The following is a 57,671-nucleotide window of genomic DNA, read 5'->3' as shown; positions in this document are numbered from 1 at the left end:
AAGTACGACGGCGCCAAGACCGACGTCATTCCCGAGCTTGCCGAGAGCTGGACCATTGCGCCCGACAATCTCAGCTGGACGTTCAAACTGGCGTCGGGACACATGTTCGACGATGGCTCGCCGGTCGATGCCGCGGCCGTCAAATATTCATTCGACCGCGTCAGGAAGCTGGCAGCTGGCCCTGGCGACATGTTCCCGACCGTCAAAGATGTTGTCGTCGTCGACCCGCAAACCGTGAAATTCGAACTGTCGGCGCCATTTGCGCCGTTCCTGTCCGCGCTCGCCACGTCGGCCGGCTCGATCATCAATCCGAAAGCGCAGGACCACGCGGTCAATGGTGACGATGCGCGCGCTTGGCTGGCCGAGCACAGCGCCGGCAGCGGGGCCTTCAAGATCGCGAGCTGGGAGCGCAACCAGCAGATCACGCTCGATCCCAACCCGCATTTTGCGGGCAAGGCTCCCGCGTTCAAGCAGGTCATCTTCAAGATCGTGCGCGAGATGTCGGGGCGCCGGTTGCAGCTGGAGAACGGCGACGCCGATCTCATCGACCAGGTTCCGGTCGATCAGGCCGAGGCGATGAAGACGAGCGCGGGGGTGGCCATCGAGAGCAATCCCAGCCTCTATGTCATTTACCTCTATCTGAACAACAAGAAGGCGCCCTTCGACAATCCGAAGGTCCGTCAGGCCATTTCCTATGCCGCCGACTACAAGGGCCTCGTCGATGGCGTCATGCAGGGCCAGGCCGAGCAGATGCGCGGGGCTGTCCCGGACGGCATGTGGGGCCATGACCCGCAGGGCATGCAGTACACTTATGACCTGGAGAAGGCCAAGCAGCTGCTTGCCGAGGCTGGTGTTTCCAATCTGCACATCAGCTACACCTATTCGCAGGCGGACTCCGCGTGGGAGCCGGTGGGTCTCGCGCTACAGGCTTCGCTCGCCGAAATCGGCGTCACGCTGGACATGAAGAACGTCGCCGACACGACCAAGCGCGAGCTGGTCGCCAAGGGCGATTACGACATCGCGACCGGCGCCTGGACGCCCGATTTCGCCGATCCCTTCATGTTCATGAACATCTGGTTCGATCCCACCAAGATGGGCGCACCCGGCAACCGCGCCTTCTACGAGAACCCGAAGGTCACCGACCTCATCACCAAGGCGCTCCAGACGGTCGATCAGAAGGAGCGCGAGAAGCTCTATATCGACGCGCAGAAGATCACCAACGAGGATGCGCCTTACGTCCTTCTGTTCCAGAAGAACGACATCTTCGCCATGCGATCCTCGGTGAAGGGATATGTCTACAATCCCATGCTGATCCAAGTCTACAACATCGCCGATATGTCGAAGTCTGAATAAGAAATCGGCGCCGAAGGTATGCCGCTTATCTCAACGATCCTTCGGCGCCTGGTCCTGCTGGTCTTCGTCGTGGCCGGTGTGGCTGTCGTCACGTTCACGATTTCGCATCTGATCCCCGGCGACCCGGCACAGCTGATTGCCGGGGACAAGGCGTCCGCCGAAACGCTGGCGCATGTGCGCCAGGACCTTGGCCTGGACAAACCCGTCACCCAGCAGTTTGTCATTTACGTCAGGCAGCTCCTGTCGGGCGATCTCGGCCAGTCCTTGCGCACACGACGTCCGGTTGCCGGCGACATCGCACTGTTTTTGCCCGCCACACTTGAGCTCGGCATCACCGCGCTGGTGATGGCGATCATGATCGGCGTGCCGCTCGGCGTGCTTTCGGCGATCTACAAGGACGGTCCGATCGACCAGGCAGCGCGCGTCGTTTCCGTTGCCGGCATATCGATGCCGGTATTCTGGTTTGGACTGGCTCTCATTCTGCTGTTCTATGTGAAGATACCCATCCTGCCCGGCAGCGGCCGTATCACGCTTGGCATCGCGGCCCCAGTGCGCATCACCGGCTTCTTCCTGGTCGACTCTCTTGTAGCCGGCAATATGAAGGCCTTCTGGTCTTCGCTCTATCATCTCGTCCTGCCGGCCTTCGTTCTTGCCTTCGCCAATCTGGGCATCATCACGCGTCAGATACGGGCTTCGATGCTGGACGTCCTGCAGGAGGACTATGTCAGGACCGCACGTGCCAACGGCCTGTCGCGTTCGGCGGTCATCCTGCGGCACGCACTGCCCAACGCCCTGATCCCGTCGGTGACGCTGCTTGGTCTGGCCTTCGGCGACCTGCTCTATGGAGCGGTGTTGACCGAGACGATCTTTGCTTGGCCGGGCATGGGCAGCTACGTCGTATCGTCCATCCAGACGCTCGATTTTCCAGCCATCATGGGCTTCACCATCGTTGCCTCGCTGGGCTACGTGCTGATCAATCTGGCGGTCGACCTGACCTATATGATGCTCGATCCACAGATCAGGGAACTCGGCTGATGGCGGTGGATGGGATCGGCGCACCGCGGCAGGCTGTATCGCGGTTTCGCGAGGGCCGCTTGTGGTACCGCGTGAAGGGAAGTCCCCTCACCCTGGTCGGCGCTGCGATAGCGCTGGTGGTGTTGTTCGTCATCATCGCAGCGCCTCTCCTGGCACCCTATCCGCCCGACAAGATCTCGCTGTCGGCGAGGCTTGCCGCGCCAAGCCTGCAGCATGTCTTCGGCACCGATGAGGTCGGGCGCGACCTGTTTTCGCGGGTGCTCTTCGGAGCTCGTGCATCCTGCGGCATCGCCTTTGCCATCGTCATTCTTTCGACCGTCATCGGCTCGATCATCGGCTGCCTCTCCGGCGTCGTCGGCGGCATAGTCGACACCGCCATCATGCGGTTGATGGATGTCTTCCTGGCGCTGCCCGCACTGATCCTCGCCATGGCACTGTCGGCGGCATTGGGGCCAAGCCTCTTCAACGCCATGCTGGCCGTTGCCGTGGTACGGGTGCCCGCCTATGTCAGGCTGGCGCGCGGGCAGACGCTGTCCTTGCGCAACCGCACCTATGTGAAGGCATCGCGCAGTTTTGGCGCCTCGCCTGCCTATCTCTTGCGCTGGCACATTCTGCCCAACGCGCTATCGCCTATTATCGTCCAGGCAACGCTTGACCTTGGCGGCACCATCTTGACGGCGGCAGCCCTCAGCTTCATCGGGCTCGGTGCACAACCGCCAACTTCAGAATGGGGATCCATGGTGTCGAGCGGGCGCAATTATTTCCTCGACCAGTGGTGGTATATCACCTTTCCGGGCCTCGCCATCCTGATCAGCGCCATGGGCTTCAATCTGCTTGGCGACGGATTGCGCGACATGCTCGACCCGAGGCTGGGTGGACGATGAGCGAACCGTCTGGCGATGTCCTGCTCGAAATCTCCGATCTGTCGCTTGTGTTCCGCACCTCTCGCGGGCCGATCAAGGCGCTGAATGGCGTCAGCCTCAATGTCCGCGCCGGCGAGATTGTCGGCATTGTCGGCGAGTCCGGCTGCGGCAAGTCGGTGACTATGATGGCGGCGACACGGCTGCTGCCCAAGGGCAGCGCGCACATCACCGCTGGCGGCATCCGGCTGTTTGGCAACGATCCCATGAAGCTCAGCGAACGCGAGCTCCAGCATGTGCGCGGAAAGCTTGTATCGACGATCTTCCAGGAACCGATGAATGCGCTGAACCCGACCCGGCGGATCGGCGAGCAGATCGTCGAGATCATCCGCCGTCACCAGCGCCTCGACGCCAAGGCCGCAACTAGCAAAGCCATAGGCCTGCTGCGCGACATGCTGATCAGCGAGCCTGAACGCATCATGCAGGCCTATCCGTTTGAGCTTTCCGGGGGCATGCGGCAGCGTGTCCTGATTGCCATGGCCTTCTCGTGCGAACCAAAGCTTATCATCGCCGATGAACCGACGACGGCACTCGATGTCACCGTGCAGGCGCTGATCTTGAGCCTCATCAAGCACAAGGCGGCAAGCACCGGCACGGCGGTTGTTTTCATCTCGCACGACATGGCCGTGGTGTCGCAGCTTTGCGACCGCCTTTACGTTCTCTACGCTGGACGGGTCGCGGAAGCAGGCACGACCGCCTCGGTGCTGGCAGCGCCAGCGCATCCCTATACGCGCGCCCTGATCCGCTGCCTGCCGGGGCTTGTCGCACCCAAACAGCCGCTGGAACAAATCCTGGGCACCTTGCCCGACCTGCTTGACCCGCCCGCTGGCTGCCTTTTCAAAGCTCGCTGCCGCGAAGCCGATGAACGCTGCAAGGCGGTGCCGCCGCTTGCCGCGATAGGTGCTGCCCGGCGCGCCGCCTGCTGGCGCCGTATCGAGGAGACGCAATCCGCGTGACCGAGCCGCCTCTCCTCTCCGTTGAAGACCTGGAAGTCCGCTACCGCGTCACGTCGGGCTGGTTCGGCGGCTCCGACGTTCATGCCGTCAACGGCGTGTCGTTCAGTGTGGCTGAAGGCGAGACGATCGGCATTGTCGGCGAATCGGGTTGTGGAAAAACCACGCTTGGCCAGGCAATCCTGGGTCTGACCGATATCTCCGCGGGCGCGGTCAAACTCAGGGGGACGGAACGCGATCGGGCACGGCGCACCCAGATCCAGATCATCTTCCAGGATCCGCAATCCTCGCTTGATCCGCGCCTCCCCGTCTGGCGCCTGATCACCGAGCCCCTCCACATTCGCGGTGGTTATGCAAACAAGCAACTGATCGACCGCGCGAGCGAACTCGCCGTCTCGGTCGGCTTGCGGCCGGAGCACGTCGATCGCTATCCCCATGAGTTCTCGGGCGGCCAGCGCCAGCGCATCGCGATTGCCAGGGCGCTCGCCGTCGAACCGGCGCTGCTGGTCCTCGATGAGCCGACCTCCGCGCTCGACGTGTCGGTGCAGGCGCAGATCGTCAATCTGCTGCTGTCGTTGCAGGCGCAGCGCAAGCTCTCTTATGTGCTCATCTCGCATGACGTGTCGCTGGTGCGTCACGTGGCCGATCGTGTCGCCGTCATGTATCTCGGCCAGATCGTTGAAGAAGGTCCGACGCTCGACGTGCTTGATGCGCCAAGCCACCCCTATACCAGGACGCTGCTCGATGCCGTTCCGCGTTTCGACCGTCCATTGGCCTCAATTGCACCGCGCGCCGGCGAGTTGCCGAGCAACCGCACGCTGCCGACCGGTTGCTTCTTTCGGGAGCGATGCCCGTCTGCGACGGCCGGCTGCGAGCAGCCGCAGCTTCTGGTCGCGGCCGACGGCTTGCGAAAGGTGCGTTGTCACCTCGTCACAAACGTCCACGGGATGGGCCGGCCGCGCTCAGCGCCGCGTCCGGCCTTCCCCAGCGATGCGACGGCTTAAGCCGCCTCTGTGGCGAACGGGTCTTCTACCTTGGGCCAGTAGGGCGTCTTGAGCTTCGTATAGGGTATGGATGCGAAGTTCGGTTGGGTCGCACCGGGCGGCGCGCAAAACAGGATGCGCCTGGCGATCGGGGCGAAGCCTGCCTGGAAGTGATAGTTCGACTTCACGATGATGATGCGTTTGCGTGCGGGATCAAGGCCAAGTGCGGTCATGCATTCGGGATGGAAGACCTGCGTGCGCACGGTGTTGATGACCAGGTCGATGCCACTGTCTGTCGTGACCCAGACAGCGTCGCCGAGCGGCCACGGCATGGTGCCGAAGCGCTGCGTCAGGTCACGTCCAAGGCCCTTCACGGTAACGCGCAAATCCACCGGCATACCGGAAAAGACGCCGCATTTGCCACCGACGCGAAGGTCGATGGTTCCGCCAACGCCTGCCTCGACGCAGAAGCGGTAGGCGATCGGGTCCCAATACATGGCGCTGGCGACGTTCGTGATGCCGCGCTCGACCAGTCGCCGCAGGATGTAGGTTGAATCGCCAGGCGCGCCGCCTCCGGCATTGTCGGACACATCGGCAATCACCACCGGCCCTTCCAGCTCGGCGAGCGCGAGATCGAGCGCCTCGTCGATGCCGAGGAAGTTAGGGCTGAGTTCGTGGCGAAGGGCAAAGAGTTGTCTGCCGAATTTCTGCGCTGTCCTTTCGGCCAGCGCCGTGTCGCCGTCAGTCACAACCAGCATCCTGGCGCCGACATCCTCGACATCGCCGTGAGGGAAGCCGTGCCCGAGAGAGACAGACAGGATGCCGTCCTCCTTCTCGGCTGCGGTCATGGCATCGACAAACCCGCGCATCGGCTCCTCCTGCACCCGAAAGGTGCTTATCATGCGGCAGTCGTAGAGCGCCATGACCGGCCGAACCTTGCCTTCCACTGTGTCGACGATGATGCGGTAGAGCTCGCCGGCGCGGTCCATGATATCGGTGTGAGGATACTCTTTGTAGGCGACGATCGCGGTGGCGCTGTCGACCATCTGCCGAGTTGTGTGGCAATGCAGATCGAGTTCGGCGCCAACGGGGATGTCGGGGCCAACAACGGCGCGCACATGGGCCAGAAAGTCGCCTTCCGTATCGTCATAACCTTCCGCTACAAACGCTCCGTGCAAGGCAAGCAGGACGCAATCGACGGGCATGGCTGCCTTCAGCTCGGCCAGAATCTCGTCGCGGAACTGCTCGTAGACGTTGCGGATGGTGATGCCGCCAGGCTCGGCGCACACGCAAAGGCTTTCGATGATCTCATGCCCATCTTCCTCGCCGCGCTGGCGCCAGACGAACAGCTGGCATGAAGGCTCGTTGAGCGCCTTGCTGGTCGCGTCGCCGCGCGCGATCCCCATTTCCTCGAAGCTATTGTAGCCCGTGGGAATGGGCGCGAAGGTGTTGGTCTCCGTATCCATCCCGGCTATGAAAATCCGCATCGTGCCCTCTTTCCGTTCTTTCGTTTAAGAAAAAGTCTTTTCTCATCATCAAACCATTGTATGATTCATGCAAGCACCTTGAAGGCGGAAAACAAGACGCGAGCCGGCCGATGGCGCCGGAAATTCACCCGCCAGGAGCGCAGTAGGGAGCGCAAAGCCAATGAACCTGGACCCACTGGACGATCTGATCCTCGACGAGACTACAAAAGGCATTCCACCAGGCGTTTCGGCGCGTCTGCTGGACATAGGATCTATGGGTTGGAACCTTGTCCGTGGAGATGTCCCGTTGCCTGCGGCCATCGTCCGGGAGTCGGCACTCGATCACAATTCGCGCTGGATGCAGACCTTTGTCGGCAAGCGCAATGCGGTCATCGCACCGCATGTGAAGACGACCATGGCGCCGCAGATCATGCAGCGCCAGCTGCGCGACGGCGCCTGGGGTGTCACGGTAGCCACGCTCCATCAACTGAAAGTCTGCCGCCGCTTCGGCATCGATCGCATTGTGCTGGCCAACCAGCTTATCGGGAGGCTCGAGCTCGACATCCTGGTTGCCGAATTGACCGCGTCGCCCGCCTTCGATTTCTTCATGCTGGTCGACAGCCTGGATGGCGTCAGGGCAGCCTCCGAAGCCGTCGGGCGGGGCGGGGCGAAGGCTCCTCCTATCCAGGTTCTGGTCGAGCGCGGATATGCGGGCGGCAGGACGGGGTGCCGCGACAATGAGACCGCACTCGAAATAGCGCGCGCGAGCCGTGCAGCGCCGGAACTGAAGCTCTGCGGCATCGAGGCATTCGAAGGGTTGTTGAGGACTGGGAATGGCGGCCCCGCCGATACGGTCAGCACCTTCATCGACGAGATCGTCACTCTTTTCGACAGCTGCGTTCTGGAAGGTCTTTTCGAACGCACCCCGCCAATCGTCACCGCCGGCGGCTCCTCCTTCTATGATGTCGTGGTCAAGGGCCTGGCCGGCAGCAACGCGCAGATCGTCACACGCAGTGGCTGCTATGTCAGCCATGATTCAGGCGTCTACCAAGCCGAGCAGCAGCGCATTCTTGCCGCGACCGGAGAGCCTGTCGGACTGGTCAATGCGCTGGAAGTGTGGGCCCATGTGCAGTCATGTCCTGAGCCTGGCCTTGCCATACTGACCGCCGGCAAGCGCGATTTCGGTACCGATTCCGGCCTGCCCGCCCCGCTTCTGATTTCGCGCGGCGGCGGGTTGCCCGAACCATTGACCGGATGCGAGATTTTTGCCAGCAACGACCAGCACGCCTATATGCACTACCCCGCCGCGGCGGCTGTGCGGATTGGCGACCGCATCGGCCTCGGCATCTCTCATCCCTGCACGACGTTCGACAAATGGGATGTGCTGTTCCTCGTCAATGACGACTACGACATCATTGGTGCGGTTAAGACCTATTTCTGATCAAAATCCTTGTCACGGCGCCCTGTTGGTTCACACGACAAACCGTATGGCGCGCAGGATGTCGAAGAAATTGTCTGCCTCGAAGCGAAGCGTGCGCGCCGCAGGGTGCTCGATGCCGGGATACCAGCTTCCCCGGTAAGCTTCGATCGGCGTGGTATACTCGACTATGAGTTCGAACCTGTCGGCCAGTTTCGGCAGGCATTTCGACAGATCGCGCGACAGCGAGGCTTCCACGGTCCCGCGGATGGCCTTGACGGCGCCTTGCGGCGACAGGGAGGACGTGGCCGGTCCGAAGCCTTCGCTGGTCGCAACCGTTGATATCTCGGGCACCAGTGCCCTTGCCTCACCGCACATGCCGGCGTCGCCCGACAGGAAGACCGAGGGCACACCGTAACGAGCAGCGCAGTGCGCATTGAGGGTATATTCGGACGCCACCTCCCCGTTGATTAGCATTCTGGACACGGTGCCGGTCAACGTATGTGCCAGCGGGTTCGTGTCGGTTCCGGCCTTGTTGTGATAACCCGTGTAGAGAGCGGCATCGAAGCTTTCGTCAATGCCGAACATCATCGCATCGGGGTGTCCACTCCAGCCGCGCACGATGCGCACATAGTCGGGAAGCCTGGACAAGATGAGGTTGCGGGCCGTCGAGTGGGCGTCCTTGACGACGACTTCGGTAGCGCCTGCCGCTTTGGCGCCTTCGCAGGCTGCGACCAATTCGTCGGTCATCAGCTCGCGGAATTCCGCATAGTCGGGATTGCCCTTGCGCGCCTCGTCCCAGTTGGTAATGCCCGCCGTGCCTTCGATGTCGGCGCTGATGAAGACCTTCATGTTCCTGCCTTTCGATTTCGCAGTGGTCGTCGTGTCGCCGCTCACGCGGCGTCTGTATTTCTTGCCGGCCGTGCGGTCCATGACACGCGCTTCGCAAGGTCCGACCTCACATGGCCCGACCTCACATGCTCAGTGTCTGTTCCTCAGGCCGCCATTTCAGCCTGCCGGCGCACCAGGAACATCGGCCCGACCCGAATGCCCCGGCGGCCATTGTCGTCGACGGCGTCCAGTTCGAGGATCTCTTCCTCGTAGAGAAGGCCGTGCATGCGGAAGCGGCCAGCATCAACCGGCTCGCATCTATGGGTGCAGAAATATTCGATCAGGCATTTCAACTGACCGTGGCTGTAGCTGAGATAAGTGATGTTGAAATCCGGTCCGTATTCGCCCAGATGCGGCGCGATCTCGGGCGGCACCTTTTCGACAGGAAGCGTGTCGACACGCGACCAATTGGCTCCTTTCCAGGTCAGCTCGTTCGCCTTGGAGAAGGACAGGTTCATATGCGCGTAGTCGGCGCCGCGCCCATAGATGCGTCCGTCGATGACAAAGTCATTGCCCGAGACCGGGCGGATCTGAAGCGGCACGCCCTCGCCCATCAGATAGAGCTTACCGTCCTTGTTCTTGACCTCAACCACCTCGCCGCTTGCCTCTTGGCGATAGAGGCCAGGCAGCGCCGCGAACTGATCTTGCGTAATGGATGGCGGGTTCTGGTTGCGAGACGGCATGCGTCCCATGCCGCGATCGGCAAGTGCGATCCGCAGGCCGTCGCTGGCCAGCCGCGAGGCGATCTGATTGGCGAAATCAAGCGTCGCGAAGATCAGGATACCGAAACCGGCGCTGGGCAAAAGCATCATCTGAGATGCGTAACCATAAACGGCGCCGCCATGACCGACGGACGTCCATCCGTCCATATCGCCGACGCCGAAGCAGAGGCCATAACCGTTCAGGTCTTTGTTGTGACCTTCAGGGCGCTTGCCGATCGGGGTCCACATCTTGCGCAGCGATGCGGGACTGACGATGGGATCACCATTGGGGGCAAAGCCGCCGCGCAGCAGGCACTGCGTGTAGCTGGCCATGTCCGATGTGGTGGAGAAAATATTGCCGGCAGGCGAACCGCCGAGGTTGAACACCGGCGCTGGACTATCCCCGTCCAGCGTCCACATGTCGGCGGGCGCCAGCCTTTCGCGGATGCCCGGAGCCATCCCGGACGACGTGTCCTTCATGCCCAGCGGTTTGAGGATGTTTTCGGTGATGTAGTCGGAATAGCTCTTTCGCGTCACACGCTCGATCACCATGCCGACAATTGCAATGCCGGCATTGGAATAGTGCATGATGCCGGTGCTGGGGTCCTGCTTCAACGTCGACGTCGCAAGTTCGGCGACTGTGTCGGCGAGCGGCGGCTTGTGCGAATCCAGGTAGTGGCCGCTCTTGGGCTCGCGCACGATACCGGCAGTGTGGCTCAACAGCTTGGACAGGCTTATCTGAGAACCGTGCGGTCCGCTTTCGCGGCCGGCGAACGGATTGACCGGATGGAATCCTGGCAGGTATTCCGAGACATCGACATCAAGGTCGACCAGGCCCTTCTCGACAAGCTGCATGATGGCAACCGATGTAAAGGTCTTTGTGATCGAGCCGATGCGGAAACACGTATCGCTCTTCATGTCGAAGTGACGATCATGCCGCTGTATGTGGCCCTGCGATATCAGACCTTCCCTGTCGACAAGGGCATAGGAGATGGACGGGATCGCCTTGTCCTCCACCTCATGGCGGATAAGGTCTTCGAGAAGCTCGATGGCGCTGGGGGAAAGCGAAGACACGGAAAGATACTCCCTGATTTTCAATCTGTATGGCGGGGATCGAGAATGTCGCGCAACGCATCGCCGACTAGGTTCCATGCCAGCACGAACAGGAAGATCGCGGCGCCTGGAAAGGCCAGCGTATACCAGTACTGGAACGGATTGCCGGGTTGTCCAACGATCCAGTTGCGGGCGTAGGCGATGAACTGCCCCCAATCGGCGTAGCCCTCTTCCGTGCCGACGCCGAGGAAGCTGAGCGCTGAGGCAGTGAGCACCATTGAACCGGTGGCCATGGTTGCCAGGACGAGCACGGGAAAGAATGCGTTGGGCAGGATGTGGAACACGATCAGCCTGAAGTCGCCGGCGCCATAGCATCTGGCCGCATTGACGAAATCCATCTCGCGGATGCGCAGGATTTCGCTGCGCACAACACGCGCATAGCCCATCCATCCGAAGGTCGTCAGCGCGACCGTTATCGGGCCAAGGCCCTTCCCCAGCAGAGCAGTGAGCACCATTGCGGCGATGAGGAATGGCACCGCCATGAAGACGTCGACGATGCGCATCAACACCTCTTCGACGACACCGCCGTAGAAGGCTGCGATCGACCCTACGACCGTTCCGATCAGGACGGAGATGGCAACGACGCCGAGGCCGATCTTGAAGGCCGTGCGGGTCCCCCAAATGACGGCGTAATAGATGTCGTACTGTCCTTCAGTCGTCCCAAAAATCGCTTCTGGCGATGGCGGCTGCGGGGTTGCCAGGAAGCCCGCGCGCGGGGTGTCGTAGACCGACATCTGGAATTCCTGGGGCGGTGCAAGGACAGGTGCGAAAATCGCTACCAGCACGAAGGCTGTAAGCAGGAGCACGCCGACCAGCGACATCGGATTGCGCTTCAGATAGCCAAGCGCCCTCATCGCGTCTTCACCCTTGGATCAAGCAAGGGATAGATCAGGTCGACTGCAAGGTTCAGCACCACGAGTACGACCGCAAAATAGAGGCCGAAGCCAAGCACTGCGGGAAAATCCAGATTGGCCGCCGTCTTGGCCGCGAACTGGCCAAGGCCCGCATAGTCGAAAATGGTCTCGGTGATGACGACGCCGCCCATCATGGCTGCGAGCTCCATGCCTGCGATGGTCGTGACAGGAAGGAGCGCGTTGCGCCGGGCGTGATGCAGCTCCACCACTCGCCGGGGCATGCCCTTTGCCCGTGCGGTCCGGACATAATCCTGGCGCAGGGTCTCCAGCATCGAGGTGCGCATCACCCGCGTCATGTTGGCAAGGTTGACATAAGTCAGCGTGATCACGGGGGCAGCAAGATGCCTCAACGAATCCCCGAAGATTGCCAGATTGCCGTTGAGCAGCGCGTCAATCGTGTTCGCGCCGGTGTAGCGGGTGAAGCCCGGCGAAGTGACGGCAGCCTGCGCCCATTGGCTGAGGCGGCCCGGCGGGAACCAGTCGAGCGCCGAATAGAAAATCAGCAGCATCAGGAGCCCGAAGACATACACCGGGAACGACCAGCCCAATATGGTGAAGATGCGGATCAAATGGTCCGGCCAGCGGTTGAGATGGATGCCGGCCCGCGATCCCAGATAAATGGCAAGCAGGAACCCCGGAATGAATGCCAGCAGGACCAGCTCCAGCGTCGCCGGCAGGAGCGACGCCAGGGCATGCGCGACGGGCTGGCGCGCGGTCTCGGACCAGCCCATATTGCCGGTCAGGACATTGCCGATCCAGCGTCCGTATTGGAGGTAGAAGGGGTCGTTGAGCCCGTATTGTTCGATCATCTTGCGAATGCTCTCCTGACCGCCCTTCAGGAAGTCCGGCGACGGAGCGTAGGCGGCCAGCCGCTGCGTTGGCGACAGCGACATCTGCAGCGCAAAAAGCATCAGCGACAGGGCAAACAGAACGAAGGGCAACATCAGGAGCCGCCGCAAGGCGTAGTTCAGCACATCAGCATCCGAGCCATGAGGAATGGATCCTCTGCCGGGCGGGCGATGCCGCCCGGCAGACGCGAAACTCAGTCGGCCTTTTTCTTGACGGGATAGAAGTCCCAGGCGCCGTACAGGATCATGTTGTGGACGTAGCCGTCGATGTTGCTGCGGGTGACGATGTAACCGAAGTCCTCCCAGAGGAATTGTGTGGTGGCGTAGTCGTAGGACATTTCTTGCAGCTTGGCGTAGATCGGCTCGCGCACGGCCGGATCGCTCGAGGCCCAGGCCTGGTCGAGAAGCGGCTTGAACTTTTCCGCCATCAGGTCGCGGTAGCCCTGGCCCAGCATGCCGCCGACGAGTCCGGTCGGCGACAGGTAGTAGGTTGCAGCCCCAAGCGGACCACCAGGATCGGAATAGTCCGGTCCCCAGCCCATATAGGTTAGCGGTGCGGCGGGCTTCTCACGATTGTTGAGCTTGTCGGAGATCGATGACCAGGGCAGCGACTGGATCTTCATCTTGAACTTCGGGTTGATGCGCTGCAATCCCTGCTGGAGCGCCGAAAGCGCGGCCGTGCCTTGCGGCGTGCCTTCCTGCACGAAGGCCGTGAAGGTGAAGCCGGTATCCCACAGCTTGCCGCCGAAAGCCTTCTTGAAGTGCTCCGCGGCCTTGGCCGGGTCGTAGGTGTAGATCGGCGAGTCCGCACGGTAGCCCATGATGCCGCGCACGGTCGGGCCGCGTGCCTGCACGGTTTTGCCAAGCAGCGCCTGCTTTATCAGCGCATCGTAGTTCTGAGCATAGTTGAAACCCTGCCTGACATCGATGTCGGAGAAGAAGTCAGGGGGAATGCCGTTGCCGTCCAGCTGGCCGCTGCCGATGGCGGCGTTGTCGGCATCGTCGATCGGCCAGGCGAAATAGAGGCCACGACTGAAAACCTTGGGCAGGCCATCGATGACCTTGACCCCGTCGGTCTTGCTGAGCTCGTCCAGGAATTCCACCGGTGTAGCGACGAAATCGGCATCGCCCGAAAGCAATTGCAAGCGACGCGTCGTCCATTCCGGAACGGTGCGCATGACCACGCGCTCGAGCGAAGCCGGCCCCATGAAATAATTGTCGAAACGCTTCAGTGTGATGCGGCGGTCCGTCCTGTCCCACTCATCGAGCATGAACGGACCGGAGCCGTTTTCCTCGGCAAACAGCGGATCGTCGCCGAGTTCAGGGCGGTAGTATTTCTTCCAGGTGTCGCCATTGCCATCCCAGCCTCCGACGGAGGAGACCCATTCCTTGTCGACGATCGAGGCGCCGAACGGCAAGGCTAGGACGCCAAGCGTTGCAGGGAAGGATTTCGGCAGCTTCAGTGTGACATTGTCGCCCTCGACGGTGATCTGCGAAGCGAGTTCGTCATAGACCTTTCGAAGCGCTTCAGGGCTGGCAGCCTTGATATCCGAGACCTTGCCTTCAGCTTCGACCCATTTGGCGACGTCTGTGTATTTGCTGGCCGTCACCACTTCGGTGATGGCGTTGGACATCCAGGACTGGCCCATGAGAATGGCGCGCAGCAGCGAGTAGCGCACGTCTTCGGGCGTGATCTCTCCGAAGCCGGGTTCGATCTTGGCCTTCTGCTCTGCGCTCAGCCCGTCGAAATACTGCCAGGTGATTTTGCCGTCGTCTCCCTTGATGCCGACCTTGTGGGTGTGGACGCCCTTGCGGATCGGGAATGTATAGCTGACCGAGCCGTCGGCATTCTGTTTGATCAGGCCGTTTTCGAGGCTGGGCACTTGCGACGACAGTGAAGGTACGAACTCGGAAATCTGGGAGCCGTTGTAATTCAGCAGGCGGCTGTAGACGTTTAATACGCCGTACGAACTCGGAGTATTGGCGATATAGGCCGGATCGAAGGACTGAACGTCATCGGTCCAAAGGAAAACGAAGGTTCCGGGGTTTTTGGTTTCTGCCGCGGCAGGCGCCGCAACAGCGCCAATTCCCATGCAGAAGGCTATGGCCAGGGCGCGTTTCATTTTCATGGTGTTGTTCCCACAATTGGCCTAGGGCCTTTTCGACCCGAGGTCGTTTTTTATCGTTGCGAGGGAAGGTAGGAGGAGCCTTGCGCTGGTGTCCAATGCGTAGATAGGATCAGTTATGCGAATAATGCATGGGGCTGATCATGGAGCTGGCGTGGTTTGAAGATTTCCTCGAGATCGCCGCAACGCGGAATTTTTCGACCGCGGCGGCGTCCCGCAACATCTCGCAGCCTGCCTTCAGCCGGCGCATCAAGTCGCTGGAAGCATGGGTCGGCATTGAACTGGTCGACCGCAGCACATACCCGGTGCGTCTCACCAGCGCGGGCAACGTTTTTTATCCGCGCTGCCAGGAAATGGTTCGTGACATGTATCGGCTGCGCACCGATTGCCGCAACGCCGCGGGCGCCAGCTCAAGACTCCTGACCTTCGCAGCACTTCATACGCTGGCTATCTATTTTTTCCCCAAGTGGATCAGCCAGCCGGACATGCCCAATGCGCCGGTCCGCAGCAGCATGCACACTGGCGACTTTCTGGAATGCGTCGAACATCTGTCATCGGACAAGTGCGACTTTGCCATCACTTACGATCACCCCGACGGTCCGCCTGTGCTTGAGGGAGGCCCGTTCGAATCCTTGCAGATCGGCAAGGATCGCTTGGTTCTGGTCTCAGGTGTCGACCAAGACGGAGCGCCGCTCTTCGACATCGATGTGCCCGAAGGGACCGTCATTCCATATCTCGCCTATTCCTGGAGCGACGGCTATCTGGGAAAGCTGATCTCGCTCATCCAGTCCCGCTGGCGCCGCCCTCTCAATCTCAGCATCGTCTACCAGTCGTCGCTTGCCGAAGGCCTCAAGCAGATGGCGATCGCGGGACAAGGCGTCGTGTGGCTGCCGCAGATCTGCGTCCAGAAATCGATCGCCCACGGCGAACTAGTGCAGATCGGCGGTCAGCAGATGTCGCTGGAGATCGAGATCAGGATCTTTCGTCGCGTCGGCGCGCGCAATAGAGAAGGCGACGCGCTTTGGAAATATCTCCTGCGGACCGCCGAGCAAACGCGCGGGCGCAACACACTTGATCCAACACTCACCATGCGCTGAGACGGTTGAACGAACCGATCTCGCACATAATGCGAAATCCGATGGACACATGCAGAAATTGCATAACGCTGCGCAGCACGGCTGTAAGCCGGACATTGTAAGGCTGGCGTCGTGCTCGAAAACGCCCGGAGGCCTTCCGGTGGGGTTGCTCACAAGGCCCGCCGGCGAGTGGCCCTATTGACAGCCCGCGAGCTCACCGCGTTCGATGTGGATCAGCGTTTGCACGTGGAGCCCATTTTTTTGACAGCCAAGTCCGCCGCCACAGCCAACCTTCCCGACAATGTTGTCCTGTCGGTCGAAAACCTCGAAGTCTGCTTTGGGGCGGGCGCGACAAAGGCTGTACGGGCAGTTCAAGGAGTTTCCTTTCAGATCCGGCGCGGTGAGACGCTGGCACTGGTTGGTGAATCGGGCTCGGGCAAATCCGTAACCGCCATGACGGTCATGCGACTCACCGAATATGACGGCGCCAGGATCACGGCAGGGCGGGTCCTAATGCGGTTGAAGGATGGCCAGGTAGCCGATCTGACGCAGCTTTCGGAGAAGCGCATGGAGCGCCTTCGCGGCTTCGAGTTCTCGATTGTCTTTCAGGACCCGATGTCGAGCCTAAATCCTGTGTTTCCCATCGGCGACCAGATCGCTGAGGTGGTCATTCGCCACCAGGGCAAGTCACCGCGCGAAGCGCGCGACATCGCGTTGAATATGCTCAAGCTGGTACGCGTTCCCGACGCTGCCCGACGGCTCGATCAGTATCCGCACCAGCTGTCTGGCGGCATGCGCCAGCGCGTCATGATCGCCATTGCCATGGCGTGCCGGCCCTCGCTAATGATCCTCGACGAACCGACAACCGCGCTTGATGTGACTATCCAGGCTCAGATACTGGATCTCGTGCGCGCCCTGCAGCGTGAGATCGGCATGTCGGTTCTTTTCATCACCCACGACATGGGCGTGGTCGCCGAAATCGCCGACCGTGTCTGCGTGATGTTGAAAGGGGAAATCGTCGAGTCGGATTCCGTGGGCCAAATCTTTGCGGCTCCCCGCCATCGTTACACTCGCGCGTTGATCTCCGCGGTGCCGCGACTGGGTAGCATGGCCGACAAGGATGCGCCCGAAAAATTCCCGCTCGTCTTATGCGATGCGGAAGCCTCCGAGCCTGAGGCTGCAGCATGAGCGCCGGGTCGCAAGCGACGGACCGCAAGCCCCTGGTCGAAGTCCGCGACCTTATAACCCGGTTCGACCTGAAAGGTGGGGCCTTTGGCCGCGTCACCGGGAGGGTTCATGCCGTGGAGGGCGTTTCCTTCGATATTTTGCCCGGTGAGACGCTGGCGCTGGTGGGAGAATCCGGATGCGGCAAGTCGACGGTGGCGCGCAGCATAATGCAATTGGACAAGCCCCTGTCGGGCTCCATTCGCTATGATGGCAATGAGATGGTCGGTGCGCGGCGAGCGGCGCTCGCGCGGTTTCGGCGCGAAGTGCAAATGGTCTTCCAGGACCCGTTCTCGTCTCTCAACCCACGCATGACGATCGGGCAGGCGCTGACCGATCCCATGCGCGTCCACCGCATTGCACCACGCGGTGCGCTGCAGAAAAGAGCAGCAGAATTGCTTGCCAAAGTGCATCTGCCCCCTGAGTATCTCGACCGCTATCCACATGCGTTTTCCGGCGGGCAGCGGCAGCGCATCTGCATCGCCAGGGCGCTGGCGCTTGATCCTCGCCTGCTCATTGCAGATGAAGCGGTCGCGTCGCTCGACGTGACGATCCAGGCGCAGGTCATCAATCTTCTGATGGACCTGCAGCGCGATATGAGCATCGCGATCCTCTTTATCAGCCATGATATGGCTGTGGTGGAGCGCATCGCACATCGGGTTGCCGTAATGTATCTGGGCGAGATCGTGGAAATCGGCGACCGTCGTTCGGTCTTCGGCAACCCGCAGCACCCCTATACCCGCAAGCTGCTTTCAACGGTTCCGGTTGCTGATCCGGCACAACGATCGGTTGGACGAGAGCCGATGTCAGACGAGATTCCAAGCGCGCTACGCGGAATCGATTTCGTTCCGATACGCCTAGCAATGAACGCTGTTTCACCCACGCATTTCGTGCGGGAGACGGCTTGATCCGCCAACCGATGATGCCTGGGAAATTATGTCCACAGAACGTCGCTTGCCTGCCGAGATCTGAGCCCACTGATTGATGTTGGATGTGCGCACGTACCGATCTCGGCGAGTTTGGCATCGCTTGGTCGACGCTATGAACGCAGCGACGCTGTCCCGACCTTTCCGGCCAGCAGGCGCCGATCAGCGCAGAGGTCACCTAGGCCCTGGCGCAGCGCCTCGGTCAGCGCGCCATCGATCGCCTTCATGCGTCGGTTCCGTTATAAGAAAAACGCTTTTCTCTTATAACTCCATGACTCAGGGACGCCACCCGAAACACCGTGTGCTTGTCGGAATAGAACACCACCGGGCATGGGACCCGACCACGGCTCTCGGTGAAGGCCCGCGCAACGAATGACGCGGAGCGCAATCTCGCCTAGACCGTCCGACATTGGTCATAGCGCCGACAAGCTCCGTTCCGAGGCGACCAGGCAGGATACCTAGTCCATTTGAACGATGCTTTCTACGTCAGAAGACGTATACGGTATAAACGGCCGGAACAATTCTAAAAAAAGCAAGTTATTCATGGCTTTTGATTCGCTCCAACATGAGGCAGACTGCTGCAACGAAAATAACCCTAATTCACGCACGCGCATCCATTATGGCGTTTTTCTTGAGCACCGCGAGGGGTGCCTAGTAGACAGAGGACCGTGCCCAGTGACACCCACACATGAAGATTATGAGGAGTTCGATATTCGCCCGGCGTGGGTTCGCTTCAGCATCCGCCATTGGAGGTGGAGCGCCGTTCCCGGAGGCATCTTCCTCTTGGCGCTGATATCTCCGACGGACAATGGCGCCGAAATGCAGCAGCAGATCGTTGCTGCGCGAGGTGAACTGGCGTCGACAAAGGCCCAGTTGGTCCAGAGCCAGCACGCCGAGCGTACAGCAAGCGCGCAGGCAAGAGTGCTGGCCGGCACCTCAGCGGAGCAAGCAAACGCCTTGAATGAGGCGAACCAAACCAACGAAGCTCTCAAGCTCGATCTGGAGGCCGCGCGGCGCGTCATCAAAGGCTTGAATGCACAAGTCATTTCCTCGAACGAAACACGCAACGCAATGGAAGCGTCGCTGGCCGTGGCAAATCAATCGCTTGCCGAAAAGCGGGATAAGGTCGAACAATCCGAACACGAACTCGCAATGGCCCGTCAGGTCGGCGATGCCAATGCGAGACGCGCAGATTTGGCTGTGACCGAGCGAGCCGCCGACCTCCAGTTGGCTGTCGCTGCTGCAAAGCATGCCAACGAGGCATTGGACCTGGAACGCGCGCGCGCCGCTTCGGCCGCAAGTGATGTCGACGTTGCCCGTCAAGAAAGAGACGCGGCAAGGCACACATCTGCCGACTTGAGCGCCGCATTGGAGCAAGAGCGTCAAAAAGTGACCGACATGTCGGTTGTCCTTACCGCCGCGCGAAAGGCGATCGACCTTGTCAAGGTGCAAATCGCGCGCCGCACGGCGCAGATCGAGCACGCGCCGAGGACGCGTTCCACCACAGTTTCCCTTGCCGGCCGTAATGGCCAACCCGCCCGTCAAACAGGTTTGCAGGACAAAAACAAAGCAAAGATTGCAAGATCGCCGAAGCGGGTTCTGGTGGCGACAACGATTACTCTCCCCGATGCATTGCTTCCGACCCCGGCTAGATGACGATGGCCAGGAGCGCATCTAAGCTGGCGCTAACGCATGCCGCAGAGGTTTCCGAAATGGGCAAATACCTGGCAGCCGCTTTGATGATCGTAGCCGCCGCCGGACCAGCAGCGGCCCTCGATGTCGGTGGAGGTGGCAAGGTCGGCGGCCTTGGCGCGGGCGCTGGAGTCAGCGTCGGTTCGCAAGGCGTTTCCGCTGGGGTGGGTACAAGTGTCGGCGGGTCGGGAGGCGCAAGCGCTGGCGCGTCAGTGGGTACAGGCGGCGTTAGCGTTGGCGCGTCGGCAAGTGTGGGTGGCGCAAGCATTGGCGCGACCGCGAACGCTGGCACCGGGTCAGTCGGCGCAGGCGTTTCGGCTGGTGACACTGCGGGAACCACCAGCGCAGGCGTTTCGACAGGTGCCGGCACAGCAACGTCGGGCACTGCGGACACCGCGCCCGCCCACAACCTCGCGGTTTTCTCCGCGAATAGCGCAACAACCGCTGTCAGCCTCCCATCCCTCCTGAAGCCTTTCAGCACACGTGGCGGCGAACCTGGGCGATCTCAGGTGGGCTATCCCTTTGCGCCATTGGTGTCGCTGAAAGCGGAGCCAGGCACGCCGCCCAAAGTTGTGAATGCGTGCCGCGCGGCTATCGCGTCTGCCGCGACGCCGCTTGGCGCCGTGCGCGTATCCGCCGTCAGCGGCGGCCCGATGCGCCAACGCAACGCTGGTCTGGCGGCGCCGATCGAGGTGCGAATAAAGTATGCGCTCCGGGGTGGCGTACAACTGCGACAGGCGAAAGTCCTGTGTCGCCTTGATGCAACGGGCAAGGTCATCGCGGTAACGTAACGGCCGGCCATCATTGATCCGGCCATCGGCATAGATGCCGAGCTTGCCGAGCTGAATTGGCAACGCATTCGCCTCCGTCCGGTCCGGATGCCTCAGATGGGTCGGCGTTATGCCGGTCTGCTGACGGAAGACACGGCTGAAATAGCTGGCAGGCCCGCGTTCATTGAATCCCGGTCAATGTCTGAGCCCAAGGCGGGAATCTTGCGACTCGGTGATGGTCCGCGGCGCCTCACCCGTTACTACGAGCTAGGATTGGCCGAGGAGACACGCGGATTAAGACCCGCTGCGCTTCAACGTTTGCCGGTCTTGGTGAACTTGGTGTTGACCGAATTTCCAAGCGCGCCTGCACCGGTAATGATGGCAAGCGCGATCAACGCGCGATGAGACCATATTCAATTGCGGTCGCACCGGATCGTCGAGCATGAGCGGGAAAAGGGTCGGCCCGTGGAGCAGGACGAGACCATATTTGAGAGCATGCGAGAGAGCTTGAAAGTCGCGCTCAAAGCTCTCCGACGGGTCGACAAGGGGTAAGCTTCGCAGGCGGCAAAAATCATTTCTGCTGGGGAAATTCGGATCAGTTCTTCATGAACTTGACAGCGACGCCGTGAGCGCGCCGCCGTCCGCTTCGTTCGGCGCTCACCGGTTTGTGATTGAAGACCGACATGCAGGGCACCTCTGCGAATGTGCCGTCCGGCATCCGGCCCCTTGCTATTTCTATCAGCGCCCGTGATGCCTCATCTTCAGCGGCTTCCAGGCTCGGAAGGTCGGTACCTTCGGTGTCCGGGTATAGAGTTCCGTTGTCGTTCAGGTCGAAATTATAGAGCGCCATGCCCCTCGAACATAGGTGCGTCGCGTTTGTTCCTCACCTGCGCTTACGCGTACGGATTGGTACAGAGAAGCGAGAGCGCGCACCGCGTGTCGACCTGCGAATTCCTCAGTCCAGAAGACCAGCATCATGATGCACGATGGCATCGGACACCGCTTCATAGACGCTCCCGGTCTCCTCCTCGATCTCGGTACTGCTGATCCCGATTGCCTTTCCGTCGGCAAAAAGCTTCTGGATCGCCTCGGCGACGGAGAGCACGTCTGAACTGGCCATGCCAGACACATTGCTGCTTAGCCACTTGTCGAGGAAATTGACGCCGCGCGTACTCATGTAGTCCTCATCCGGGCAACGTAAGCAAAGGTTCGTTTCTCGCCCTTCATCTCGGTGACACGGAACCAGTTTTCTTCCTGTCGCCTGAATGTGACGGGCTGGCCGATGTGTGCCTCTGCCGCTTTGAACGGTAGCTGGGCAGTGACCATGCTCGACCACACAACCAATCCGGCCGCCATGACCTCAACCCGATATTGCGGCACCTCGCGCCCCGCGATTGCTACCAACGCGATTCAATCAGCTTGCGCTAAAATGGTTCCAAACCTGGGAATTCCTGCGCAGTGCAACGAAGGGCACGGATTCACGTTGCGCATCGGAATGGATGCTCCGGGAGATTGAGGGTGCCGAAATATCAGGTCGAAGAGATGGACGGAGAGACGGTCACCGCCACTCACGTCGTCAACGCAACGACGCCGATCAGAGCCGCACGCGAAGCGACGGAGCGCGACGTGACATTGCGCACGACCGAGCAGATTTGGATCAGGGTGGCCGACGAGAAGCGAGGCCACATCTTCGAATACACGTTCAGTCTTTAGGAGAGAGACTCCTTTCGACGCGGGGCGCGCCTAACGGTGCTCGACGCGCCGGAGTGCTTCAAGCGCCCTCTTCATGCTCTCGCGAATGCTCTCAAGCAGGCGCTGGTCCTGCTCCACAGGGCGACCCTTTGCCCGCTCTCGCTCGATGGCCCTATCTTGGATGGACAGAGCTTTCTCATAGTAGTGAACGACTTTGAGAAGATATGATCGGACGGTGCTCATGCTCCCCCTGTTCGGGGCGAAAGCATGATGTTCACTTCCAAGCGTCCGATTGCCGGAAACCGTCACAGACGACCAAGGCACTGTATTCCCTGTTGGGGCAGATAGCGAATCGAGCCATCACATTGACGGCGTCGCCCTCGCTCTCTGTCAGCGCCTGGTGGTCCTGCGGGTCGCATGGCGGGCGCAGTAGCTCTCAGGCACCGCGTCGGCCTCCTTCACTCTGCTTTTGGTCGTGGCCGGATCGTGTTTGGAGAGCCGCCTGCAATCGTGCGGCGGTGAGGAGAATGCTGCCCGGTATCGGCCTTCAGGCTAACAATACTTCCGCTCAAGAACATCTTCTGGTTGACCACAGGTTTAAGCGTGGCATGTTCGGAGGAGGGTCGGTTGACACGAGTGCGGTTGTCCATCCCTGACGCTCGCCCGAAAAAGGTAAGGCCGATGTTCGATGATCTTACAGACGAGATCTACGAGGCTGCTTTTATCCCCGATCTGTGGGCCGGCGTCCTCGAGGCGGCCAGCGGCATTTTGAGCTTAGTCAGCGGCTCTATTTTCGTCATCAGCGATAGTTCTCCAACACGCGGCAGAATAAGCGACAATTCCTTGGGTCACAACGCCGCCTACGACCAGATCCGGCCCCTGTTTGAAGAATTTTTGATCGGTCACAACTGGAAAATGTCTCCTGGCGTCATGCGCATGTACGACATGAACCCATCGAGCTTCGTCCATGTCGAAGCCTTCATGAGCGAGGAAGAAATCGAACAGGATGCGGTGCGGATGCGGCTGCGGGCGGCGGGAATTGGCGCTCACCTCTGTTCAGCGGTTTCAATGCCGACCGGCGAACTGGTAACGTTTGTATTCCAGCGATGGACCGACCAAGGCATTCCAGATCAGGCCTCGGTGGACCGGCTCAACCTGCTTCGTCCGCATTTTGCGCGCGCTGGCTTGGTGTCCGCGCGATTGGGAATGGAACAAGCCAAGGCTACCGTTTCGGCGCTGGACGCTATCGGGTTGCCTGCGGCGGTGCTGACCGCGTCGGGGCGGACCTTGACCACCAATGCCCTTCTGGAAGACATGGGGTCGGTTGTCCTCGCTACCGCTCAGGGAGGCATGGCACTCACCAACACAGTCGCCAATGCGCTTTTTCAGGAAGCAATCACTCACAACAGGCACAGTCAGGTCGTGCGCTCGATCCCCATCCCAGCGAAGGAGGAAGAGCCTGGGCTGGTCATTCATCTGGTACCGTTGCGGCGAGCGGCGCACGACATCTTTTCAGGTGGCGACATCCTGGTAGCCGCGACAGCGGTTAGCGCCAGCAACATGGTGCCGTCGCCGAGTGTGCTGAACGGCCTGTTCGATCTGACGCCGGCCGAGGCCCGACTTGCCGCGACGCTCACCTCAGGCAAGTCATTGAAGCAGACAGCGTTGATCTGCGGCATTCAACCCACGACCGCGCGCTACTATCTGGAGCAAATTTTTCGCAAGACCGGAACAAGCCAGCAGAGCCAGCTCGTCGCGCTGCTCAAAAGTGCCACGCCCCTCGGCCGCCAAAGGTGAGGGCCAACCCGAAGTTCCGGCGCAACAGGCGGAAAAAAATGCCCACACCCCTGCCATATGACAGGTAGGCAAAGCAGCAGTCGCCCGGCAAAGCTCCCGCCATGGATGTCCTCGGATCGGCTCTTCCGGTCTCAACGGGGACTTGGAATCGGGGGCTATCATGGACATTCGAGCGTTGACGGGCATTCTGGGCGGAGCTGCGGTAACGCAGCGACCTGACCGAAGCTATCGGGTTTCAACGATGGCTTTGGTTGCTTCGATGGGGTTTGTCATCGCGACATTCGCTCTAGAGGATGCGTCGGCCGGCGAGTGCGCCGGCGGCCACGACGGCGGCAATGCCAACAGCCTTGCCTGCGGCGATGATACAAATCTGCCACTGGGATTTGCCTTCACTCCGGACCCGTTCGGCGTCGCAATCGGCCCGAATGCGTCGGTGGCCGGTGTAGAAGGTTCCGCTGTTGGTTATAGCGCGGGTGCCAGGGCCCAAGGGGCCGCGTTTGGTGCCTACGCGAAAGCGGGGTTTGCTCCCGGCATATTGAGCAGCGGTGACACGGCCGTGGGGATGGGTGCGGAAGCTGGCATGGGTGCCTCGGGCCAAGATGAAGCCACCGCACTCGGCCATAATTCAACCGCAAATGCCCTGAATGCCACCGCGCTGGGCGCCGGCTCGACAGCCAACTTTACAGGCTCTACCGCACTCGGCCAAGGCACATCAACCGCCCGCGACAACCAGGTGGCGATCGGCACCGGCGGAAACACTTATACGCTGGCAGGCGTCAATTCGCAGGCGAGCAAAGATGCCCAAGGCGGCCAGACCTATCTGATGACGACGGATGGCAGCGGCAACCTCGCAGCCTCGACGTTCGATACCGCGACGCTTGAGGCCCTGCCGGCCCAGGTTGCCCAAAACAGCACCGACATCACCGCTCTGAACACCACAGTGAACAGTCACACAACACAGATCACCGCCAATACCACCGAACTCGCCGATCACGAGACGCGCATCACCAACAACACGACCGAGCTTGCCGACCACGAGAGGCGGATCACCAGCAACACCGATGCTATCGCTGTAAATACCGTCCAGATTTCCGGTCTCGACACGCGGGTCACCGCCAACACCACCAACATCGCGCAGCTCGATGGACGGGTCGGCGCGTTGGAATCCAGCTTCCAGCATCTCGGCGGTCAGATCAGCGAGAACCGCACCGAGGCGCGGGCCGGAACAGCCCTGGCGCTGGCGACAGCTGGACTGCGCTATGACGATCGTGCTGGCAAGCTGTCACTTGCCGGCGGATTCGGCAACTTCAAGGGGCAGTCGGGCCTGGCGCTTGGACTGGGCTACAACCCGAGCCTCGACTTCCGCCTCAACAGCGCGATCTCGGCAACCACGAACCATGGCGATGTCGGTGTCAGCCTCGGCGCGTCCTGGACCCTCAACTGACCTTGGCTTCGACAGTGCCGATCGCACGCATATGGCGGACCGGCGTGCGGCCAAGCTGTCTTGGGCGGGGGGCGATCGTTGCCGGCGCCATTCTGGCACTCGCGACGATCGCTGGGCCGCCGTTCCCCGCCCACGCGCAGGCCAAGGAAAAGCGCGTCGGCCAGAAGGCGGCTCAGGCCGCCGACATCGATCGCAATGGTGTGCTGATTCTGACAAGGAGTGCGTTGCTGGCCTTGGACCAGGCGAACAAGACCGGCAATTACACCGTGCTGCGCGATCTCGGCTCGCCGAACTTCCAGGCAAACAGTGCTGCCAAGCTCGGCGATATCTTCGCCAGCCAGCGCAACCAGGGGCTCGATTTCAGCGCCGTCGCGGTGCTCGAGCCGCAACTGACCCTGCTGCCGCAGATCGAACGGAACGGCATGCTGCACATGGCGGGCTTCTTCCCGTCAGCTCCGCTAAAGGTAAATTTCGAGCTGCTGTTTGAGCCCGTCAACCGGCAATGGAAAATCTACGGCGTCTCGGTCAACCTCACGCCAGGCGGCCCGCAAGCCCCGGAGACGCCTGCTGCCGTTCCGGTCAAGCCCGCCGGCTCCGGTCCTCCACCCAAGGCACCGTCACTCGTCGTCGAGCCTGGGAAGGTCAAGCCATAGCGGGCCGCCTCAGACGCATTGCTGCAAGCCAGGTTCTTTTCTCAATCGGAGATCGCATCAAATGGCCGACGAGACTATGCGCGAGGGGTACGGCTGCATCCTCCACCCTGCGGACGCATGGATGGTCCGCTGGCCAAGCGTCTATGGGCGACGTCACGGCTGGTGTTTGGTGCTGGCGGTCGCGGCGGCGCTCGCGCCAACATCCGCCATCGCCCAGATGATCATCGACGATACGACCGTGACAGCTCCGCCTGATCTGCACGTCGCAGGTGATCTCTACGTTGGTACGCACGGCGTCGGCGCTCTCACCGTCGGGGCGGGTGGCACGGTCACGAACGGGTTCGGCAATATCGGCAGCAGCGGCACCGGCAATGGTACGGTAACTGTGTCGGGCGCGGGTGCCCTGTGGGAGAATTCCCAGGAACTCAGTGTGGGTATTTCCGGGACCGGCACGCTCAATGTGGGGGCGGATGGCACGGTCAAGAATTCGTATGGCTATATTGGCTGGGGCACTACCGGCTATGGTACCGCAACGATCTCAGGGGCTGGGGCGCTGTGGCAGAATTCCCAGGAACTCAGTGTCGGCAATCATGGCACCGGCACGCTCGATGTCGCGGCGGGCGGTACCGTCACCAATACTTATGGCTACATAGGCTGGGGCTCCACCGGCAATGGCATGGCAACGGTCTCAGGCGTTGGCGCGCGTTGGGAAAATTCCTACGATCTTCACGTGGGACATGACGGCATCGGGGCGCTGAATGTCGAGGCGGGCGCCACGGTCACGAACCGCTATGGCTATATCGGCTCCGGCAGCACCGGCAGTGGCACTGCGACGGTTGCTGGTGTGGGCGCGCTTTGGGAGAATTACCACGCTCTCAATGTCGGCTTTTCCGGAACCGGCGCGCTCAACGTCGGCGCAGGTGGCACGGTCAAGAATACGTACGGCTTTATCGGTACCGGTAGCACCAGTAACGGCACTGTGACAGTCGCCGGGACAGGCGCGTTATGGGAGAGTTCTCTCGATCTCAATGTCGGTAATAACGGCACCGGCGGGCTTGGTGTCGGGGCCGGCGGCACGGTCAAGAGCGGGGATGGCTATATCGGCACAAGCAGTACCGGCGATGGGCTCGCGACGGTCGCGGGGACAGGCGCGCTGTGGTACATTTCCACGGGTCTTCGTGTCGGCTATGTGGGCACTGGCGCCCTCACAATCGGGGCGGGCGGCACCGTCAAGAGTACGTTTGGTAATATCGGTCAGGCAGGCACCGGCAATGGAACCATGACGGTCGCGGGAGCAGGTGCGCTGTGGCAGAATTCCAACATTCTCATTGTTGGCGTTTCCGGAACCGGCGCGCTCAATGTCGGCGCGGGCGGCACCGTCAAGAACAAGTCTGGCTATATCGGCACCAACAGTGGCGGCATTGGTGGGGGAATGGTCTCGGGGGCCGGCGCGCTGTGGGAGAATTCTCTTGAGCTCCATGTCGGTGATGCCGGCACCGGCGTACTCGCTATCTCTGATGGCGGAACGGTTCGCGTGGGCACCAGCGGCGCGGGCGCGGTCTCGATAGCTGACCACGCTACCAGCACCGGCACGCTTGTGATCGGGGCAGCGGCGGGCAATCCGGCCGCAGCACCGGGAACGCTGGATGCCGCGCTGTTGAATTTTGGCGACGGCGTCGGCAGTTTGGTCTTCAACCATGCCGGCGCCGCCTACGAATTCTCCGCAGCCCTAGCCAGCACTGGTGTCGGCACGCACAGCCTTGACCATTACAGCGGCACCACCATGCTGACCGCCGACAGTTCGGGCTTCACCGGCGCGACGAATGTCAATGGCGGCACGCTAATCGTAAATGGCTCGCTCGGATCATCGTCGCTGATTACAGTCAATGAAGGCGGGGCACTGAAGGGAACCGGCGCAGTCGGCGACGCTCTCATTAGCGGTGGGGTGTTCGCGCCGGGGTCGGGCGTGCCGGGAAGCTTCGTTACGGTTTCCGGCGATCTCAACTTTAACGGTGGCATTTACCAGGTGTTCGTCGATCCCGTGACGTCGTCGTTCGCCAGGGTGACCGGCGTGGCCGATCTGAGCGGGGCCACGTTGGCGATTAGCGTCAACGGCCCCCGTGTGGGGCAATTCAAGGTGCTGACCGCCGCTGGCGGCCTCGGCGGCACGGAGTTCGCCTCGATCACCGGCATCACCAACACCGCGTTCCTGTCGATGACGGACAGCTACGACGCCGATAACGCCTATCTCGATGTGACGAAGGTGCGCGATTTCGCCGATGCGGGTCAGACGCTCAATCAGATCGCCGCAGGCAATGGCGCTGAAAGCGTGGGCAGTGGCAATCCCATCCATGACGCTATCGTAGTGCTGCCGACGGTGGCGGCCGCCCGCGATGCCTTCGACCAGTTGTCGGGCGAGATCGTCGCATCCGCCAAAGGCATGTTAGTCGAGGACAGCCGCTTTGTCCGCGACGCCGCAAACAGCCGCATTCGTGCCGCTTTCGGGGATGCCGGCTCCGCCGCGCTGCCGGTGATGACCTATGGCGAAGGCGGTCTCGAAATGGCTGCCGCCGACACTGACCGGTTCGCCGTCTGGGGCCAGGCCTTTGGCTCCTGGGGCAAGACCGATGGCGACGGCAATGCCGCCGCCCTCGACCGCTCCACCGGCGGCCTGCTGGCTGGCGCCGACACGCTGGTGGGCGGCTGGCGTGTCGGTTTGCTCGGCGGGTACAGCCATTCCTCCTTCGATGCCGGCAACCGCAATTCCTCCGGCAACGCCGACAGCTACCATCTCGGCCTCTATGGCGGCACCAATTGGGGTGCCATCGCCTTCCGCAGCGGTGCCGCATATAGCTGGAGCAGTCTATCGACACATCGTTCCATTGCGTTCAACGGTTTTGCCGATGGCCTGTCGTCCGACTACGATGCCGGCATCGCGCAAGTCTTTGGCGAACTCGCCTACAAGGTCGATATCAGCAACGGCTTCAAGCTCGAGCCGTTCGCCAACCTCGCTTATGTCGGCGTGCACAGCGACGACTTCACCGAGACCGGTGGCCCGGCGGCGCTGACCAGCACCGGCTCGACCATGGATGCCACCTTCACGACGCTCGGCTTGCGCGGCTCGACCGAACTGATGCTGGGCAACGTCAGCGCCACCGCACGCGCCATGCTCGGCTGGCGTCATGCCTTTGGCGATACCACGCCCCTGTCAACCGTGGCCTTCGCCGGTGGCGAGGCCTTCACTATCGCCGGCGTGCCGATCGCCGGAGACGCAGCGGTGATCGACGCAGGCATCGAGATGCAGATGTCGGACAACGCGACGCTCGGCTTCTCCTATTCCGCGGAGTTCGGCGGCAGCGTGGTCGACCAAGGCACCAAGATCGATCTTAGCTTGCGGTTCTGATTGCACATTAAACTCGGACCTGTTCCGAGCCTCTTGCGGCGAGGTAAAGCGTGCGGGAGAACGCGCTCTCTCCCCGAGTCCTCACGGACGGACGCGGATGATCGTTTTCCCCGTGCGCCGCTCAGCCGAGTTGAACGTGTCCACGGCATCGCCCAGGGCTGAGACCTTGCCGATGTTCGTCCGCAGTCTTCCGTCCCGAATTCGGTGAACCATTTCGGATAGCTGCGCGCGATCAGCCTCGACGACGAAGTCGATCGCCTGGCCATCTGCTGGTCGAATATTCGTCGGGCCGACGACTGTCACAAGCGTTCCTCCGGCCCGGATCAGCGCGGCGGACCGCTTCTGGACATCGCCACCGATGACATCGAACACCAGATCGACGCCGCCAATGTCTTCCAGGGCGTCGTTCCCGAGGTCAACAAATTCGTTTGCGCCGAAGTCGAGCGCCTTCCGGCGATCGGCGGCGCGACCGGTGCCAATGACATAGGCGCCGGCCTCCCGCGCAAGCTGCGTCACCACCGAGCCGACGGCGCCGGCGGCGCCATGCGCGAGCACGCTCTGTCCTGACTGAAGGTGGCCGTGCTGAAACAGGCCCTGCCATGCCGTCAGGCCCGAGATCGGCAGACTGGCCCCCACCTCGAAGTCGACATCACTGGGCAATGGCGCGAGATTGCGTGCTTCCATGGCGACGTACTCAGCAAGTGTGCCGTCGCGATGCCAGTCTGATAGGCCGAACACCCGCTGACCGATTGACAGCCCCGTCGTGCCATAACCCAGTGCAGTGACCACTCCGGCCAGCTCATGGCCGAGGATCGACGGCGTCCGGTCACGGAAGGCCCGATCCGCCCAGGTCGAAGGCCACTCCAGTTCAGTGTTGACGAAACCCGCCGCATGAACCTGTACCACGACGTCGTTTATGGCCGCCTGTGGTTCGGGCCGCTCCACCAGCGTCATTCCGGCCATTCCCGCAGCCTGGTCCGTCACTACGATGGCTTTCATGTGAATTGTCTCCTCTTGTTTGAGGTAAGTTGCAGGCGCAAGGCCTTTTCGATCTCCCACGCAGTTGGCTACCGGCTCGATGTTTTCCGCGACGACCTCGATGATAGCGCGCTAGCGCTCACCAATCTCACGGACCGATACATTCCTATTCGCGCCGAAATGACCGCCTGCCCCGTATCGCGGGTTAGCGCCAGGCAAGGGCACCCCCGCTCCGGCAAGAGCTTCGTCCATAGCGAGCACGGTCCCAAGGGCCTCACCGGCAAGAAGGTCTATTCGTGCTGGATTCCGGCGGAATCTATTCCAAAGGCGCTGCCGTCCAATTCGACCATGCCGTTCCTCACCTGCCCAGCGTACTCGGTTTGTCGGTATGACCGATATCGACGTCATCCGCATCGAAGGCGTCTCCAAAGGGACCTGACGCGGTCACCGAAGCATCCCCCAAGGCAACCGCCAAGGTCAATGCCGTGGCTTCCCGGACGCGCGAAGTCGCTGCGGCCGCGTATGGGCACTGCGTAATCCCGCATCGAAGGCAGGCGCTCCGCGCCTGCCTTCTCCTCAACTATCCCTTGCGTCCGCCTGCAACCCGGACAATGGCGGCAGAACGACAGCCGGATGGCGGCCTTCGCGCAACATCAGTCCGAGACTGTAGTCGACGGCCAGTTTCATGGCACCCAGCGCCGTGCCGCCATCTTCAAGCGAACTGACGGCGATCCGTGTGGGCCATGCGAGTTCCGCCGCAACGTTTCCAACGCTTTCCGTTATCAACGGGTTTCGGCCTACGCCGCCGCCAAGCACGATCAACCCGGGGTCAAGCATGCCGATGCAGCCGGCCGCCAGCCTGCCGATATCGGCGGCATGACGCTCGACGGCCATCATGGCCGGCCGTGACCCCTCAAGCGCGCGCGCGAACAGACCTTTGGCCGAGTCCGGCGGTGCGCCCTCCCCGGCGGGCCAGTCGGCACGGCAGCGCTCGATCAGCGCCCGTGAGCCGAGATAATGTTCGAGCCCCTCACGATAGGGCGTCTCGCTGGCTGACCACGGGAACGGCATGCGGCCAATTTCGCCGGCCGCACCGCCGGCGCCGCGAAACAGACGCCCCTCGGTGATGAAGCCGAGGCCGACCCGCACGCCAACCTGCAGGAAGGCGAAGGTCTGGTGGCCTTTCGCGGCGCCGAAATGCATTTCGCCAATGGCCGCGCAGTTGACGTTGTTTTCCAGTATGATCGGGACCGCGATGCTGCGGCGCAGCAGGCCAAGCACTGCGGACGGCCCGCCAGGGCGATCGAAACGATCGTTGGAGACAATGCGCGGCACTGCCACGGCAATGGCGCGCAGCGCGCGAAAACTCTTGCCGACCTTGGCCATTGTGGCATGCGCCACCGACAGGACGATGGCGCCCACCTGGTCGGCATCGCCGGCCTTGCCGTCTGGAATGGGTTCTTCCGCCGACGCAAGCTTCTGTGTGTCCATCGAATAGGCAATCGCCCGCACCTGGGCGGCGCCGACATCGATGCCAATCGCGTAGCCCGCACCCGGACCGATGCCGTAGATCGTCGCCGTGCGGCCAATGGCGCCGCGTTCCAGACCGCGGGAGGCAACGAGGCCGAGCGTGCTCAGTTCCGACACGGCGGCCGACATGGTCGGCTTCGACAGGTCGAGCATGGCGCCGAGCTTCGGCCGTGTCACCGGCCCATGCGAAGCGAGCAGGCGCAGCACGGCGCGGGCGCTCTCGGTCAGATTGGGGATTTCCGCAGCCGCCATCTCAGCCGTTCGACCTTTGCCTGAAATCCTGTCTCAGTCGGAGAAAGCGCGATCACCGCCCCGACTCGAAAGCCGTATTCCTCTCTCAATGCCCCATTGCTAGCCGGTTTGGCAATTTCCACCTGTCCGGATAGGGACGTCAGACTTCCGTCGGCGACCACGGCTTAAGCTTGGTGTCGGTTTGGCGATAGCGGAAAGTGATGTCGGTAAGGCCGGCCGCGTCCTGCATGTCGCCGACGACAAGCTGGATGGCGATGATTTCCAATATGGCGTCCGCCATGGCGTTGCCGAGGGTCGGAAGGGAGATCACCACCAGCATTTCGGCGCCGGCGACATCGGTGCGCCTCGTCACCAGCGCGGAAGGACAGCCGAAGCCGGACATGTCCTGCGCGATCTTGACCTCGCGGCCATCGCCGATGGCGATCAATCCGGTCGCCGCATCCTGCGATTCCATCGGTCCATGCAGATAGTTAAGGGTATCCCATCCCGAGGCCGGCACGCGGACCGCCTCACGGACCAGCATCGCCGCCTCGCCGGCATTGGCGAAGCCGGTGTCGGCACCGACGATATCGATCGACGTTCTGCCCTGCAGCAGCCGTGCCGCCTGTCCGGCAACGTGTTCCGCACCGGAGAGAAGGGTGGCGACCGCGCCGGGCAAACGAGTCCAGTCGAAGCTGTTGCCGGCCAGCCGGTCGATCAGCATGCCAAGTGCCAGCAAGGTCCCGGTATAGCCGGTCGAGCTGGCGCCATTGTCGGCGCCCGAATCCGTGGCGAGCACCGCGCCAGTCAGATCAGCCAGCGGATTGTCGCTGCCACGGCAGATCGCCAGGCGCGGCGAGCCCGACGCCTCGCGCATGACATCGGAGATCTCGCGGCTCTGCCCGGAGGCTGACAGCGCGATAAAGGCATCGGCGGCCGCGTCCGTGCGACCATAGAGATCGGTCGGCGTATAGGCGAAGGCCCTGATGCCGGAGGCGCGCAGATAAAGCGCGCCGGCGAGGGCCGCCTGATAGCTGGCGCCGATGCCGGCAAGCCCTATCGTCTTGCCGACAAAGGTAGCGAGATCGAGGCTCTCCAGCGCCTCTGCTACCGAGCGTCGGCCAATCTCGAGACTTTCCGTCTGGCGCGCCACCGCCGGGCGATAGCCGATACGCTTCATCATTCAAACAACTCCAATGTGCGAGGATAGCCCCTGGCCGACGAGCAGCCGCCGGGCCAAGGCGACGCCGCCGAGCACCGGCGGCTCGCGCAGCAGCACGATCTGGCTCGACGGCGAGACCTTTGCCATGGCCTCGACGAATGCCGCCATCAGCATTGGCTGCTCCGAGATGACACCGCCCCCAGCCACGACAAGGGCGGGATTGGCGCCGCGGTCGATCAAGAGTTCGACCAATGCGGCCAACCCTGCCCCGCCTTCCCTGATGACCCGGACAGCCAGAGCCGAGCCGGCGAACGCCGCGTCGAACACGGCATTGGCGTAACGGCCCCAGACCGCCGCACCGCGTGTTTCATTGAGCAGGATGCCAAGCTTGGTCTGGTCGTCGGTATCGAGTTCGCGCATCAGCGCGGCGATCAGCGGGTCGCCATCCTTGCCCCGGTCGAGGCTATGGCGGATCGCCTTGGCCGCCTCGCGCACCAGGGCCGGCGCGCTGCCCTCGTCGCCAAGGATCCAGCCCCAGCCCCCGGCTGCCAGCATCTTGCCATCGACTGTCCGTGCCACCGCGATGGAGCCTGTGCCGGAGACGACGCCGATGCCATCGATATAGCCGGCGGCGGGAACCATCAGCTCGGCATCGTTGACCACCTGCACTGCACCGCCGGTCCTGCCGGAGAGCAACGCCTGGAAACGAAGGCACTGTTCATCCGTGTCGCAGCCATGCGCGCCGACGGCTAGCGCAGCGGGGGCGACGCCGCCGCACAACCCGGCAACGATCCCAGCCAGCGTATCGGCATCGGTCTCCATCTGGCGAATGCGCCAGCTCTCCGTCACCAGCACCTCGTCGGCGATCATGCGCTCGCCCAGGCACGCCATGATGCGTGTCTTGGTGCCGCCTATATCAACGCCTGCAATGATCTTCTGGGTCACCGATAGCCACCGCGCAAGCCGGGACGAAGCGAGGTTGCCGCGTCCGATCCCAATTAGTTAGGAAACTTTACAAACTATCTTTCCAGACGGCAAGAACTATGATTTGATAATCGTCGTAAAAAGCGCATCAAGCGCGATTGGGAGATTGCAACATGAGCAGGAGAAGGATTGGGCTGGCTCTCGCGGCCGCGTCTTTGGCATGGGGATTGGCAGCCAGCGTGGCGCATGCCACCGACATCTCGTTCTGGACCTGGCGCCAGGAAGACAAGGCCGCCTACAACGAACTTTTCGCCGATTTCACCAAGGCCAACCCGGACATCCATGTGAAGTTCGAGTCCTTCCCGGACGAGAACTATCCGACCATCGTCTCGACGGCGCTGGCCGCCGGCAAGGGCGGCGACGTCATCCACACCCACGCTTACGGTTGGCTGGAGCAGTTCGTGAAGGCGGGTTATTTCGAGCCGCAGGATCTGACCACGGTGCCTTCGCTCGCCAACCAGCCCGCCGATGCGCTGGTAGCCGGCACCTACCGCGCCGACAAGAAGGTCTATTCCCTGCCCTTCGCCTCGCAGACGCTCGGCCTGTTCATCAACAAGGACGTCTTCACCAAGGCCGGACTGACGCCGCCGACCTCCTGGGATGAGTTCATCACCGTCAGCAAGGCGCTGAAGGACAAGGGTATTTACCCACTGGCCAACGGCATGGGCACCAGCTGGTTCAACGAGATGTTCGTGGCCATCTTCACCAACCCGTTCCTCGGCCAGGACTTTGTGAGCGACCTGACATCGGGCAAGACCACCTTCAAGGACCCGCGCTATGTCGCGGCCCTCGGCAAGCTGCTCGAACTGCGCGACTACATGCCGCCCGGTTTCGAAGGCATTGACTACGACACCGCCGGCCAGCTGTTCATCAGCGGCAAGGCGGCGATGTTGGCCGGCGGTAGCTTTGATATCGCCAGCTATCGGACCCAGAACCCGGCCATCAACATGGACTTCGTCGCGCCCCCCATGGCCAAGGCCGGCGATACGCCGCAGGTGACCAAGTTCTTCGACGGCGGCTATGCCGTCAACGCCAAGTCGGCCAACAAGGAGGCCGCGCTCAAGCTGGTCAACTGGATGGGCACCAAGGAGTTCGGTGACAAGTTCTCCGCCTTGCTCGGCAACATCTCGCCGATCAAGGGCGTCGTCATCAAGGACGAGCTCCTTGCCCACGTCGCCAAGTTGAACGAAACCGCCATGCCGCATATCAATGTCGTCTACTTCCGTTTCGAGAAGCCGACAGGATCGGAGCTGCTGCAGGGCGACATCACCAAGATGATGTCGGGTTCGATCACCCCGGACCAGTTGGCCGCCGACCTGACCAACGGCCTCGCCAAATGGTACAAGCCTTTCCAGGGCAAGTGACATGAACAGCGGCCGGCGCCACACGAAAAAAGCCTTTCCGTGGCGCCGGTCACTTTGGATCGCGTCCCTGCTGACACCGGCCCTGGTGGTCATGGTGCTGTTCGTGCTCTGGCCGCTGCTCTCGGCCTTCCGCCTTGCCTTCTATGAGTTCAACGGCCTGCAGCCGACCGGATTCATCGGCTTCGAAAACTTCCGCAAGGTGCTGTTCGAACAGCCTTATAGCGGCTGGACTTACAATGCGCTGAAACACAACATCATCGCCTTCGTGGCCCTGATGGTGTTCGAGAACGGCACCGCCTTCCTGCTTGCCTACGCATTGCTGAAGGCGCTGCCCGGTCACCGGATCCACCAGGTCATCGTCTTTCTGCCTGTCGTGCTGTCGGCCGTCATCGTCGGCTTCCTGTGGAAACTGTTCCTGCATCCGTTGTTTGGTTTGGTGAACCAGACGCTGGCGCTTGTCGGCATCGGCGCCATCCCGTGGCTCGGCAATGAAAACACCGCGCTCGGCAGCGTCCTGTTCGCCAATGTCTGGCACTGGCTCGGCTTCCCGACACTGGTGTTGCTCGCCGGCATGCAGCGCGTCGGCAAGGAAGTGATCGAGGCCGCTCGTCTCGACGGCGCCGGCGACTATGTGCTGATGACGCGCATCATCTGGCCGCTCATTGCACCGAGCGTCACCATCGTCACCATCCTGACCTTCATCGGCAGCTTCAACTGGTTCGAAATTCCCTATGTCATGGCCGGCCTCACTGGTTCGCCCGGCGGCGCTACGGATGTCCTCGGCCTCTATTTCTACCGCACCGCCTTCGGCTCGACGACGACTGGCATCCAGGATTTTGGCCAAGGCAGCGCGCTGGCCGTGATGATGTTCATCATCGTTGCCGGCGTCACAGCAATCGCGCTTCGCTATCTGCGCCGTCGCGAGATCGAACTGTGAGCGCAGCGGTCGGCACCAGGGAACGCGGCGAGCTGTTGAAGAACGGCGCCATCCAGCTGATGCTGGCAATCAACGCCATCATTATGATCTATCCGCTGTTCGTCATGGTGATGTCGTCCTTCAAGACCAATGCCGAGATCTTCAGCTCGCCCTTCGCCCTGCCCGCGCACTTTTCGCTGGCCAATGCCGAGCGTGTGTGGAGCGAAACCAACTTCGTCCGCTACCTCGCCAATTCCCTCGGCATCACCCTGGCCGCGGTAGCGTTGATCCTTCTGTTCAGCACCATGGCCGCCTATGCCATCGCCCGCTACCAGTTCAGGCTGAGCGCGCTGGTGCTGATGTTCTTCCTGAGCGGCATGACGGTGCCGCTGAAACTGGCGATCATTCCATTGTTCATCCAGCTGGATTCGCTTGGCCTGGTCGACAGCTATGCCGGCCTGGTGCTGGTCTATGTTGCCATGGGCATTCCCTCCGCGGTGTTCATCATGACCGGCTTTCTCAGGACCTTGCCGCGCGAACTGGAGGAGTCGGCGCGCATGGACGGCGCCAGCGAATTTCGCATCATGCGCTCGATCATGCTGCCGCTGGCGCGCCCGGCCCTGGTCATCGTCGCAATCCAGAATGCGGTGCCGATCTGGAACGACTTCTTCTTTCCGCTCGTGCTGATCACGTCGGACAAGTTCAAGACGCTGCCGCAGGGCCTCACGGTTTTCGTCGGGGAATTCACCACCGACTGGGGGGTGCTGTTCACTGGGCTGACGCTGGCCGCCCTGCCGATCACCCTGCTCTATATCGTGCTGTCGAAGCAGTTCATCTCCGGCATCACCCAAGGCGCGGTTAAATAGGCGCGCGTCAAACAGGATCCTTTGAAATGGCGAACCAGAACAAGATCATCATCACCTGCGCGGTTACCGGCTCGATCCACACGCCGTCAATGTCGCCGCATCTGCCGGTGAGCGCGCAGGAGATCGCCGATGCCGCGATCGGCGCGGCCGAGGCGGGTGCGGCCATCGTCCATCTGCATGCGCGCAATCCCGCCGATGGCCGGCCCGACCAGTCGACCGAAGCCTTCGCACCCTTCCTGAAAGTGATCAAGCAGCGCTCGGACTGCGTGGTCAACATCACCACCGGCGGAGCCGCGACGATGACCGTCGAGGAGCGGGTCAAGCCGGCGTCGACCTTCGCGCCGGAGGTTGCCTCGCTCAACATGGGCTCGATGAATTTCGGACTCTATCCGATGCTGGAGCGCTTCAAGACATTCGAGCATGATTGGGAGCGCCCCTATCTGGAAGGCTCCCGCGACCGCATCTTCCGCAACACCTTTGGTGACATCGAGCACATTCTGCGCACCTGCTCGGAAAACGGCACGCGTTTCGAGATCGAGTGTTACGACATCGGCCACCTTTATACGCTTGCCCATTTCGTCGAGCGCGGCCTGGTCAAGGCGCCGTTCTTCGTCCAGAGCGTGTTCGGCATACTGGGCGGCATCGGCACCCATCCGGAGGACGTCGCGCATATGAAGCGCACCGCCGACCGCCTGTTCGGCAATGACTATCATTGGTCCGTGCTGGGCGCCGGCCGCAGTCAATTGCCGATCGCCACCCAGGCCATCGCGCTGGGTGGCAATGTGCGCGTCGGGCTGGAGGATTCGCTGTGGATCGGCAAGGGCCAGCTGGCAGAATCCAACGCCGAGCAAGTGAAGAAGGTTCGCCAGATCATCGAGGGGCTCGGCGCCTCGGTCGCCACCCCCGATGAGGCGCGGCAGATCCTGCAGCTCAAGGGCGGCGATAAGGTCTCTTTTTGAGGGAAACCACCAATGAGTGCGGTAACCATATCGGGTGTCGATAAGGCCTATGGCAAGGCGCGGGTTATCCACGGCGTGTCGGTGGAAATCGCGGCGGGCGAGTTCGTCATCCTTGTCGGGCCGTCCGGTTGCGGCAAGTCGACCTTGCTAAGGATGATCGCCGGCCTTGAAGACATCAGCGCCGGCGAGATCGCGCTCGACGGCAAGGTTATCAACGACATCGCGCCAAAATCGCGCGATATCGCTATGGTATTCCAGAACTATGCGCTCTACCCGCATATGACGGTCCGCGAGAACATGGCTTTCGCCCTGACGCTGAAGAAGACCGACAAGGGCGACATCGACGCCAAGATCATGCGCGCCGCCACGATTCTTGGACTGCAAGATCTGCTGGAGCGCTATCCCCGCCAGCTTTCCGGCGGCCAGCGCCAGCGTGTCGCCATGGGGCGCGCCATCGTACGCGACCCGAAAGTCTTCCTGTTCGACGAGCCGCTCTCCAATCTCGACGCCAAGCTGCGGGTGCAGATGCGCTCCGAGATCAAGGCGCTGCACCAGCGCCTGGGAACCACCATCGTCTATGTCACCCACGACCAGGTCGAAGCCATGACCATGGCCGACAAGATCGTCGTCATGAATTGCGGTGTCGTCGAACAGGTTGGCGCCCCGCTCGACCTATATGATCGGCCGGCCAATCTGTTCGTTGCACAGTTCATCGGCTCGCCGTCGATGAACATTTTGCAGGGCAGCACCACAGCGGAGGGCTTTACCGCCAGCGACGGCACGGTTTTCCCTCTGCCGTTATTCGAAAAGACGGAAACTGCCCTCGCGTGGGGCATCCGGCCCGAACATCTCAGGCTGGCCGACAGCGGTGTGCCGGCCGTGGTCGAAGTGGTCGAGCCGACCGGCGCGGAAACCCTGATCGTTGCCAAAGCCGGCAACAACACGCTAAGCGCACTGCTGCGCGAGCGGATTCGTGTAGCGCCAGGTCAGCATGTTTTCCTCGCGCCGGACCTGACGCAGCTCCATCTGTTCAACATCGACGGTCGGCGCATTCCGTCCACGGTCTAAGTGACATAGCCGCGCCCGCCGAGTTTGTTTGGACGCGAGGCGATGAAATTGACCTGCCGCGCTGAGATGGTCCGGATGGGCGACTCGACTGAGGAAGGGCGTGGTCATCTCGCGATCCGTCCGGCGTGCTGCTGAGGGCAGCCATGAACCGGCGCCTTGACGACGTCAACCAAAATAAGCCCGTGGTCGTCGGGAATGTCTGCTTTCGGGCAGATGCAAAGCCGACCTCAACGCCCGACTTCAGGCGCATTCCAGTCCGGCGACTTTGGGGCCGGAAGCGGACTGGCAGCTTCATGCCCTTTTCGGACACTCACCTCGGGCGAGCTACGGGCAAAAAGCCTAGCTGGGGTCTCGGACCACGGTCTCGACCCAGGCGAAGCGCGTCGCCGGGCGGCACGGCCCCGGAGGATGCCGAAATGCCGTCGGTTCGATAAAGTCGAGCTCGTATGGCCCGCATTGACTGAGCGAGTTCCAAGGTTGGATCGGCAACATTTCCCGAGTCTCCGACAGCGGGAGTCGAAAGATCAAGCTCCAGGGCAACAAGGTAGCGGGATCTGGTTCGGCTTCGGCGACAACCAACATTGATCAAGCCCTGATCGGATGCGGGCGATGGCCTCGCTCCATTCCCAACGCCCCGGTCAAGTCGACGCTCACGCGCTCGAACTGCGCGACACTAGTGAGCCTCTCCTCAATCTCGACAGAGCGCTCATCGCGAATGGTCACCAGCGTGACCGACTTCTCGCCGGCTTCGTTGATATCTCTCCCCTGAGGAATCCCTGGCATAACGAGCGTGCTCGCGTGCGTAGACGTCATGGCCTGGGGAGCCGGCCAGGCTCGTGTGCACGATGCCGATGTTGACAGCTCCCTCCCGTGGGCCGGGGGCAGCAGGCTTTCGGGCGCCTTCGGACTGGCGAAGCTCAACCCATGGAACGCGACGTCCATTCCAGCGCCAGGCTGGATCACGGATTGGCAGCGACCGCCAAAGATGGTCGCCGTGTCTGGCGAGACTAGCTGCTTCGCAATTCGCGACATGGCGTCGTGGTTGCCGCGGATCATGTAGACCCTGACGCCGGCCTGGTGCAGGCGCGTCATCTGCGAGGCCAGAAAACGTGCCGTCTTCATCGAGGTCTGGTCACCATCGTAAAGATCGCCGGCAACAACGAGAGCGTCGACACGCTCCTCCAGGCATTCACGATCGCGGTGAACGCCTGGCGGCTGGCATCCCCGACGAACTCGGCAAGCTCCGGATTGCGCAGCGCAAGTGAGCGCAAAGGGGAATCGAGACGGATGTCGGCCGTATGAACAAATCGAAATGCCATTGCAGGCGCTCTCCCGGCTGGAACCGAAGCTCAGGCCAGCTCTGTTGAAGTCCAGTTCGTTCAAACCACAGCGACCAGGTCAAAGCCTCGTTAGCAAAACCCGACAGCGTTGGGCAACGGAGGGGGTCCAGATATGATGGCCCATGCTCCTCGGCAAGGCGGGAAGGCAAATCGATGTCCCCGGACAAACGTCAGATGATGCCAAATTTGAGCGCGGCGCGCTGCTGCGTTTTATTTTTACGGTACCCATTCGCCGATGCACAACTTCGAGACTGAAAACTGCGGCACACCCTACATTCAGACGCGCAAAACATAGAAGAGGCTTACCTAAACCCTCGGAGACCCGATAGAAAGCCCAGATCGAATGCTCTCAAGGCGACGGCGTGCCGAGGCGTGTGTTGATCATGCGAGTTCGCTAAATAGTGGCACGGTCGGAGCGTGCGCATCGATTGCCTTCACGACGGTATCGGCGAGAGGAAGATGCGTTTTCTCAGCCTCCCAGACTTGCCGAAATCGTCGGACGGTTTCGGCGGCGGTGTTGACGACAAGCTTTTCTGGCAGAAGTGCCTTGGCCGCCAGATGCCGAAGCTCATCGGTATCGAGCTTGGCCATCTTCTTGGTCCGAGAGTAATTAAGCGCAGCCGTGTCCTCGCCCTTAATATAGGGAATGGTCGACACCAGGTCATAGGCCGGCGAGAGCGCGGCCGAACGCCGGTCCGGATAGATCAGCGACCAGTTCTTGAGGTGCATGTCGCCATTGCCGATCAGCGCGCTAAACACGAGGCGGCGAATGAACTCGGCCGCGCCACCATTGCCCGCTTCGGTGCCGATCACGCGCGCGACGTTGGCGTAATTTGCACGCCTGTACTTGTCGTCCGGGAAGACCCCGAACACCTGCGCGAAATCTTCGGTGTGGATAGGACCGTCACCGGATCGGTCGAAGCGGCTGATAGCAAGCGCCTGCCCTCTTAACTCACCCACTCCTTCGGGAATGCCGGCGATTGCATCGAGATCGACCAGGTTGATGATGGGCACCTCCATGCCGATCATTCCGGCGATCGTCATCATCGAAAATTCGTTTTCCGGAACGCCGGTGTACTGCTGGGACGGGAGCTTAACGATCCACGATCCGCCGACGCCCTCGGCGGGAATGGTCAGGCCGCCGCCCTTCCCTGCGTTCTGAAACGCGGAGAATTTGAGCTGCACACCGGCGAGCGAAAAGCGCAGCGCATTGGGTTTGGCGTTCTTCGGAAGATCCTCCTCATTACCAGGTGGGAGGCCTTCACCGGCCGCGGGATGGATCGAGAGTGCTCCGGGCAGGTCGAGCCCCAGCACCCAGAGCAGGAAGAATTCGCGCTGCTGATTGACCCCGGCCCGCTCAGCGAGATAGCGGCGCAGGCCGCCCTCCGGCAAAAGGTTCGAGAAGAACGGCGGCACCACCCGCTGCGTAGGTCGACTTTTGGTAATGAGGCCGCCCAGGTCATCCTTGAACGACAGGCTGAGGGTCGGTCGATGCGGATTCTCGACGTAGGCTTCGTTGAACGCAAAGATCGTCCGATCGCCCTGCAGGTGGGTCAGCGTGCCAATAGACTCATCGTAGAGCCGTACATCCAGAACCGAGACATCAGGCATCCGCATCTCCATCATCCAGCGAATAGGCGGGTCGTGGTTCCGACGGAGCGGGGTGGGCGATCGAGTTGCGCAGGCGCTGCAGGTTCTGTGCGATGTCACGCACAACAGGTGCTGCTTGGGCGCTCGCCTGATAGCGCTCAAGGCGGGCGATCAGCTCGCGCACCAACTGCATCTCTTGATCTCTGAGATTCACCCGCCGCAGAAACCGAAGCGTATCCTCGATGCGATCGAGGTCGGCTGAGCTGCCGTAAAGGTGCTTCATTTTCTTGACCAAGCGCTCGGCACGGGCAAAGCGCTTGTCGTTTGGCTGACCGGCATGGATATGCATGTCGGGCGTTGCCTGGGCCTTCACCAGACCCAACACGGCAGGCACGAGCTTCTTCGGGACAAGCATGACCTCGAGATCAAGCGCGCGGGTCAAGTCGATGAAGCTCGACAGTCCCGGCTCCATCTTGCCGCTCTCGATTTGGGAAATGTGGCTCTGCGTCAGCCCAGCCCGCTCGCTGAGCGCGCGTTGACTGACGCGGGATGCCTCGCGGATTTCGCGCGCTTGCGCGATCAGGTTTTCGCTCTGGTAGGCCATGATGTAGAATCCGGATCAAAAGGGCAAAGTGATCAGGATATTATATCTACCGACCTCCTCAGTCTCTGTCAATCGAACGATATAGCATAATGATCACCAGAAAGTTGTGATATAGAATACTGTATTGGATTCACCAAACCACGCTATCTTGGCCCGACACAAATCCCGGCCGCCTTCAGCAACTTTTAAGATCTCAACGCGTCGCATTCCTCCCAGGAGGTCTCCATCGGTGTCGGCTGCGCCGCGCAGCGGCCCAAGCAACTGAGGGCGTACAAAGCGCAGACGATGAAATGTCCGCCGCACGGACATTGTCATTTCATCGTCGGGCCGGTTCGTGACGCCGAGACCGGTTTAACAGGGCGGCCTAAGGAGCGTCAGCATAGCGCCGACGCAGGCGGGACGCGGGGCAGACCGCCCCCGGCAAGGTGTGCCGCACGGCATTCGTCCTGATAACTTCAATGGGCAGCCTGTCACGTCTGGCCGCCGGCAGTCGAACATCACGAGACGCTGGCTAGACAGGCGGACTTCTACCGACGACATGCGGCGCGTTGCGCCCGGTACCATCAATTCAATAATGGGTAGGCGTTGAATGCCCTACAAGGTGTTAGCGCTGTCCACTTGCTATGAACTGAAATATGGATATGTCGTGCCTAGGAGAACATTCGGAGATTTGTCGTGACCCACGCACGGCTCGCGCAATCGAAAGAGCTCTCAGGTTTCATCTATAGCTTGCAGGAACCCGGCACGCCCCATATCGCCTCGAAGCACCTATCGCAGGCGCTGGGGGTAAAATTGACCAACCTGGCGCGATTGACAGATGTTCACCGCAACACGCTCCGTAGCCCGTCATTGGATCGACTGCAGGGTCGGATGCGCGAGGTGGTGAAAGTGATTTCAGCCGCAACGGAATGCACCGGCGCCGCAGAGGAGGCCATCTACTGGTACCGCAATGGACTTATCGCCGACTATGGCCATAGCACGGCGGCTTGTCGCCGGCGGCCAAGTCGAAGCAGTTCTGGGCTTCGTCGGGGACCACGAGAACGGAGCGCGGATGAAAGTCGCCCGGGCCAGGAAAAACGGGATCGTCCATTGCAGAATTTGCGCGTTGCAATGCTCTTCACATAGGCGCAACAAAATCATCACAATACAAAAATGACATTAGCGTTGCTTCACATGATCCGGTGGATCATTATGGGGATTCGTAGCTTTCCCCGGCTATGCATATGTAGTAGGCAGCCGACCCTTGTTTATGAAATCCAGCATCGATCATCTCCCACCGCCAAAGCAGCGTGAGCTGACCAGGACTGTCGAGGTCCTTCTTGAGGAGCTCGAAGACGCGCTAAAAGGCGGAACGGCCGATTTCAAGAAGCGCGGCCGCATCCTGAAGATCATCCTCTTCGGGTCCTACGCCCGTGGCGACTGGGTCGACGAGCCGCATACCAAGAAAGGCTACCGTTCAGATTTCGATCTCCTGGTGGTGGTCAACAATCGAAAGCTTACCGATTTCGCCAGCTACTGGCAGGCAGCAGCCGACCGGTTGATGCGAGAGATCGACACTCCGGTAAGCTTCATCGTGCACTCACGCCGCGAGGTAAACACCGCACTGCGCGAAGGGCAGTATTTCTTTGTCGATATCCGTCGGGACGGGATTGTCCTTTACGAGCTCGACGAAGAGCCTCTCGCCAATCCCGTGCCTTCAGGCCCTGCGGAGGCTTTTCGGCTGGCAGGGGACTATGTTGCGGAGCGTCTTCCTCAGGCTAGAACGTTTGCCGAGGGTGCGGAATTCTTCGCTACCAAGGGGAGGCTTAAGGAGAGCGCGTTCCTCCTTCATCAGTCGATCGAGCAAGCCTATGCGGCATTGTTGCTGGTGCTGACGAACTACAGCCCCGCCTCTCACAACATAAAATTCCTGCGCAGCCTCGCCGAGGATCAGGTCCAAGAACTGGCCGAAGCATGGCCTCGTGAGCAACAGCGTTTCGTTGCGTGGTTCAACATCCTCAATGAGGCCTATGTCAAGGCGCGCTATTCGCGGCACTTCGCAATCACGGATGAAGCGCTTCAGTGGCTTGCAGAACGCGTCTCGGATCTCATAGATCGCATTGAATCAATCTGCCGCCACCGAATGGAGCAGTTAAGAATCGAGGCAGGGACCGCAGCGCAGAGAGGCGGTTGAGACAAACTACTGGCAATTCCAGGCTGCCCTTGTATGCGACTTTCGAAGAAGGGCGTTGAACGTTTCTGACGTCATTGGCCTGCCATTCACTCCGCAGTTCCGTAATTTAGACTAGCACTGACTGAAAAGGCACGGAAATGCGCGCTTACGGAAAGATTCGCCACAAGACTGGGCCTTTCATGAACCACCTGACAGCGCAATCAAGTACCGGAGTTGACCGCGGCTTAGTCAACTTTGATGTTCATCGTGATTTTCGAGGTACCCGAGCGCGCGGCACTCTTTCCCGTAACGGCGAAAACAAAGGTGTCGGTGCCCTTGTAACCACTTTCGGATTGATAAGTGAAGCTTGATCGGCTCGTGGCCTTAGTGACGCCGTGTTGAGGAGCGGAAATAATTTTCAGGCTCGAGTAGCTACTGCCATGGGCGTAGACAGGGAATACGCATTGTTGGCCGCTATGCGCCATTGCGCTGCCGGTGGTCTCTTGGCCGAAATAGATATGCAGTCGCCACGGACACGGATCGGCATTCGCAAGAGATGCAAGGCCCAGACTTAGAAAGCCGGCCAAGGTGAGGAGGATAGCAAGTTTGTTAGACCTCATGGGATAGAGCTTTCCGGCTGGTGTCGATGGAGCAGGCAGAACGTACTGTCAGTATTTTCTCTGGCTCACGTTTGGCGGATCGAATGGACCTCGTGTTGGTGAGGAGTTGGAGACGCGTGCTGCCGCTGCTGCCACATCATCTCTCCTTGAACGCCTCGCTGGAAATTTTAGACAAAGGCGAGACCAGATAATCGATGATGCGGCGCTCGCCGGTACGAACTTCGGCGACCACGCTCATGCCGGAGGCGAGCGGGATATCGGCGCCGTCGACGGCAATGCTGTTCTGATCCAGTGCAATGGTGATGGGGAACACAAAGCTTGGGGCCGACCCAGGCGATACACCGGCGGAAGATGTGGCCTCATTGGCCGCTGCGACGGCGTCGGCCAACTGCCGCTTGGCCTCCTGTTCTTCAACGGCTCCCGCAGCGATCCGGACGATATGACCGCGGACTGTGCCGAAGCGGGTAAACGGGAATGCATCTACCTTGATAACAGCGCCCTGGCCAAGTTTCAGGAATCCGATGTCGGTGTTGGGAACCAAGGCCTCCACCTGGAGGCTGGGTTTGGCGGGGGCTATCGTCATGATCTGCTGGCCGGTGGTAAAGACTTGGCCGATTGTGGTGGCGGCGAGATCTTGAACGATCCCGTCGACCGGCGCGGTAAGTCTTGTGTGCGCCAACTGCGCTTCGGCTTTGTTGACGGCCTGGGCTTCGTCATCGCCGTGCTTCTCGGCGTCAGCCAACTTGCCGGCATAATCGGCTAGGAATTGTTCCACCGCCTTGCGCTTGTCACTGGAAGTCTCGTCAAGCGCCGCCTGTCCTTCTGCCAGCTGGCCTGTGTCGGAAGCCAGTTGTGATTGAGATTTCTCCAGCTCCGCTTGGGCATCATAAAGATTGATCTTGCTATCGACCTCCCTAACCACAGACTCTTGGCGCATTGCGGCGGCCTGCGAAAGGGTTTCAATCAGGTCATTCTCATGGGCGATACTCATATGCAGGCGTGTCAGGCTGGCGTGTCTGCCCATTGACTGCTTGTCGAGACTTTCCAATGTCGAGGCCAAAACCGCAAAATCGGCTTGAAGCACAGCCTGCTCCCGTTGACGGGTCTCCGATGGAATAGGGGCCGTCCATCCCACATCTGCTGAGGTTTGAATGATTGGAACCAAAGCAGCGGCGGGCGCCGTTTGGTCCGAATCAGCCTGCAACTTCACCGCCAATCCCTGAACCTGTCCGATGGCGAAGCGCCTGCGGACTATCTCAGCCTGGGCTGCGTAGAGTTCGCTTTGCGCCGCGTCGAGTTCTGCCCGGCTCTCAGCGGGGTCGAATTCCACAAGAAGATCACCGGAATGAACATTTGATCCAGGCTCCACATGGATGAAAGCAAGCTTGCCCGGATCGATAGCTTCAACGACCTTGGCATGTCCCAAAGCCTCAATTTTGCCTGGGGCAACCGCATCTACATCGAGATGGCCGATGAAGGACCAGAGAATGGCTGCCGCCGCAAAGGCACAGATGGTCATCATGAAGGTGGTTGCCACTGGCGGCGTCGGTGTCTCCAGAATCTCCAAAGCAGCCGGCAGGAACTGCAGGTCACGCCCCCTGATTTGCCCTGACTGGTGCGTCTGACCGGTCCTCTCCTTGGCCCCCGATACCAGATTGCGCTTCATGCTGGTCTTGCCTGCTCTATTTGCAGCGCCCAGAGCCCCGCATACAGCCCCTTTGGGTTGCTCAGGAGCTGGCTATGCGTGCCGCTCTCTATGAGCTCGCCTTTGGCCATGCCGACAATTCGGTTGCAGGGTCGCAAGGCCGCTAGGCGATGGGCGATGATCAGCACCGTCCTCCCTTGCGCGATGGCCCGCATATTGTCCTGAATTATGCGCTCGCTCTCGTAATCGAGAGCCGACGTGGCCTCGTCCAGGATCAATATCCTCGGATTCGTGGAAAGGGCCCGGGCAATCGCTATGCGCTGCCTCTGCCCTCCAGAGAGATTAGCACCTCTCTCTTCGATCATTGTGTCATAGCCTTGGGGCAGCTGGGCGATAAACTCGTCCGCGCCTGCAAGACACGCCGCCTGTATTACCTGGGCACGCGGCATCGCAGGATCGCTGAGCGCAATATTCTCATGAATGGTGCGGTTGAAGAGGACATTCTCTTGCAACACCACACCGATCTGCCGACGCAGCCAGCCAGGATCGAGCTGAGCAATATCGACGCCGTCCAGGAGAATCTGCCCACTAGCCGGGCTGTAGAGACGCTGAACCATCTTGGACAGTGTGGATTTTCCGGAGCCTGAAAGGCCGACAACCCCGACTACTTCACCGGCTGCAATGCCAAGTGTGATGCTACGCAAAACATCCGGCGCATCGGGACGGTAGCGCATAGTGACATTTCGGAACTCGATGTGGCCGCGAATGGGCGGGAGCGTCAGCACACTCTGCGGGCTGGGCTCGGGTGGGGCATTGAGAATGTCCCCCAATCTTGCCACCGACACCTGGACCTGTTGGAAGTCCTGCCACAATTGCGAAAGCCGCAACACGGGTTGAACCACCTGGCCCGCGATCATATTGAAAGCAATGAGCTCACCCACCGACATGTTGCCAGACATCACTTCGCTAGCGCCAAGGAACAGGATCAGCGCATTGACCGCCTTGCTCACATATTGGATCAGCCCTTGGCCCAGAGAACCTGTCACGGTCGCATCGAACGAGGTGCTGACATAAGAGGCAAGGCGCTCCTCCCATTGCGCCTGCATCATCGGTTCCACGCTGGCCGCCTTCAGCGTCTGGGCGCCAACGATCGATTCGACCAGGAACTGCTGGGATCTTGCCCCCCTGTTGAATTTCTCATCGATCTGACGCCGCAGAAGCGGTCGTAGCAGCAGGGCAATGAGGAGGTAGACCGGGACGGAAGCGAGAATGACGAACGTCAAAGTGCTGGAATAGACAAAGAGAACGGCGACGAAGACGAGGGTGAACAAGAAATCCAGCGCCGCCGTCAGCCCCTGCCCCGTCAGGAAGCTTCGGATAGTTTCCAGTTCGCGCATTCGCGCTACCGTTTGGCCGGCGGGTCGTGTTTCAAAATAGCCAACTGGCAGGCGAAACAGATGGTGGAACAGCCGCCGTCCCAACTCGACGTCGATGCGGTTAGTCGTATGATTGAGGGTATAGCTTCGAAGGAATTGCAGGATAGATTCAAATAGTCCCAAAGTGAGAAGGCCAACCACTAGCATTGTCAAGGTGGAAACCCCCTTGTGTACCAGTACCTTGTCGACCACTAGCTGGAAGAATAGGGGCGTGATCAGCGCGAAGAACTGGATGAAGAGCGAGGCGGTGAAGACTTGCGTCAGAGCTTTGCGGTAGCGCCACAGCGACGGCAAAAACCAGAAGAACCCGAAATGGTCGGGATCGCTGCCAGCACCTCCCAGTCTGCGGGTGACCAGAAGCGCCTTGCCTGTGGAAAGCTCAAATGCCTCCTCGAGTTCTGCCTCATGGGCCGAACGGCGCAATGGATCGACCAGCCGCACTTTTCCTTTTTCCGAAGCAGCCGCCAATACCGCGCTGCCTCCGTCCTTGAGGAACAGCACGGCGGGCAACGGAATGGCTCCTAGGCGCTCCGCCCTGGCCAGTTTCACAGTCCGGGCCCTCAGACCCAGCAGCTTGGCGCCGCGGATCAGATCCTCAGGCTCAGAAGGAACCGAGAGTGCCAATTGGTGGCGCAGCTGGCTCTGATCGGCAGGGATGCGGTAGTAACCTGCGATCAAGCAGAGATTGGCCAAGCCAATATCGAAAGCAGTACCAGGCTCGGGCGCGTCAGCATGCTTCACAGGATCAAACCCGCCTTGAACAGATCAAACTGAAATGAAGACCAGCCCGCGCCGGGATGTCGCCCACGCGCGCAACCCTGCAGGGGAGGAACAGCTCTGTTCCCGTGCCAAACCGACCCTCATAGTCGCTCCAATCCCCTATCCGTCTGAGATCTAGGCGAAGCGAAACTCGCTCGAGGTCAGATTTGTCTTGGTCACTCCTGTCAAAGTGATCGTGTCGCTGGCATCGAGCCTGATCACTGTGTTGGAACCCGATTGAGTCATTGCGGCCTGCAATGCCGTCCAGTTGGCAAAGTCGAGATGAGAGAGCTGGATGATGTCACTGGAGGCGAAACCGCTCAGCGTGTCCGCGCCCGTAACAGTGCCATATTGAACAGTTTCGGATGTGCCGGACAGCGTCAGGATGTCACTGGAGCCCACGTTGAACACGTTCGAATTGCCGGTGACTTTGTCCGTCGATCCGTTCGCCACGCCCACGGTGTCGGAACTCGCGGTAATCGTATCGCTGTTGGCGAGATTGAGGGCGAGCCCTGTCGTCGAGACGGTGTCGGTCGAACTGGCTCCGAAATTGATGACCGAGCCGGAGCCGCCAGTGATGGTGTTGCTGTTGCCGGTAACCGTTGCGGAGGCTGCGGCGGCAACATTGATAGTGTCGGAAGACGCTGTCAGGCTGTCGCCTCCGACCAGCTTCACAGTCAGACCGGTGGTGGACACCGTATCCGTCGAATTGGCGCCAAGATTGATCACCGTGCCGCTGCCACCCGTGATCGTATCGCTGTTGCCGGTAATGGTAACAGTGGCACTTGCTGCAACGCTGACGGTGTCACTTGACGCCGCCAGACTGTCGCCCGCCGCCAACTTCACGGTCAAGCCCGTCGTTGCGACCGTAGCGGTCGAACTGGCACCGAGATTAATGACCGCGGCGCTGCCGCCGGTAATCGTGTCGCCATTCCCGGTCACCGTTACCGACGCCGCGGCAGCAGCTGAAACTGCATCGTTTGAAGCCGTCAGCTTGGCGCCATTCGCGAGGGTGATGGTGTTGCCAGACCCGGTCACCGTCACTGTGGCGGATGCGGCGACACCGATCGCTTCTGAGTTCGCCGTGATCACATCGCCGTTCGTCAGATTGAGCGTAAGACCCGTGGTCGACAAAGTGTCGGTTGAACTCGCTCCGAAGTTGATGACCGAGCCGCTGCTGACATTGATCGTGTCGCTGCTGCCGGTGAGCGTCACGGTGGTACCCGCCGCAATGGCAATCGTATTGCTTGAAGCCGTCAACGTGTCGCTGTTGGCGAGCGATATCTGGTTGCCCGAACCGGTCAGCACGTCCGCGGCGCCGGCCGCGAGCGTGATGGAAGCATTCGAGGCGATGGTGGTCGAATAAGTATCGCTGTTTGGATAGTCCCCAAAGCCCGACGGTCCAGCACCAATAGCGATGACGTCGTTCGTGGAGCCCACATTAAGCGTCAGTTTCGACGGCCCGGCTTGGGCGATCTGGTCATAATTGCCGGTCACCGTAGCGATGCTGTTGTAATCAAGCAGAACATCGGCATTTGAGGCCGTCACCGTTACCGTGTATCCCATGACTTCCACCGAATCGTTGAAGCCGTTTATGGTGACGCTGCCGCCCTCTCCCTGTATCTGGACGAGATCGTCGCTGCCATTGATCGTCATCGCCACCGCGTTACCAGACGTCGCGTTCATGTCGACAATGAAGTCATGCGAATAGGAATAAGTGCCGGCGGTTCCGACCTGGATCGAGCTTGAACCGGGACTGATCCAGTTGGGTGAGGTCGCACTGGTACCCGCACCGGCAAAGAGCAGGCTGACATTGGGATCCGTGGCGGTGCGACTAGTGTTGAAATCGTAGTCCGCCGCATACTGAGCCACCTGCACGGCGGCTTGTGCCCAATCGTCAGAAATGCCTTGAACGCCTTGGGAGTTTTCTTGCGCGATATAATACCCCGTACTGGCCATTTCTTCTGCCGTTGGCAGTCGACCGAAAGCGTTTTCATAGAATGGAATAGGGCTGTTCATATAGCCGGCTATGCCCTGATAGGTTTGCCATAAAGCGAAGTTCGCGTGATATTCTGGTGAGTCGAGGTAGATTTTATAGGCCAGTTGTTCTTCGTTGAAGACGCCGTTGGTGATGTATTCCGATAGGTATTGGGTTTCAGAATCGTCCATCGCGTGACCCATCATCACGCGGTACAATTCGTTCGCCTGGGCGATATATTGGTTTTCAAGTCCCACCGAGATGGTGATGGTTTTCTGAGCATCGCCCAGGCCATCATTTATCGTCCAGGTGTCCATGCCGTTGGCGTCAATGCTGTGGGTTGACCAACCGGAGGCCGAACCGTTGCTGGCGGCCACACTGCCCGCCGTCACACTGCGCGACCATTGATAGCTGCCATAGGCATTGGCAAAGCCCGCCGTGGTATCGGTTATGCCGGTCGAGGCGACCAGGGTCGTGATCAGGCCATTGGCGCTGCGGGTGTAAGTATTGCTGCCGGTGACCGCTCCGCCCGGCCCCGTGGTATTGCTGTAGTAGTTGTCAACCGTGGTGGAGGAGCCATCCGGGTTGACAGTTGTGGTGTCAACCTGTTCGACGACGCCATTCCCATCATTGTCGACCTGCTTGACGGTCACCAGCCCATTGGCGCTGACCGTCGTGAGGATCTTCTGGCGAAGATTGCTGAAGCTGTTGCCGAAAGCGCTTTGTGTCGTGGTGGTCTGGCTGCCATCGACATTGAGCACTGTGGCGGCGGAACCTATAATGTCGGTGGCCAGCATGGAGCCCGGCAGGCTGGATCCGGATTTGATATCCGAGGCTGCCGTGGTCAGTGTCGATTTCGATTCAAGCCCGGTCGTGTCGAAGGCAAAGCCAGTATTCAAGCCCGCGGCCGACACCTCCTGCGCACTCTGGCTGACCGTCAGGCCACGCGCGTCCTGGTCGGTGATTGCGAGCAGTTGTCCGGCATCGGCCGTGGTCGACCAATTGAAGGTCTGTTCGTAAGCAGGAGCCCCAAACGCACCAGTACCGCTCCTGGTCTCGGTCGTCGTGCCGTCGGCATTTCGAACATAGACATCCGTTGTGAGATTGTAGGGTGTGGCAAAGCTGGGCGTATAGGTGGCCGGAGGAGAATCCCCTTCCCCCAGATCGGCAGCATCGGCGGTGATGGTCTGCCCGGACCCATCATAGGCGCTCTTGGTCGTCGTCGTGGTAGTGCGCCCGTCCCAGCTCACATTGGTGGTGGTTTGCGCCAGGATCACGCTAAGCGCGCTTTGGTCGTAATAGGTCTCGGTCTCGGTGGTGGAGCCGTCGAGATTGATGGTCTTCTGGTCTGTATAGAGGGCGCTGGCCGCGCCCTGCTGCTGCAGCGACGTGGTGGTGGAAAGACCATTACCGGAGACCGTGATGGTCTCGGTGTCAGCTGCCGTGCCACCCACCGTATCGGCATCGGTGGTGGTTTCAGTACCGGTGGCCGCAATCACCGTGCTGCTGGTCTCCGAGGCGGTGGTGCTTGCGGCCATGGCTGAGTTCAAGCGGCCGCTGAGCGTCAGGGACGTGGTGGATGTGAGACCATTGCCGCTCACATTCGTGGTGCGGGATGTAGCGAGCGTCGTGCCCGAAACCACCACATCATTGTCGCTGAAGACTGTGGTCGCGCTGCCATCGGTGTTGAGGGTCTTGGTGGTGCTTTGGGTATCGGTGACCGTCCCTGACCCGTTCTTGTAGGTCATGGTGCTGGCCAGACCATTGGCGGTGGTCGCCGTCACGATCGTGCTGAGGAGCACGGCAGTGGTTCCCCAACTGGTCAAGGTTTCGGTGAGCGAGCCATCGGCATTGGTCTGGTCGACATCGGACTGGTCCAGATGGGTGATCGTTCCCGTTTCATCGAGATAGCGGTTGGTGGTCACCGTAAGGCGGTCGGCGCTGGTGGTGGTGACGGACTGGGTCTCGGTCGATCCGTTCTGGGCCTTGGCGGTAACGGTTTCCGTCTCGCTGCCATCGGCATTGACGGCTGTCACATCGGTGACGACCTTGTTGAACACCGCGGCACCCCCGCTGACCGCGCCATTCTGGTCATAGGACGTGGTGGTTGAAAGACCATTGCCGGAGACGGTCGTGGCTTTCTCCGAGACCAGGCCACCGGCGTTAGTCAGTGAAGCCGTGTCCGTGGCGCTGCCATCGGCATCGATGGTCTTGGTGTCGGTCTTCCAGAAGTCCCAGGTGCCATCCCCGTTCACATCGGTATAGAGCGTGGTGGTCAGATCGTTGCCGCTTACCGCTTGCTTGGCCTGCCGCAGCAGGGCGCCACCCTGTGAGGCATAAATCTGCACGATCTCGTCGACCTCGCCGGTGGCCAAAGGGGTCACAGTGTCGGTGGAATAGAACGGCACCGAGCCCTTGGACTGCAAGGTCGTCGTGGTTTGCCGGCCGACGCCGGACACCAGGACATTGGCGGTGGTGGTGCTAACATCGCGCACCGTGCCGGAACTCATTCCGGTGTAGTCCGTGACAGTCTCGGTGGTGCTGCCATTGGCATTGTACTGCAGATTGTAGGTCGTGGTTTGGTCGATGGTCCCATCGCCATTGAAGTCATGGCTAATGGTCTTGCTCAGACCGTTCGCGGAGATCAGAGTCTGGGTTTGGTCGAGCAGTGTCGATCCTGAACCATTGTAGTTGCCAACGGTGGTGGTCAGGCTGCCATTCGTCGAATAGGTTTCTGACCTCTTGGTATCGAGATCGTTGCTGCCATCGCCATTAACGTCCTTGGTGGCGTTGTTCGACGTTCCGGTGCCATTCACAGATGTATCGGCACGATCGAGCAGCGTGCCATTGGGTGCCCAGGCCGCTTGGTCGGTCCCGATCGAACCGTCCGTATTGTAGGTCGTGGTCTCAGTTGTCGTGCTGTCCCAGGCATTGCCATGGCCGGTCGCGTCAATATTGGTGGTGGTTGTGAGCCCATTGGCGGAGGTCACCGTCTCAACCCGGTTGACCAGGCTGCCATTGATGGCAAACCGACTGGTGAGATCCGTCACCGTCCCGCTGGAAGCCGTGGTGATGGACTCGGTCTCATCGACATAGGCCGTATTGGTTCCGCTCACCGTATGCACGCCATAGTCGGTGATCGTTTGCGTGCGCCGGTCGGCCGAGGTCACCGTCACCGCCTGATGCAGCAGGCTGCCATTGGCGCTGGTCTCGGTCACCGTTTCTGTCACCGAGCCGTCGGCATTGTTGACCTTCTGGTCCTTGACCGTGGTATCGGTCATCCCGTCGCCATTGACATCAGTGGCCGTGGTCACTGTCAGGCCATCGGCGCTGGTGGTGATGATGGTCTGATCCAGTAGGGTGCCATTGCTGGCATAGTTTCCAATGGTCTCCGTGGCGCTGCCATCGGCGTTCTTGACCGTGACATCGGTTACCTTGGTATCGATGGCGCCATCGCCATTCACATCCGTTGTCGTGGTCCTGGACAAGCCATCCGACGAGGTGGTGACCACACTTTGGTTGAGCAGCGAGCCATTGGCGGCCAGGTTGGAGGTCGTGTCGGTCTTGACGCCGGTCGTACCGTTGATGCTCACCGTCTCGGTGCTCGTGGCGTGGCCAATGCCCATGCCGTCGATGGAGACTGTCTTGCTGATCTGGTCGGCGCCCAAATGGGTGGTGATCTGGCTGACCAGGCTGCCATTGAGCGAAGTGACAGTCACCACCTCGTCGCGGCTGCTATCGGCATTGAGCGTCATCGTGTCGGTGGTGGTACGGTCCGCGCCATGCGTGCCATTGAGGTCCTGCACCGTGGTGGTGGACAGTCCATCGGCGCTCTTGGTGACGGTCTGACCATCGATATAGCTGCCGTTGCCACCATAGTTTTGAAGTGTGGAGGTCGAAGTTCCATCGGCATTGATTGTGATTGCGGTGTCGACAACGCGATCCACTGTACCGCTTCCCATATAGTCGGTCGAAACCGTCTGGGACTTGCCGTTCACACTTGTGGCCGTCCACACCGTCCCCAGGTCCGATCCATTATTCGAAGTGGTGGTCACGGTCTCGTTGCGCGAGCCGTCGCCGTTGACCACAAGGCTGTCTGTAACAGTCCGGTCGGTGGTGCCATTGCCGTCTATGTCGGTAGCCACGGTCTTGGTCAGGCCGTTGGCCGAATAGCTGGTCGTGCTCTTGTTGATTTCGCTGCCATCGGCATTGAGATTGGTGATCGTATCGGTGCGCGAGCCGTCGCCAGCCGTGGCCTGCAGTTCCAACTGGCCGAACCAGCCGCCACCTGTTGCATCCCGCGAGATCGTAATGGTCTTGCCATCGGCCGACGTCACCGTCTGCACCGCCGAGAGCTTGGTACCGCCGCCATTGTAGTTGGTCCACAGTTCCGTTGTGTTGCCAGAGACACCCACCGTCGTGGCGATCACCTGCTTCCGGTCTATGACCCCATCGCCGTTGTCGTCATAGGTTGTGGTTCTGGTCACGCTGCTGCCATTCACCACCGTCGTCTGCACGTCCACGAAGGCGACGGAACCGTCGGCATTGGTCCCGGTATTGGTGATCGCCGTGGTAGTGACGCCACCCACCGTCGATGTATTGGTGCTGGTACTGACCGCATGGCCACTTGCATCATATGCAAGACTGCTGGCGGCCACCGTTCCCGTCGTGCCGTCGCTCTTCGTAAACGTCGTCTCGCTCGTGATGGCCGAGCCATCCGCATATTGGATATCGGTCGTGTCCCCGGTCAGGTTGATCGACGTGATCCCGGCTTGCGCCAGCGTCTCCACCGTCGTGCTCCCATCGGCATTGGTGACCATCAGCTTGAACTGCGACCACTTGGTGTCAGAGGCATTGAACACCCCGTCGCCATTGCTGTCGAAGACATCCCGCAGCGCCTGCATGTCGTCCTTGGCGGTCGGATCCCACTGCGTGAAAATGTACTGGTTCTTGTCGACGATCTTGTTCAGGTTGTTCGGATCGTAGAACAGCACCGCCGTCCCCGCCCCAGCCCAGGCTGTTCTGTGCGAAAGCCCAGACCCCGTCGTATCCATGAATGTATCTGAGCGGTTCAGCTCCGTGAGCTTGATCCCCTTGCCAGACAGGTCAAGCAAGATCGGGGCGTCCTCTTCACCACCATTGTCGCTGCCTGGCCCATCGTTCGGGTCCCCGGTGTCGTTACCTGTGGTACTGTCGGTGCCGCTACTGCCGTCGTCAGTACTTCCGTCGCCGGCGTCGGCCATCGTACTGTCGGCGGGCGCCGAGTAGGAGAGCGCACCGTCGAGCGCGTCTCTCGTTTCGGCGTCGACCGCCGCGGCATTGGCTGCGGCAGCGGCAGCGGCCGCATTATCATCTTCGCTAAAATTACCATCGTAGCGAGTGGAACCAGTGTCAGCCGGGGTGGCCGCGCCGACGCCGTAGCCTGGGCTATAGCCATAGTTAGCGCCATCGACAGCAGCAGTGCTGTTGGCAGCGCCTCCTAAATTATTGGCGTCATAGTTCGACGAAAATGGGTCTTCTGTGTCGGGGAGATTCGGATCGTTGGGATTGTCTATGGGGGTGCCGAATGTCCAATCAGGATACTTTGCAACCGGGTCAGGCTCTCGATATACATGGGGAGTATCAACGAGATCGAGATCAGGAGTATATTGAACATAACCATAAGCTTTCAACCCGATATTCAAGGGTCCTAGCCCTTCATCTAACCCCACCCCAGGCGAGACCTTGACACTACCATCCGAACCAACTTGTACTTCAAATCCAGCACCCTCGATTGCACCCAAGCTTATACTTGGAGTGGGTGGAGTACCCGGAGGGCTGGACGCCTCTATCCCGGGACCAGTTCCTCCGATTTCGCCTTCGGTCCCATCTTCGTTAACCTCCTGCTGGGCGGAGGGCCCGAGACCATCTATGTTAGCATCCGCTGCCACCCCGACGCCAAATGAAAACTTTCCCATAACTTCCTCCGTCGCGGTGAACTTGTGGTAACGAAAACAACTTCTTGTAATCAGTCGGAAAGGCGCTTAAGTGCAGACTTCGCTTTTTCGTTGCCGGAGTCTGCGGCCATTTTGTAGAAAGTCATAGCTTTTGAG

Annotated in this window: 42 protein-coding genes and 4 pseudogenes (2 of these 46 running past the window's edge); 24 read left to right on the top strand and 22 right to left on the bottom strand. The window is 60.8% G+C overall.

Features of this window, described 5'->3' with window-relative positions:
* The 5 genes in view from FJ948_RS20430 to FJ948_RS20410 are tightly spaced (at most 18 nt apart) and all read left to right on the top strand, a layout consistent with a single transcriptional unit that may run on beyond the window.
* Positions 1 to 1,353: the 3' portion of an ABC transporter substrate-binding protein gene (locus FJ948_RS20430; RefSeq protein ID WP_140707534.1), read on the top strand. It extends 195 nt beyond the left edge of the window; only the last 1,353 of its 1,548 coding nucleotides appear in the window; its start codon lies off the left edge, out of view; the stop codon is at positions 1,351 to 1,353.
* Positions 1,354 to 1,371: 18 nt separating this feature from the next.
* On the top strand, positions 1,372 to 2,388 hold the full coding sequence (locus FJ948_RS20425; protein ID WP_140707532.1) for an ABC transporter permease: 1,017 nt from the start codon (positions 1,372 to 1,374) through the stop codon (positions 2,386 to 2,388).
* Positions 2,388 to 3,272, top strand: coding sequence for a D,D-dipeptide ABC transporter permease (ddpC, locus tag FJ948_RS20420; protein ID WP_140707530.1), 885 nt, complete (start codon positions 2,388 to 2,390; stop codon positions 3,270 to 3,272). The genes FJ948_RS20425 and ddpC overlap by 1 nt, the downstream gene beginning before the upstream one ends.
* Positions 3,269 to 4,264 carry an ABC transporter ATP-binding protein gene (locus FJ948_RS20415; protein ID WP_140707528.1) on the top strand — a complete coding sequence of 332 codons (996 nt, stop codon included), beginning with the start codon at positions 3,269 to 3,271 and terminating at the stop codon, positions 4,262 to 4,264. Before ddpC ends, FJ948_RS20415 begins: the two co-directional genes overlap by 4 nt.
* The gene (locus FJ948_RS20410) at positions 4,261 to 5,265 is read left to right on the top strand and encodes an ABC transporter ATP-binding protein (protein WP_140707526.1); all 1,005 of its coding nucleotides are present in this window, start codon (positions 4,261 to 4,263) and stop codon (positions 5,263 to 5,265) included. The genes FJ948_RS20415 and FJ948_RS20410 overlap by 4 nt, the downstream gene beginning before the upstream one ends.
* Here FJ948_RS20410 and FJ948_RS20405 read toward each other — a convergent pair.
* Positions 5,262 to 6,731 (bottom strand): M81 family metallopeptidase, encoded by a 1,470-nt coding sequence (locus FJ948_RS20405; RefSeq protein ID WP_140707524.1) that lies wholly within the window; start codon positions 6,729 to 6,731, stop codon positions 5,262 to 5,264. The two genes, FJ948_RS20410 and FJ948_RS20405, sit on opposite strands and share 4 nt — an antisense overlap.
* Positions 6,732 to 6,891: 160 nt before the next feature.
* Here FJ948_RS20405 and FJ948_RS20400 point away from each other — a divergent pair, with 160 nt between their 5' ends.
* Complete coding sequence (locus FJ948_RS20400) at positions 6,892 to 8,151, top strand: amino acid deaminase (protein ID WP_140707522.1); 1,260 nt, start codon at positions 6,892 to 6,894, stop codon at positions 8,149 to 8,151.
* A gap of 30 nt (positions 8,152 to 8,181) precedes the next feature.
* On the opposite strand, the gene FJ948_RS20395 is transcribed toward FJ948_RS20400, so the two are convergent.
* The 5 genes from FJ948_RS20395 to FJ948_RS20375 form a co-directional block, all read right to left on the bottom strand.
* Positions 8,182 to 8,979, bottom strand: a complete 798-nt coding sequence (locus FJ948_RS20395; protein WP_140707876.1) for a M55 family metallopeptidase — start codon at positions 8,977 to 8,979, stop codon at positions 8,182 to 8,184.
* A gap of 143 nt (positions 8,980 to 9,122) precedes the next feature.
* Complete coding sequence (locus FJ948_RS20390; RefSeq protein WP_140707520.1) at positions 9,123 to 10,793, bottom strand: serine hydrolase domain-containing protein; 1,671 nt, start codon at positions 10,791 to 10,793, stop codon at positions 9,123 to 9,125.
* Between the two features lie 20 nt (positions 10,794 to 10,813).
* Complete coding sequence (locus FJ948_RS20385) at positions 10,814 to 11,686, bottom strand: ABC transporter permease (protein ID WP_140707518.1); 873 nt, start codon at positions 11,684 to 11,686, stop codon at positions 10,814 to 10,816.
* Positions 11,683 to 12,720, bottom strand: coding sequence for an ABC transporter permease (locus FJ948_RS20380; protein ID WP_224542476.1), 1,038 nt, complete (start codon positions 12,718 to 12,720; stop codon positions 11,683 to 11,685). The genes FJ948_RS20385 and FJ948_RS20380 overlap by 4 nt, the downstream gene beginning before the upstream one ends.
* A 68-nt stretch (positions 12,721 to 12,788) precedes the next feature.
* Complete coding sequence (locus FJ948_RS20375) at positions 12,789 to 14,723, bottom strand: ABC transporter substrate-binding protein (protein ID WP_224695160.1); 1,935 nt, start codon at positions 14,721 to 14,723, stop codon at positions 12,789 to 12,791.
* Positions 14,724 to 14,851: 128 nt separating this feature from the next.
* Between FJ948_RS20375 and FJ948_RS20370 the strand changes: the two genes are divergently transcribed.
* The 4 genes from FJ948_RS20370 (at position 14,852) to FJ948_RS20355 (ending at position 19,602) form a co-directional block, all read left to right on the top strand.
* A complete protein-coding gene (locus FJ948_RS20370) occupies positions 14,852 to 15,817 on the top strand; it encodes a LysR family transcriptional regulator (RefSeq protein WP_224542478.1) in 966 nt (321 codons plus the stop codon).
* 111 nt (positions 15,818 to 15,928) lie between these two features.
* The gene (locus FJ948_RS20365; RefSeq protein WP_224542479.1) at positions 15,929 to 16,984 is read left to right on the top strand and encodes an ABC transporter ATP-binding protein; all 1,056 of its coding nucleotides are present in this window, start codon (positions 15,929 to 15,931) and stop codon (positions 16,982 to 16,984) included.
* Positions 16,981 to 17,928 (top strand): ATP-binding cassette domain-containing protein, encoded by a 948-nt coding sequence (locus FJ948_RS20360; protein WP_140707516.1) that lies wholly within the window; start codon positions 16,981 to 16,983, stop codon positions 17,926 to 17,928. Before FJ948_RS20365 ends, FJ948_RS20360 begins: the two co-directional genes overlap by 4 nt.
* A 693-nt stretch (positions 17,929 to 18,621) precedes the next feature.
* A complete protein-coding gene (locus tag FJ948_RS20355; protein ID WP_140707514.1) occupies positions 18,622 to 19,602 on the top strand; it encodes a hypothetical protein in 981 nt (326 codons plus the stop codon).
* Positions 19,603 to 19,631: 29 nt separating this feature from the next.
* Here FJ948_RS20355 and FJ948_RS30685 read toward each other — a convergent pair whose 3' ends face one another.
* Positions 19,632 to 19,787 carry a hypothetical protein gene (locus FJ948_RS30685; protein WP_224542480.1) on the bottom strand — a complete coding sequence of 52 codons (156 nt, stop codon included), beginning with the start codon at positions 19,785 to 19,787 and terminating at the stop codon, positions 19,632 to 19,634.
* A gap of 360 nt (positions 19,788 to 20,147) precedes the next feature.
* Between FJ948_RS30685 and FJ948_RS30680 the strand changes: the two genes are divergently transcribed.
* The gene (locus FJ948_RS30680) at positions 20,148 to 20,429 is read left to right on the top strand and encodes a hypothetical protein (RefSeq protein WP_224542481.1); all 282 of its coding nucleotides are present in this window, start codon (positions 20,148 to 20,150) and stop codon (positions 20,427 to 20,429) included.
* A gap of 290 nt (positions 20,430 to 20,719) precedes the next feature.
* On the opposite strand, the pseudogene FJ948_RS30675 reads toward FJ948_RS30680, so the two are convergent.
* From FJ948_RS30675 to FJ948_RS20330, 3 genes and pseudogenes are all read right to left on the bottom strand, one after another.
* Positions 20,720 to 20,841: pseudogene (locus FJ948_RS30675) on the bottom strand (Flp family type IVb pilin); the annotation flags it as partial.
* A gap of 162 nt (positions 20,842 to 21,003) precedes the next feature.
* Entirely contained in the window at positions 21,004 to 21,258 is a 255-nt protein-coding gene (locus FJ948_RS20335) for a hypothetical protein (protein WP_140707510.1), read from the bottom strand.
* Positions 21,259 to 21,363: 105 nt separating this feature from the next.
* A complete protein-coding gene (locus FJ948_RS20330; RefSeq protein ID WP_140707508.1) occupies positions 21,364 to 21,585 on the bottom strand; it encodes a DUF768 domain-containing protein in 222 nt (73 codons plus the stop codon).
* Between the two features lie 341 nt (positions 21,586 to 21,926).
* Here FJ948_RS20330 and FJ948_RS20325 point away from each other — a divergent pair, with 341 nt between their 5' ends.
* The 5 genes from FJ948_RS20325 to FJ948_RS20305 all read left to right on the top strand — a co-directional run bounded on the left by FJ948_RS20325 (position 21,927) and on the right by FJ948_RS20305 (position 29,397).
* On the top strand, positions 21,927 to 22,121 hold the full coding sequence (locus tag FJ948_RS20325) for a hypothetical protein (RefSeq protein ID WP_140707506.1): 195 nt from the start codon (positions 21,927 to 21,929) through the stop codon (positions 22,119 to 22,121).
* A 660-nt stretch (positions 22,122 to 22,781) separates the two neighbouring features.
* Positions 22,782 to 23,897, top strand: coding sequence for a helix-turn-helix transcriptional regulator (locus FJ948_RS20320; RefSeq protein WP_140707504.1), 1,116 nt, complete (start codon positions 22,782 to 22,784; stop codon positions 23,895 to 23,897).
* Between the two features lie 160 nt (positions 23,898 to 24,057).
* On the top strand, positions 24,058 to 25,341 hold the full coding sequence (locus tag FJ948_RS20315; protein WP_140707502.1) for a YadA-like family protein: 1,284 nt from the start codon (positions 24,058 to 24,060) through the stop codon (positions 25,339 to 25,341).
* Positions 25,342 to 25,448: 107 nt separating this feature from the next.
* A complete protein-coding gene (locus tag FJ948_RS20310; protein ID WP_224542500.1) occupies positions 25,449 to 25,994 on the top strand; it encodes a hypothetical protein in 546 nt (181 codons plus the stop codon).
* Between the two features lie 61 nt (positions 25,995 to 26,055).
* The gene (locus tag FJ948_RS20305) at positions 26,056 to 29,397 is read left to right on the top strand and encodes an autotransporter domain-containing protein (protein ID WP_140707500.1); all 3,342 of its coding nucleotides are present in this window, start codon (positions 26,056 to 26,058) and stop codon (positions 29,395 to 29,397) included.
* Between the two features lie 81 nt (positions 29,398 to 29,478).
* Here the strand turns inward: FJ948_RS20305 and FJ948_RS20300 are convergent, their stop codons facing one another.
* On the bottom strand, positions 29,479 to 30,396 hold the full coding sequence (locus FJ948_RS20300; protein ID WP_140707498.1) for an NADP-dependent oxidoreductase: 918 nt from the start codon (positions 30,394 to 30,396) through the stop codon (positions 29,479 to 29,481).
* Between the two features lie 207 nt (positions 30,397 to 30,603).
* On the opposite strand from FJ948_RS20300, the pseudogene FJ948_RS20295 reads away from it, so the two are divergent.
* Positions 30,604 to 30,893, top strand: a pseudogene (locus tag FJ948_RS20295) (NAD(P)H-dependent oxidoreductase); the annotation flags it as partial.
* Between the two features lie 58 nt (positions 30,894 to 30,951).
* Here the strand turns inward: FJ948_RS20295 and FJ948_RS20290 are convergent.
* The 3 genes from FJ948_RS20290 to FJ948_RS20280 form a co-directional block, all read right to left on the bottom strand.
* Complete coding sequence (locus tag FJ948_RS20290) at positions 30,952 to 32,157, bottom strand: ROK family transcriptional regulator (RefSeq protein ID WP_140707496.1); 1,206 nt, start codon at positions 32,155 to 32,157, stop codon at positions 30,952 to 30,954.
* Between the two features lie 139 nt (positions 32,158 to 32,296).
* The gene (locus FJ948_RS20285) at positions 32,297 to 33,319 is read right to left on the bottom strand and encodes an SIS domain-containing protein (protein ID WP_140707494.1); all 1,023 of its coding nucleotides are present in this window, start codon (positions 33,317 to 33,319) and stop codon (positions 32,297 to 32,299) included.
* Positions 33,320 to 34,243 carry a BadF/BadG/BcrA/BcrD ATPase family protein gene (locus FJ948_RS20280; RefSeq protein ID WP_140707492.1) on the bottom strand — a complete coding sequence of 308 codons (924 nt, stop codon included), beginning with the start codon at positions 34,241 to 34,243 and terminating at the stop codon, positions 33,320 to 33,322.
* Between the two features lie 152 nt (positions 34,244 to 34,395).
* Between FJ948_RS20280 and FJ948_RS20275 the strand changes: the two genes are divergently transcribed.
* Genes FJ948_RS20275 through ugpC form a run of 5 tightly spaced genes read left to right on the top strand, consistent with a single transcriptional unit; the run spans position 34,396 to position 39,455 of the window.
* Positions 34,396 to 35,646: an extracellular solute-binding protein gene (locus tag FJ948_RS20275; RefSeq protein WP_140707490.1), complete on the top strand. Its 1,251-nt coding sequence runs from the start codon at positions 34,396 to 34,398 to the stop codon at positions 35,644 to 35,646.
* 1 nt (position 35,647) lies between these two features.
* Positions 35,648 to 36,583: a sugar ABC transporter permease gene (locus FJ948_RS20270; protein ID WP_140707488.1), complete on the top strand. Its 936-nt coding sequence runs from the start codon at positions 35,648 to 35,650 to the stop codon at positions 36,581 to 36,583.
* Complete coding sequence (locus FJ948_RS20265; RefSeq protein WP_140707486.1) at positions 36,580 to 37,428, top strand: carbohydrate ABC transporter permease; 849 nt, start codon at positions 36,580 to 36,582, stop codon at positions 37,426 to 37,428. Before FJ948_RS20270 ends, FJ948_RS20265 begins: the two co-directional genes overlap by 4 nt.
* A gap of 26 nt (positions 37,429 to 37,454) precedes the next feature.
* On the top strand, positions 37,455 to 38,387 hold the full coding sequence (locus tag FJ948_RS20260) for a 3-keto-5-aminohexanoate cleavage protein (protein WP_140707485.1): 933 nt from the start codon (positions 37,455 to 37,457) through the stop codon (positions 38,385 to 38,387).
* A gap of 12 nt (positions 38,388 to 38,399) precedes the next feature.
* Positions 38,400 to 39,455 (top strand): sn-glycerol-3-phosphate ABC transporter ATP-binding protein UgpC, encoded by a 1,056-nt coding sequence (gene ugpC, locus FJ948_RS20255; RefSeq protein ID WP_140707484.1) that lies wholly within the window; start codon positions 38,400 to 38,402, stop codon positions 39,453 to 39,455.
* A 633-nt stretch (positions 39,456 to 40,088) separates the two neighbouring features.
* Here ugpC and FJ948_RS20250 read toward each other — a convergent pair.
* The 3 genes and pseudogenes from FJ948_RS20250 to FJ948_RS20240 form a co-directional block, all read right to left on the bottom strand.
* A pseudogene (locus FJ948_RS20250) lies at positions 40,089 to 40,774 on the bottom strand (DNA repair exonuclease); the annotation flags it as partial.
* 402 nt (positions 40,775 to 41,176) lie between these two features.
* Positions 41,177 to 42,406 carry a HipA domain-containing protein gene (locus tag FJ948_RS20245; RefSeq protein ID WP_140707482.1) on the bottom strand — a complete coding sequence of 410 codons (1,230 nt, stop codon included), beginning with the start codon at positions 42,404 to 42,406 and terminating at the stop codon, positions 41,177 to 41,179.
* Positions 42,399 to 42,989 carry a helix-turn-helix transcriptional regulator gene (locus FJ948_RS20240; protein ID WP_140707481.1) on the bottom strand — a complete coding sequence of 197 codons (591 nt, stop codon included), beginning with the start codon at positions 42,987 to 42,989 and terminating at the stop codon, positions 42,399 to 42,401. The genes FJ948_RS20245 and FJ948_RS20240 overlap by 8 nt, the downstream gene beginning before the upstream one ends.
* Before the next feature lie 675 nt (positions 42,990 to 43,664).
* Between FJ948_RS20240 and FJ948_RS20235 the strand changes: the two are divergent.
* Positions 43,665 to 44,040, top strand: a pseudogene (locus tag FJ948_RS20235) (hypothetical protein); the annotation flags it as partial.
* A gap of 198 nt (positions 44,041 to 44,238) precedes the next feature.
* Positions 44,239 to 45,162: a nucleotidyltransferase and HEPN domain-containing protein gene (locus FJ948_RS20230; RefSeq protein ID WP_140707866.1), complete on the top strand. Its 924-nt coding sequence runs from the start codon at positions 44,239 to 44,241 to the stop codon at positions 45,160 to 45,162.
* 224 nt (positions 45,163 to 45,386) lie between these two features.
* Here the strand turns inward: FJ948_RS20230 and FJ948_RS20225 are convergent, their stop codons facing one another.
* From FJ948_RS20225 to FJ948_RS20205, 5 genes are all read right to left on the bottom strand, one after another.
* The gene (locus FJ948_RS20225) at positions 45,387 to 45,761 is read right to left on the bottom strand and encodes an Ig-like domain-containing protein (protein WP_140707480.1); all 375 of its coding nucleotides are present in this window, start codon (positions 45,759 to 45,761) and stop codon (positions 45,387 to 45,389) included.
* A gap of 136 nt (positions 45,762 to 45,897) precedes the next feature.
* Complete coding sequence (locus tag FJ948_RS20220; RefSeq protein WP_140707478.1) at positions 45,898 to 47,427, bottom strand: HlyD family type I secretion periplasmic adaptor subunit; 1,530 nt, start codon at positions 47,425 to 47,427, stop codon at positions 45,898 to 45,900.
* Positions 47,424 to 49,583, bottom strand: coding sequence for a type I secretion system permease/ATPase (locus FJ948_RS20215; protein WP_140707476.1), 2,160 nt, complete (start codon positions 49,581 to 49,583; stop codon positions 47,424 to 47,426). The genes FJ948_RS20220 and FJ948_RS20215 overlap by 4 nt, the downstream gene beginning before the upstream one ends.
* A 153-nt stretch (positions 49,584 to 49,736) precedes the next feature.
* The gene (locus FJ948_RS20210) at positions 49,737 to 57,263 is read right to left on the bottom strand and encodes a hypothetical protein (protein ID WP_140707474.1); all 7,527 of its coding nucleotides are present in this window, start codon (positions 57,261 to 57,263) and stop codon (positions 49,737 to 49,739) included.
* Between the two features lie 323 nt (positions 57,264 to 57,586).
* Positions 57,587 to 57,671: the 3' end of a tetratricopeptide repeat protein gene (locus FJ948_RS20205; protein ID WP_181173741.1), read on the bottom strand. Its footprint extends 1,220 nt past the window's final position; the window shows 85 of its 1,305 coding nt (coding positions 1,221-1,305); the start codon falls outside the window, past its right edge — the gene reads right to left on this strand; it ends in the stop codon at positions 57,587 to 57,589.

Origin of the sequence: Mesorhizobium sp. B2-3-12 (genome assembly GCF_006442205.1) — a bacterium.
GTDB lineage: Bacteria > Pseudomonadota > Alphaproteobacteria > Rhizobiales > Rhizobiaceae > Mesorhizobium.
This window is presented reverse-complemented; position numbering and strand designations above follow the sequence as displayed.

Coding starts and splice junctions, on each gene's coding strand:
- FJ948_RS20315 (WP_140707502.1), top strand. CDS start 24,058: ATGGACATTCGAGCGTTGACGGGCATTCTGGGCGGAGCTGCGGTAACG.
- FJ948_RS20260 (WP_140707485.1), top strand. CDS start 37,455: ATGGCGAACCAGAACAAGATCATCATCACCTGCGCGGTTACCGGCTCG.
- FJ948_RS20240 (WP_140707481.1), bottom strand. CDS start 42,989: ATGGCCTACCAGAGCGAAAACCTGATCGCGCAAGCGCGCGAAATCCGC.
- FJ948_RS20360 (WP_140707516.1), top strand. CDS start 16,981: ATGAGCGCCGGGTCGCAAGCGACGGACCGCAAGCCCCTGGTCGAAGTC.
- FJ948_RS20320 (WP_140707504.1), top strand. CDS start 22,782: ATGTTCGATGATCTTACAGACGAGATCTACGAGGCTGCTTTTATCCCC.
- FJ948_RS20385 (WP_140707518.1), bottom strand. CDS start 11,686: ATGAGGGCGCTTGGCTATCTGAAGCGCAATCCGATGTCGCTGGTCGGC.
- FJ948_RS20370 (WP_224542478.1), top strand. CDS start 14,852: ATGGGGCTGATCATGGAGCTGGCGTGGTTTGAAGATTTCCTCGAGATC.
- FJ948_RS20330 (WP_140707508.1), bottom strand. CDS start 21,585: ATGAGTACGCGCGGCGTCAATTTCCTCGACAAGTGGCTAAGCAGCAAT.
- FJ948_RS20285 (WP_140707494.1), bottom strand. CDS start 33,319: ATGATGAAGCGTATCGGCTATCGCCCGGCGGTGGCGCGCCAGACGGAA.
- FJ948_RS20405 (WP_140707524.1), bottom strand. CDS start 6,731: ATGCGGATTTTCATAGCCGGGATGGATACGGAGACCAACACCTTCGCG.
- FJ948_RS20225 (WP_140707480.1), bottom strand. CDS start 45,761: ATGAGGTCTAACAAACTTGCTATCCTCCTCACCTTGGCCGGCTTTCTA.
- FJ948_RS20275 (WP_140707490.1), top strand. CDS start 34,396: ATGAGCAGGAGAAGGATTGGGCTGGCTCTCGCGGCCGCGTCTTTGGCA.
- FJ948_RS20290 (WP_140707496.1), bottom strand. CDS start 32,157: ATGGCGGCTGCGGAAATCCCCAATCTGACCGAGAGCGCCCGCGCCGTG.
- FJ948_RS20300 (WP_140707498.1), bottom strand. CDS start 30,396: ATGAAAGCCATCGTAGTGACGGACCAGGCTGCGGGAATGGCCGGAATG.
- ugpC (WP_140707484.1), top strand. CDS start 38,400: ATGAGTGCGGTAACCATATCGGGTGTCGATAAGGCCTATGGCAAGGCG.
- FJ948_RS20270 (WP_140707488.1), top strand. CDS start 35,648: ATGAACAGCGGCCGGCGCCACACGAAAAAAGCCTTTCCGTGGCGCCGG.
- FJ948_RS20375 (WP_224695160.1), bottom strand. CDS start 14,723: ATGAAAATGAAACGCGCCCTGGCCATAGCCTTCTGCATGGGAATTGGC.
- FJ948_RS20230 (WP_140707866.1), top strand. CDS start 44,239: ATGAAATCCAGCATCGATCATCTCCCACCGCCAAAGCAGCGTGAGCTG.
- FJ948_RS20245 (WP_140707482.1), bottom strand. CDS start 42,406: ATGCCTGATGTCTCGGTTCTGGATGTACGGCTCTACGATGAGTCTATT.
- FJ948_RS20305 (WP_140707500.1), top strand. CDS start 26,056: ATGGCCGACGAGACTATGCGCGAGGGGTACGGCTGCATCCTCCACCCT.
- ddpC (WP_140707530.1), top strand. CDS start 2,388: ATGGCGGTGGATGGGATCGGCGCACCGCGGCAGGCTGTATCGCGGTTT.
- FJ948_RS20415 (WP_140707528.1), top strand. CDS start 3,269: ATGAGCGAACCGTCTGGCGATGTCCTGCTCGAAATCTCCGATCTGTCG.
- FJ948_RS20400 (WP_140707522.1), top strand. CDS start 6,892: ATGAACCTGGACCCACTGGACGATCTGATCCTCGACGAGACTACAAAA.
- FJ948_RS20425 (WP_140707532.1), top strand. CDS start 1,372: ATGCCGCTTATCTCAACGATCCTTCGGCGCCTGGTCCTGCTGGTCTTC.
- FJ948_RS20395 (WP_140707876.1), bottom strand. CDS start 8,979: ATGAAGGTCTTCATCAGCGCCGACATCGAAGGCACGGCGGGCATTACC.
- FJ948_RS20335 (WP_140707510.1), bottom strand. CDS start 21,258: ATGGCGCTCTATAATTTCGACCTGAACGACAACGGAACTCTATACCCG.
- FJ948_RS20220 (WP_140707478.1), bottom strand. CDS start 47,427: ATGAAGCGCAATCTGGTATCGGGGGCCAAGGAGAGGACCGGTCAGACG.